This is a genomic window from Massilia haematophila, from assembly GCF_042647645.1.
Taxonomy (GTDB): Bacteria; Pseudomonadota; Gammaproteobacteria; order Burkholderiales; family Burkholderiaceae_D; genus Telluria; species Telluria haematophila.
The window spans coordinates 4386455-4442878 of record NZ_JBHRVV010000001.1; the positions used below are offsets into that span (position 1 = coordinate 4386455).

The window sequence follows — 56424 nt, forward strand, 5'->3', positions numbered from 1 at the left end:
GGCTGCGCCGCCCACGCGTTCAAGCACAACGTGCAAACCCCGGTCTTCCCGAACACGCAAATTTCGATTGATCTAGCGCAAAAAATCCACTTTTAGAACTGCCTGAGTGGCCCCATAATAGCGTGCTGCAGCACCCAGTTCCCTGGCGCTTAGTCTTTGTGCAGAGCCAGGGCTCACATCAATTCAAGGAGTCACACCATGGCATCAGTCAACAAGGTCATCATCGTCGGCAACCTGGGCCGCGATCCCGAAATCCGCTACATGCCGAGCGGCGATGCGATCGCGAACATCGCGGTTGCGACTTCGTACAAATCGAAAGACCGCAACACCGGCGAACAGAAAGAGCTGACCGAATGGCACCGCATCTCCTTCTTCGGCCGTCTCGCTGAAATCGTCGGCCAGTACCTGAAGAAAGGTTCCTCGGTCTACGTCGAAGGTCGCCTGCAGACCCGCAAGTACACGGATAAAGACGGCATCGAGCGCTATGCCACCGACATCATCGCCGAGAACATGCAGATGCTCGGCGGCCGCCAGGGCATGGGCGGCGGCAACGACATGGGCATGGACGACGGCGGCTACGACGCCCCGCAGCGTCCGGCCCCGCGCCAGGCCCCGCCTGCGCCGGCAGCCCGTCCGCAGCCGCAGCGCCCGGCGCCGAACTTCTCGGACATGGACGACGACATTCCGTTCTAAGCCAGTCCAGGCAATTCAAGCATGACAAAAGCCCTGCAAGCATTACTTGCGGGGCTTTTTTACAAGTCTGGCGAGTTGATTCCCTGCTCAAATTGTTCAATTAACTGCGCCGCCTTCTCAGGGCTGGCCAGGCGGTCGGGAAGCATGTGAGCGATCAAGCGCTCGCGCTTCGCCGTGTCATCGAGCACATCGAGGATGGCCCGGCGCGAGGACGCTTCCAGTATCAGTCGAGCGTCATGGCCGAGCAGCCTGGCTCCCGCCAGGCTCGGGTCGAACCCGCATGCTTCCAATGTGGAAAACGCTTCGCCATAGAGACGCTCGGCATTCCCGGCATCCGCATAGCAGCTCAACAGGAAAAATAAATCTTTGGCGTCCTTATTGTTGTCCAGGCCGCGGTCATTCCATGCGAGCAGCTTCAACACGGCGAGGCCGGGGATGGAAATTACCGGTACGACGAGCTTGTTTCCTACATCCACCTGCAATGCCGACTTCAAGGCCTCCGCGTAGCCTGTCACGTTCATGACAACGTCCATATCGGGTGGCCAGGCAATTTCCTTCGACTTGTGCTCGACGCCACCGAAAGGAATCAAATCCAGCGGATACGCATTGTTGAATTCCCACGGTTTATAGCGTAGAAGATGATTGCGGCCATCGGCGGATTCGAAGTCGCCGGTATCAAGCAGTTTTCGCTTGAGGGCATCGAAGGACGGCCAATCTTCCAGCGCAACTGCAAAATCGACGTCATGCGTTGCACGCTGTACCTCCAGCCCGAATACATGGGTCATCAGGACGTCGCGTGCGGTGGCACCGACAAGAAAATAGCTGAAGCCAAGATCCGTCGCGACAGCTTGCAATGTAGCGAGAATGGCCAGGATGTTCGGGTCGAGCGGACGCTCTGCTTTAACGATGTAGGTCATCCATGATCTCCGCTGCGATTTGTTTCGCCACCGTTAGATTGCGCGCATCGTGTGTGCCAAGCAGGTCTGCATAAATCAAGGGCAGCGGCACGGTCGGAGTCGACGTGGCGAAGCGATCCATGTTCCAGAATGCCTGGATGACTTCGATTGGGCCGGCAGGGTCCGCCTTCAACTTGAAATCGCTGACGAGTTCTCGCAACACGCGCTGCTCACTGATGTCGATATACAAAGTACAGCTTCCGGGCGTCAGATGACCGGTATGCATTGCTGCCGCTGGTTCGCCACCCCAGGCCGAGACGCCGTTTTCCGGAAACCAGCGACGACTGAACTCTGCTGGACTTGCCCCGCTGAACCGGTAGCTTTTGAGCTTTGGTTTCAATCGGCTCAAATAGCCTGTCGCCCATTCGCCCAACAGCAACTCAGGTGCGGCGATGACGCGCTTTCCGCCGGGCAGCGTCGCAATGAAACCCCTCGTCTCCAGTGTGTCGAATACCTTGCTGATAGCGCCGGTGGATACCATGACCGCAGGCGCGATTTCACGGTAAGGCGCATTCAGCATGGATGGGTCGGCCAGAAACGCAAACATCATCCTGAGCGCGGCCGGCGTGATGGTCGCCTGTTCCAGGGTGTTGCGGCTCAGGTCATGGGGGCGGCGGCCACTGATGTACACAAACAGGCCGGCACCGTTATCCAGATAGGCATTCCCGGCGGTATCGAGAAACTGCAGTCCCAACTCGCGGCACGCGCTTGCCAGTTCGTGGCTCAGGTATAAAGTAACCAGCAAGCCTTCCGGCTTGGCCAGGCCCCGGGTTTTCAGGTCCAGCAGCGCCGAACGGCGGTCGATCTTGTGTTTGACTTCGCAGACATACCGAAGTTGTTGTCCTGCTACCTCAAGAAGCACATCGGCATCCCATTGATGCGCTTTCTTGGGCAGGATTCTTCCATGCAGATCGAGGGTTTCCTCCAGCTCGGCGATCGCACGACCGATGAGATCAGCCTCTTCCAGCGTAGGTGAAAGCAAGGACAGTTTGTTCATGATTGCTCGATTTTTACGTAACGTGAACAAGTTTGAAGTATGAACACAAACCCTTCGTTGTTCAAGAAATATGTTTGTTCACGTCACGTGAAGGATACAGAAAAATGAACTCGGCCCCCCGGTTTGTCAACATCGTCGGACTATTCATCCTGCTAGTAGCCGGGGCATATTGCACTGCTAAGATCGTTCCACACCGCCGGTGTGAAGTTCTTTCCACGCTAAAAATGAAAGAAGAACGATGAAACTGACACTCAAGAAAATTGCGTTCGTACTGAGCCTGGGACTAGGCCTGGGCGTCTCGGCATCCGTTTCGGCCGGCAGCGTCGATTGCGAGACGCTGGCGCTGAAATGCGAGAGCGGCAACGCGTACGCCTGCCAGTTGTGGGACATCAACTGCTATTCCTACGAAGGCTGATCGCCACGAACAGCCGAGCCTAAGCCAGCGCCCGCCATGGACATGCCCGCCAGGGATCTGGCGGGCTTTTCTTTTTTTTAAACGAGATAAGCGAGACATTTTCGTTTCGCCCGCAGCCCTGCCATACGCTGGAAACGCGTGGCTGCAGTGGAGGCCGATGCTGTTGTTTCTCGCTGTAGTGAAACAGGCGTTCCCGGGCTGTGCAGTTGTCGGTCGAACAATTTTTATCAGATTCATGCTTTAATGCAATTTTCTAGTGCGTCAGAATATGGCGCCGATGGCGGAATAGAGGCGAACCGTTGTCGGTCCGCGACCGTCAATGGCATGTCTGCCCCTATCACTTCGTCACACCAAGAGAAAGCATGCACCAAACGATTTCCCTACTCATGTTGCTTCCGGCATTGATGTGCAGCGCGGCCACGGCAGGCCTTCCGCCGCTGCGCCACCAGGTGCCGATGAGGCATACCGCGCCGGATCCGCGGCAAGACCTGTACGAAAGCGCCCGCGCATATGAAAAAGGCGATGGGGTGGCCCAGGACTATTTTCAGGCGGCGCGCCTGTACCTCGCCGCGGCGGAGCAGGGCTATGCCGATGCACAGTCTAGTCTCGGCTTCCTGTACCAGAGCGGCCAGGGCGTGCTGCAGGACTTTGCGGAAGCAAGACGCTGGTACGGCAAGGCGGCGGAGCAGGGGAACGCGATAGCCCAGTACAACCTGGGAATCTTCTATCTCTTCGGCAGAGGCGTGCAGCAAGACTCGGCGCAAGCGTATGCCTGGTTCAGGAAATCGGCCGAGCAGGGCGACCCGGATGCGCAGAGCAAGGTCGCCTATGCACTCGAGCACGGCGCGGGCGTGGCGCCGGACCTGGCCGAAGCCGCCGCATGGTATCGCCTGGCCATCGCCCAGGGCGACCGCTACGCCCGGACCAACCTGGCCGCGATGTATCTCGACGGCCGCGGCGTGGCGCATGATCCGGTCCAGGCCGTGGCCCTGCTGCGGGAGGCGGTGCAACAGGACCATCCGCGCGCGCAGTATCTGCTGGCTGTCTGCTACGAGCGCGGCCAGGGACTGGCAAAGGACGAGGCGACGGCACTGCGTCTTTTCGAGCAGGCCGAACAGGGTGGACAGCAAGCGGCCACGCTGCGCCTGGTCCGGCTCCATCTCGACGGCGTCGGTGGTCCGGACCGGCAACGGCGGGCACGCGCGCGGCTGGCGCAGGCGGAAAAAGAAGGCGACGTGCGCATGCTGGGGCAGCTGGGGGAGCTGTATCAGGGCCAGCGCAAGCCGGCCCAGGCCGAAGAGCTGCTGCGGCGCGCGCTGGCGCTGGCCGGCCGTTCGCCCGGTACCGGCGCCGGGCTGGAGCAGGCCCTGCTTGGCTTGCTGGCCGAAAGCCTCGCGGATCAGCAGCGTTTCCAGGCGGCCCAGCCGTATTTCGAACGCGCACTCGCGCTGGCCGAACAGGATCCGGAGACCGAGCCGGCCCGGCGCTACGCGCGCTTGATCCAGCTGGGGCAGAACTTATATAACCAGTCGCAGTATGGCGGAGCCGAGACCGTCTACCGAAAAGCCTTGCAGCTGGCCGAGCAGGGCGCCGGGCTCGGCGACCCCGAGATCCTGGACGTGCTCAGGGGACTCAGCAAGGTTCATGAGAGTCTGGAGCAATTACCAGAGGCACAAATCATCCTGCAGCGCCAGCTGGCGCTGCTGGAGAAAATGAAGCGGGAACATACCTCCGACATGAGCAGCACCCTGGTGCAGCTGGCCTCGATTCACTCGTTGCAGGGAGACTTCAAGCGTGCCGAGGACCTGATCACGCAGGTGCTGGCCATTGCCGAGCAGCGCCAGGGCGCGCAGAGCAAGACCGTCGCCATACGCCTGAACGACCTGGCGGCGGTCTACCAGCAGCAGGGCCGGTTCGACGAGGCCGAGGCGTTGTTCAAGAAGGCGATCGCCATGTGGACCACCCTCGACGGCCAGGGCGGCATGGTGATGGCGGTTCTCCAGACTAACCTCGGCGGCCTGTACAAGGACATGGGCCGCTACCCGGAAGCGCAGGCCCTGTGCGCCCGTGCGCTCGCCTTGCGCGAGACGCTGCTGGAGCGGGACCATGTCGACCTGGCATACAGCCTGCACGAGTTGGGCGCGATCCTGGCCCGCCAGGACAAGCTGAAGCAGGCGCAGCCTTACCTGGAACGCGCGCTGGCGCTGCGCGAACGCCACCTGGGCGCCGGGCATTCGCAAACGGCCGCCAGCGCCTACGAGCTGGGTAGCCTTTACCTCGGGCAGGCGAACTACCGGGCGGCCGAGCCGCTGCTCCAGCGCGCGCTGGCGATCCGCACGAACCTGATGCTGGCGACCCATCCGCAGCTGCGCCAGGCGCGCGAAGGCCTGGCCTCGCTCTACGCCAAAACCGGGCGTGGTGATGATGCGGCGGCCCTGGCGGCCTGCACGGACTCGTGCGCACTGCCTGCGGCTGGCGGCGCCGCGCAGTGACGCCGCCGGCGCCGGTCGTCCACGACCGGCGTCCCTGCGGCGACGACCCTGGGCGGGCTAGCGCTCGCCCGGTGCCGGGCTGTTCACTTCTTCCTCGCCGATCGTGTACACGCCTCCGTCGGTCGCCCCGCTTTCCGCCTTGCGCGCACGCAGGTCGCGGTAGACGGCGGCGCGCATGATCAGCATCGACACCACCGGCGCCGTCATCAACAGGAAGCCGGAGATGATCACTTCGTGGATCACGAGCCGCGATTGTCCCACCGTGAAAAACACCATCGACGCGATCAAGAGGCAGCCGGCGCCGAGCGTGATCGTGATCGCCGGTCCGTGCATGCGCTGGTAGAAGGTGGGCAGGCGCAGCAGGCCCAGGGCGCCGATCAGGACGATGCTCGAACCCAGGATCAGCAGCAGGGACACGATCAATGCCGCCCAGCCGGGCAAATCGTCGACGCCGCTCATTCGATGATCTCCCCGCGCATCAGGAACTTGGCGATCGCGATGGTCGACACGAAGCCGATCAGCGCGATCAGGACCGCCACTTCGAAATAGACTTGCGTGCCGAAGCGGATGCCCAGCACCAGGGCCAGCAGCATGCCGGTCATCCACAAGGTATCGAGCGCCAGTGCGCGGTCGTGGGCCGAGGGGCCGCGCAGCAGGCGCAGGGCGCAAAACACCATTGCCAGCAGCACGCATACCAGCGCATAGCCGACGGATAACTCAAGCAGGGTCGCCACGGGCTGCCTCCGTTTCAAAAATCTCGATCAGGGGTTGTTCATAGCGCGTCTTGATGGTCTCGATCCACCAGGCTTCGTCGTGCAGGTCGAAGACGTGCAGGGAGAGTTCGTAGCGCTCGGGCAGGATCTCGACCCAGACCGTGCCTGGTGTCATGTTGATCAGGCAGGACAGCATCGCCAGCCCGTACGGGTCGGTGATCGTCAGCGGAATGCGGATGAACTGCGAATTGACCTGCTTGTAGTCGGCGAACAGGATGATGCGCGAGACGTTGAAGCAGGAACGCACGATCTCGACGCCGGCCATGCCCATCAGGCGGATGAAGGTCAGCGGCGCGCGCATGCGCGGGTAGCCCAGCGGCTGCAGGTTGCGCACCAGCAGCGGCACCACGATGCCGAGCAGGGCGCCGAGCAGGAGGTTGGCCGCGTCGGCGGTCTGGTTCAGCAGCAGCCACAGCACGCACAGCGTGAGCGACACCACGGGATGAGGCAGCCAGCGCTTCATGGCGCCTCCTTGGCCGGGCCCGGGCTCAAGCCTGGACCCGCGCTTGTGCTCGTGGTCGGTCCGGGCAGCGCCGGCTCGGTCAGCACGCGCTCGATGTAGGCGGCAGGACGGTGGATGTCGGCGCTGACGCGGTTCAGGAAATCGAACAGCGGGCGCGCCTGCACCGTCATCGCCATCGACAGCAGCAGCAGGGCCGTGATCGGCGCCACTTCCGACAGGTGCAGGCGCGGCGGCGTCACGACCGGCGTGGCCCAGAAGGTGCGCACGCCAAAGCGCAGCATCGAGATGATGGTGATCAGGCCGGAAGTGATGATCAGCGCCATCAGGGTCCAGCCGGCCGCGCCGACGGTGCCGGTGTCCGGATTGAGCAGCGCATGGAACATGCTGAACTTGGCGACGAAGCCCGACAGCGGCGGCAGGCCGGCGATCATCAGGGCGCAGGCGGCAAAGGCCACCGACAGGAAAGCCATCGCCGCCGGCACGCCCTTGCCGCGCGGCTCGCCGGGGGTATCGTCGGCTTCGTCCTCGTCGACGGCCCAGGCTTCCATCGTCAGCGCCAGCACCGACGCGGCCGGGGTGCGGATGCGGTCGATCAGTTCGACCAGGAGCAGGAAGGCGGCCACCGCGATGGTCGAGCCGAGCAGGTAGTACAGGCCCGCCGTGACCAGCGAAGGCTGGCCGTAGCCGATCACCGCCAGCAGGGTGCCGGAGGAGATGATGGCGCTGTAGCCGGCCATGCGCCCGGCGCTGTCGGTCGAGAGCATGCCGGCGGCGCCGAACACGATGGTCGCCAGGCCGCCCCAGAGCAGCGCGTCGAAGCCGAAGCCCGCGTTCGTCCCATCGGAGAACAGGAGCAGCCACAGGCGCAGGATGACGTAGGCGCCGACCTTGGTCATCAGCACCAGCATCGCGGCGACCGGCGGCGAGGCGGCGGCATAGGTGGTCGGCAGCCAGAAGCCCAGCGGCCACATCGCGGCCTTGACCAGGAAGGCCAGCACCAGCACCGTTACCCCGAGCTGCAGCAGGCCGCTGCTTTCGACCGGCATCGCGCCGATGCGTGCGGCGAGATCCGCCATGTTCAGGGTGCCGGTGGTGGCGTAGATCAGGGCGGTGCCGAGCAGGAACAGCAGGGCGGCGGCCAGGTTGACGGCGATGTACTGCATGCTGGCGCGCAGGCGCTCGGCGTTGTAGCCGTGCAGGACCAGGCCATAGGAGGCGGCCAGCATGACCTCGAAGAACACGAACAGGTTGAACAGGTCGTGCGTCAGGAAGGCGCCGTTGATCCCCATCAGCAGGAACTGGAACAGCGGGTGGAAGTGCACGCCGATCCGGCTCCAGCGCTGCATCGCGTAGTTCAGGGCGGCCAGGGCCAGCACGGCAGTCAGCAGCAGCATCAGTGCCGACAGGCGGTCGGCCATGAGCGCGATGCCGAACGGCGCGGCCCAGTTGGCGGCGAGGTAGACCCCGATACCGCCGGCCCAGGCCTGGCTGTCGGTCTGCTGCATCAGGAGCAGGGCCGTGATGAGCTGGCCCAGCACCGAGGCATAGCCGAGCGCGAACTTGAAACGGTGACGGCCTTGGGTAAACGGCGTCAGCACTGCGCCGCAGATCAGCGGCAGCAGGATCGGCACGATCACCAGGTGTTGCGGCAAACTCATACTTCAGGCTCCTCGCCGTCGACGTGGTCGGTACCGGTCAGGCCGCGCGCGCCGATCATCACCACCAGGTACAGGGCCGTGGTGGCGAAGCCGATCACGATGGCGGTCAGCACCAGCGCCTGCGGCAGCGGATCGGCCAGCGCGGACGGGTCGGGGGTGGTCCCGGGCGGCGTAAACGGCGGCTTGTCGAGCCAGACGCGGCCCATGATGAAAATAAACAGGTTGACGGCATAGGACATCAGCATCAGTCCCGTCAGCACCTGGAAGCTGCGCGGACGCAGCAGCAGCCAGATGCCGGAACCGAAGACGATGCCGATGGCCAGGGCAATGACGACTTCCATCAGGCAATCTCCTTGGTCGGGGGCATGGTGTGGCGGGTGGCACCCGGCGGCATGCGGTGGCTGCGCAGCGACTGGTGCGCCAGCGCCACCAGGATCAGCATGGTGGTGCCGACCACGACCAGGAACACGCCGAGGTCGAACACGAAGGCGCTCGGCACGTGGATTTCTCCCAGCAGCGGCAGGTCTAGGTGCGCGGTGTGGCTGGTCAGGAAGGGGTAGCCGAACAGCCAGGCGCCGAGGCCGGTGAGGCAGGCGGTCAGCAGCCCGAAGCCGATCCAGCGGTGCGGGCGCAGGCGCAGGTGCGACTCGACCCAGTCGGTGCCGGCCACCATGTACTGCACGATCAGGGCGGTGGCGAAGATCAGGCCGGCGACGAAGCCGCCGCCGGGCAGGTTATGGCCGCGCATGAAGAAGTAGACCGCGATCATGCCCATGAAGGGCAGCAGGAAGCGCAGGTAGACCGCCGGCACCATCAGGTAGCCGCTGCGCGCCTGCACCGCCGGCGCCTGGATCGCGGCGGGGTCGACGTCGCTGGCCTGCTGCACGGGAATGGCCACGCTCTCGGGCGCGGGACGGAAACGGCGCAGCAGCGCATACACGGTCAGCGCCACCGCCGACAGCACGGTGATCTCGCCCATGGTGTCGAAGCCGCGGAAGTCGACCAGCAGCACGTTCACCACGTTCGCGCCGCCGCCTTCGGGCAGGGCGCGCAGCAGGTAGAAATCGCTGATGGTCTTCGGCGGGGTGCTCGAGAGCAGCGCATAGGTGGCCGCCGCCAGGCCCAGGCCGCCGGCCGCGGCGATGATGCCGTCGCGCGCGCGGCGCAGCCAGGTACTGCGCGGCACGCGCGGCGCCAGCCCGGCCGGCGGCAGGCGTGGCGGCAGCCAGCGCAGGCCGAGCAGGATCAGCACCGTGGTCACGGTCTCGACCATCAATTGGGTGAGCGCGAGATCCGGCGCCGACAGCCACAGGAAGGTCAGGCTGACCACGACGCCGACGCCGCCGGCCAGGACCAGCGCCACCAGCCGGTGGTATTTCGCCTGCCAGGCGGCGCCCACGGCGCAGGCCGCGCCGATCAGCCAGAACATGGCGAACAGGATGTCGATGTCCGCCACCCCCGGCATGGAAAAGCTGGGGAGCGGGCGCACCAGCAGCAGCGGAATGGCCACCATGGCCGCCATCAGGACCAGCAGCTGCGGCTGCAGGCGCAGGGTGCCGGTGCGGCGCAGCAGCCAGGCCGAGGCGCCGTACAGGGCCAGCAGGGTGTTTTCGTAGGCCTGGGCGCCCTTGAAGCGGTGCAGCACCGGGACCCGGTCGCGCTCGGCCAGGGCGAAGCTGCGCCGCAGTACGATGTAGAACAGCAGGCCGCCGAGCAGGGCGACGATGCTCATCGCCAGCGGCAGGTTGAAGCCGTGCCAGATGCCGAGGTCGTACTCGGGCATGTTCGGCCCCAGCACCGAGTGCGCGGCGACGGCCAGCACGTCGCCGACCACGAGGTCGGGCAAGATGCCGACCGCGATGCACAGCACCACCAGGCATTCGACCGGGAAGCGCATCCAGCGCGGCGGCTCGTGCGGGTGGTGCGGCAGGTCGGTGGCCAGCGGCCCGAAGAAGACGCTGATGAAGCGCATCGAATAGGCGACGCTGAAGACCCCCATCGCCACCGCGGCATACGACATCCACCAGTCCTCGGTGCCGCCGACCAGGGTGGTCTCGGCGAAGAACATTTCCTTGGACAGGAAGCCGTTCAGCAGCGGCACGCCGGCCATCGCCGCGCTGGCGACGATCGCCAGCGCGGCCGTATAGGGCATGGCCCGCCGCAGCCCGCGCAGCAGGCGCATGTCGCGCGTGCCGGTCTCGTGGTCGATGATGCCGACCGCCATGAACAGCGAAGCCTTGAAGATCGCGTGGTTCATGGTGTGGAACACCGCCGCCACCACCGACAGCGGCGTGCCGATGCTCATCAGGACCGTGATCAGGCCGAGGTGGCTGATGGTCGAGTAGGCCAGCAGTCCCTTCATGTCGTGCTGGAAGATGGCGAAGAAGGAACCGATCAGCAGGGTGCAGACGCCGGCGCCGCCCACCAGCCAGGTCCAGGCTTCGGTGCCGGACAGGGCCGGCCACAGGCGGATCAGCAGGAACACGCCGGCCTTGACCATGGTGGCCGAGTGCAGGTAGGCCGACACCGGGGTCGGCGCGGCCATCGCGTGCGGCAGCCAGAAGTGGAAGGGGAACTGCGCGCTCTTGGTCAGCGCGCCCAGCACCACCAGCACCAGCGCCGTCAGGTACAGGTCGTGGGCGCGGATGCGTTCGCCCGCGGACAGGACCGCATCGAGGTCGTAGCTGCCGACGATGTGGCCGAGCACCAGGGCGCCCGCCAGCAGGCACAGGCCGCCGGTGGTGGTGACCGTGAAGGCCATGCGCGCGCCGCGCCGTGCATCGTTGCGGCTCTGCCAGTAGCCGATCAGGAGGAAGGAAGCCAGGCTGGTCAGTTCCCAGAACACCACCAGCTGGATCAGGTTGCCCGACAGGACCACGCCCAGCATCGCGCCCATGAAGGTGAGCATGTAGGCGAAGAAGCGCGCCACCGGGTCGCGCGGCGACATGTAGTAGCGTGCGTAGAGCAGCACCAGCAGGCCGATGCCGAGCACCATGATGGTGAATACCCAGGCCAGGCCGTCCATGCGCAGCACCAGGTCCAGGCCGAAGGCCGGCAGCCATTCGTAGTCGGTGCGCAGGACTTCGTGGGCGGCGACGTCGCCGAAACGGGAGATTGCCAGCGCCAGCGCCAGCGCGGTGGCGGTGGCTGCGGCGGCGAACGGGCGGTTGCGCGAGCCGTCCGGCATGCAGCCGGCGATGAAGGCGCCAATGAAGGGAAGGAGGATCAGGAGTTCGAGCATCGGCGTCACCCGGCCTGGCGCGGCGGGCGCATGCTACGGAACGTGGGGGGGTTATGTGTTTTCATCGGAAGCTTCTGTGCAGACTAATAAGGTATCGCAGTCCAGGCTACGCAACAGTTGCTCGCCCTTGCTACCAACGAATAATCGTAACATGCCAGCTTGTCCATGCAGCCCGAGAACGGCCAGGTCGACCCCGTGTTCGCGTACGTAACGGGCGATCGCGGCTTGCGGCGCGCCCGGCGCGCTGTCGATGACGACGCGTGCGCGCGCCTGCGGCGGCAGGCCGCAGGCGTCGAGAAAACGCTCGCCGCGTGGGCCCAGGTTGCCACCGACGCCGCCTGCGGGCGCGGCGTCGGCCAGCGCTTCCAGTCCCGCTTCGTGGGCGTGGAAGGCGATCAGCTGGGCCTCGGGAAACAGCCGTGCGGCGGTTGCGAGCGCCAGGCGCGCGGCGGCGGAAAAATCGGTCGGCACCAGGATGCGGCGGTAGGGCGCGCGGGCGCGCTGGCGCACCACCAGCAGCGGACGCCCCAGGCTGCGCGCGAGCCGTTCCACGGTCGAGCCGAGGAACATTTCGCCCAGGGTGTTGGCACGGGCTGCGCCGGCGATCACCAGGTCGCTGTCCATGCGCCCGGCCGCCTGCGCGATCGCCTCGGCGACGTCGCCGTCGGCGAAATGCAGGCTGACCGGGAAGCCGCAGCCGTCGAATTCGCGGGCGATGTCGCGCCGCGCATCGAACTCGGCCTCGGTGCTGGCTTCCGGCCCGGCCAGCCATTGCACCACTTCGGCCGGCACTTGCGGGCCTTCGCGCACGGTCAACAGCTCGAGCGCGGCCTGCCACTGCGCCGCGAGCTGCCTGGCGCGCTCGAGCGGACGGTCGCAGCGCGCACTCAGGTCGGTGGCGAGCAGTAATTTCTTTGGCAGTGAAGCATCCAGGCTGTCGTTCACGCAAACCTCCGCAGGACTGTCGAAATCTGCGCCACTGTACTGTTTTTACATGGATTGCGGCAACGCGTTAGCGAGGTGAAAGGTTTGCGGGCGCCGCTTGTTTTCGCTGGGAAAAAGCAAGAGAAAAGGGACGGCCAGGTTAGACATTTCAACAACTGTTGATAAGATAAAACAATTGTTGATGCAGGGGCGTGCGCGCGCTGAAAGCCGCCGTGCCGGGGCTCTTGCGCTTACCCGGACGCGGCGGTCGGCGCGAACACCGCAAGCCTACATGTCGACCTTCATGTCGAAGCCGCCGTAGATCATGCGCTTGCCGTCGAACGGCATGTTCTCGGGTTTCATGAACTCGGCCATGCGCGGATCCTTCATGACCTTGTCGTTGGCGGCGTCGCGCACTGCGCGCGAGGGATAGACGATCCAGGAAAAGACGACCACCTCGCCATCTTCCAGGTTCACGCTCTGCGGAAAGGAGGTCAGTTTGCCGGGCTGGACGTCGTCCGCGACGCATTCGCGGAACTCGGTCGCGCCGTGCTCGCGCCAGATGGCGGCGGCCGTCCTGGCCATGGCCAGGTAGGCGTCGAGCTTGTTTTTGGGAACGGGAATGACGAAACCATCGACGTAGGCCATGTGCTTCTCCTTGGATGAGGGAATTGTTCAGACTTCATCGAAGAGCAAAAAATCCTGCCGCCGGCTTCCGGCATGACCGGCGTCGAACCGGCGTGATTCAGCCCAGCGCCGCCTCGATCGCCGCGACCAGCGCCGGATCGTCCGGCTTCACGTCCGGCGCGAAGCGGGCGATCACCTTGCCCTCGCGGTCGACCAGGAATTTCTCGAAGTTCCACATCACGTCGGACGGGTTCTTCGGCGTCAAACCGTGCTGGGCCAGCTTGTCGGCGAACTGGCTGCCCTCGGCCTGGCGCGCCTGCGGCTGGGCCTGCACCAGTTCGCGGTACAGCGGGTGGCGTGCCTCGCGGTTGACCTCGACCTTCTCGAACATCGGGAAGCGCACGCCGTAGTTGCGCTGGCAGAAATCCGCGATCTCGGTCTCGCTGCCCGGCTCCTGGGCGCCGAAGTCGTTGCAGGGGAAGCCCAGCACGACCAGGCCGCGCTCCTCGTAGTGCTCGAACAGCTTTTCCAGGCCGGCGTATTGCGGCGTCAGTCCGCATTGCGAGGCGACGTTGACGATCAACATGACCTTGCCGCGGTAGTCGTTCAGCGAGGCGCTTTGGCCTTCGAGGCGGCGCAGGGGGATGTCGTACAGGTTGGCGCTCATGGGTCTGGCTCCCGGGTTGGCAAAAACGACATCCTACATCGTGCCGAAAAACCACGCTGGCGCTGCCGTGCCGTGCGCGCTACCCGCTGCCGCTTGACGGCGCCGGGCCGCCGTCTTATAAGCCTTGCTTCAGACAAACGTTGACCATGCACCAGCCTCCCGACAAAGCCGCCGCAGCACTCGACCGCGCACGCCGCCATGCGCGCCTGCTCGACGGCCTGCGTGCGTTCGTGCAGGCCGAGCGCGAGGCGGCCCAGGAAAAGCTGTTCGAGGTCTGGCGCCAGCCGCTGGCCGACCGCCTCGGCAAAGGCCTGAGCCAACGCTTCCTGAAGCTGGAAGCGGGACCCGAGCAGGGCACGCTGTGGGCCTATGTCGACGACGGCGAATCGCGCTTTCGCGAGGGCGACCTGGTCTGCCTGCACTGCGGCTCGCCGCTCACGTCGATGCTGGCGCGCGAAGCCGCGTTCGAGGCCGAGGACGAGGAACGCTGGCTGCTGCGCGTGCGCCATGCCGGCGCCGTGGTCAAGGCGGCGCAGGGCGCGCCCTGCTATGCCGACCCCGACGACTACGACCTGTCCAGGTACTACGACGAGGTCCTGGACGATATCGGCCAGACTATCCCGCCGTCGCGCGCGCACCGCTACCTGATGCCGCTCCTCGATGGGCGCATCAACGACGGCTTCGATCCGCGCGACTTCGAGGAAGCGGAAAGCCTGGCCCTGGCCGCGGGCCTGAACCCGGCCCAGGCCGAGGCGGTCGGCAAGATCGTCGCGGCCGAGCAGGTGGCCTGCATCCAGGGTCCGCCCGGCACGGGTAAAACGCGCGTGCTGGCGCTGGCGGCGCGATTGCTGGTCGAACGCGGCGAGCGCGTGCTGGTGACGTCGCATACCCACATGGCGATAAACAATGCGCTGAACAAGATCGCGGCGCAAGGCGTGAAGGTGGCAAAGATCGGCCGCGCCACCCAGGCGCTCGGCCTGGACGGCGTCACCGTGGCCGACAGTTTCGGCGAATGGCACGGCCGGCCCGAGGAAGGCTACGTGGTCGGCGCCACCCCGTTTGCCACCTGCACCTACCGGCTCGAGAATTGCGAGTTCGACACCGTCGTCTTCGACGAGGCCAGCCAGGTGACCCTGCCGCTGGCCCTGATGGCGATGCGGCGCGGCGCGCGCTTCGTCTTCATCGGCGACCAGAAGCAGTTGCCGCCGGTGCTGCTGGCGCGCTCGATTCTGGAGGATATTCCCGGCTCGATCTTCGCCAAGCTCACCCTGCACAACGTCGACAGCGTGATGCTGACCGATACCTACCGCCTGAACCGGGAGCTGGCTGCATGGCCGAGCAAATCCTTCTATGGCGGCCGCCTGCGCCCGGCCGGGCCGAACCGCGAGCGCAAGCTGGTGCTGAAGGATCGCCTCGACGCCGACCCGTTCGACGCGGTGCTGCGCGCGCCGGCCAGCGCCGTCTACATCCCCACGCGCGACCCGAGCGCGCGCAGCCGTAACCCGCATGAAGCGCAACTGGTGGCCTCGCTGTGCGCAGCCGCCATTGCCGGCGGCCTGGCGCCGCGCGAGATCGGCATCGTCACTCCGTTTCGCGCGCACGGCAGGACGGTGCGCCGGGCCCTGGCCGAACGCCTGGGCTGGCACACGGGGCGCGAGATCGTCGCCGACACCGTCGAGCGCATGCAGGGCCAGGAGCGCGAGCTGGTGATCCTCTCGCTCGCCACCGGCAACCTGCGCTTCCTGGCGGCGATCGCCGGCTTCTTCTTTCAGCCCGAGCGCCTGAACGTGTCGGTCACGCGCGCCATGACCAAGCTGGTCATCCTCGGCCCGGAACTGCCGCCCGATTTCCGCGCCCTCGACCCGGTGCTGGCCGACTGGCTCGCCCTGTACCGCAGCCTGCTGGCCCAGGCCCAGCGCATCGAGCTGTAGCGATGGCCCTGTTCATTCCCGAATGGACGCGCGCGTCCGGCCGCCAGTTGCAGCTCAAGCGCGTACTGAACGCGCTGGACGAGGCGACCGTGGTCCGCAAACCCTTGGGCGAGCATCTGGAGGCGCCCGAGCTCTTCGTCGAACACGGCGAGCGCGGCTGGCTCGCCTTGGCCCTGGTCGACACCCCGTTCGACGCGCTCGACGCCGGCCAGTTGTTCGCGAGCGAGGCGCGCGCCGCCTTCGAGGCGCGGCTGGCGGCCTGGCGCGCCGTGCTGCCGCCAGGCCTGCCCTTATTGGTGCTGCTGTGGGCCTGCAGCGAGGACGAGGCGCTGGCGCTGGCGCGCCAGCTCGGCGAGCAGTCGATGCTGCGCCTGCTCTCGCGCGAGCGCTTCCTGGAACGCGGCGCACCCGGCCTGGCGGCGCTGCAGCGTCCCATCGCCTCCGAAGAAGCGGATGCACTGCGCACGCGCTTCTTTCCCGAGTCGGCGATTCCGCTGGCGGTGGCGCGGCGTCGCTTCAGGCGCGACAACGCGGCCAGCCTGCCGGGGCTGTTCCTCGACGCCCAGCAGGAGTGGGCATCGAAACTCGACCTTGACGTGGACACTGCGTTACCGGAGGAGCAGGCGCAGACGGCGCACGACTTCGCGGTGCGCCTGGTGAACGGCGTCGCCGGCAGCGGCAAGACCCTGATCGCGCTGAGCCGCGCGCTGCTGCTGGCCGGGCTGTATCCGCGCGAGCGCGTGCTGATCCTGATCCACAACACGCCGATCGTGGCCGATATCCGCGAACGCCTGCACCGCGCGCGCGGCAGCCTGCCGGCCAATCTCGAGATCACGACCTATGCGAGCTGGGCGCACCGCCAGTGGCGCCGCCTGTACCGCATGCCGCTGTCGATGCCGGCCGACCCGGCCTGGCTGCCGGCGCTAGTGCGCAAGCTGCGCGCGCGCTGGCCGGAACTGAAACTGAGCGAAGCCCAGCTGATCGAGGAATTCGACTTCCTCAACGAGATGCTGGTCGCCAGCGCGCGCGAATACATGGACACCAGCCGCGCCGGCCGCGGCTTCGCCTTGCGGGCGAAGGAGCGTTTCGAGGTCTGGGAACTGTTCGAGGCGGTGACGGCCGCACTGCGCGACGAGGGCCTGCGCATGTGGAGCGCGGTAGCGACCGAGATCTGCCGTGCGCCGGAGCACGCGATGCTCGAGCGCTACGAGCACATCCTGGTCGACGAGGCCCAGTTCTTCGCGCCTTCGTGGTTCCACACGGTGAAGCTGGCGCTGCGTGCGCAGGGAAGGCTGTTCCTGTGCGCCGACCCGAACCAGGGCTTCATGAAGAGCCGTCTCAGCTGGCGCAATGCCGGGCTGGACGTGACCGGGCGCACCAAGAAGCTGCGCCGCTCCTACCGCACCACGCAGGCGATCCTGCACACGGCCGGTACGCTGCTGGCGCGCACGGTGCAGGCCGACCCCGAGCATTACCTGGAGCCCGATTTCGCCGGCATGGAAGCGGGCGCCGCGCCGATCCTGCTGCGCGTCGCCTCGCCCCAGGACGCGGTCGACCGCGCGGTGAACGAGATCGTGGCGCTGGCCGAACGCCACGCGCTGCCGCTGTCGAGTTTTCTCGTCATCTATGGCGGCGACACGCCCAAGCTGCTGCTGTACAAGCGCCTGTGCCGCGCCTTCGGCATGCGCCGCGTCTGGTGGCTGAACAAGGACAAGAAGACCCCGCCCGACGGCTACGGCCCGGACTACCTGCGCCTGGCCAACCTGGAAACGGCGACCGGGCTGGAAGGGGCGGTGGTGTTCCTGCTCGGGATGGACAATTTGCTGTTCGAGGGCGGCGAGGAGCGCGAGGCCGATGCGCGCAAGCTCTACATGGCGATGACGCGCGCGAGTCACCGGCTGGTGATGTTGAGCACGGGGGAGTTGCCGCCGGGTGCCGAGGCGCTGTTCCGCCTCGCCGCATGAACTACGCGCAGGGGCGAAGTGCGCGTCGGTGCCGGCGTGCATTGAACGCGTGGGCGGCGTTCACGCCGCGGGCTCACTGGGTTCATCGGTGGAGCCGTCCACCCTACCGCCCTGCGGCGGCGTTATCGAGTTCCGTCAGCTGCTTGATGCGGCGCGCGGTGAGCAGGGCGCGCCAGCCGGAACCGGGCACCTGCGGGTAGCGGATCGAGCCGAACAGCTCCATTGCGTCGCGGTAGGCGAGCCAGGCGCGCTGGGTTTTCTCGACCCCGGTCTTGCGGATCGCGCCCAGGTAGGAATGGCTTGCCGGGCGGGTCGCCATGAAGCGGCGGTAGACGGCGTCCATCTTGTGTTCCAGGCTGGCGAATTCCGCTTCCGAATGGCGCGGCACACGCCCCGCCTCGAAGTCGAGCACGTCGGCGACAAAGCTGTCGAGTTCGGCCGCCTGGGAGTCGATCTGCAGCGAGCGCGCGGCCGGGCTGCCGGTATCGGTCTCGTAGTCGACGCGGTGCTGGGCAAAATAATGCGCGGCCTTGCTCGCCATCTCCAGCCCCAGTTGCTCCTTGGCGCTCCAGTCGCGGGTGAGCGCCGCCAGTTCGCCGCTGCGCGACTTGTCGCGCTGGCGCTCGCGGATCGCGCCGCACTGGCCGCGCATCTCGGCGCTGACGACGTCGTCGCAGACGTCGACCTGGGCGCGGTCCTCGCCGCTGGCGCGGCGCCGCAGGTGCTGCACGCGGCTTTTCATCTCGTTGACCGGGCTCTGGATGCTGCAGGCGTATTTCGTGGCCAGATCAAAATTCGGCGTCATGCCGGCCCCGTTCGCGTACAGCATCATCAACACGCCGGAAGCATGCGTACGCACCGCGCATTCGCGCACCCGGCGCCAGTCGGCATCGCTGGCCTGCGGCAGGTGGAGCGTGTCGTAGTAGAGCGCGGACGCATCGCAGCGTTCGGATTCGGCAGGCGCCGGCTGGTGCTGGCGCGGCAGCTGCGCGTCGCGCACGCGCAGGCACTGGCGGTACCAGTCGGTCGAGCGCAGCACTTCAGGCGGCGCGCCGTAGACGTTGGGATAGGGCGCCGCGGCGGCCGCCTCCGCGGCCAGGAGCAGCGCCAGCAGCAAGGGCCGGATCGCATGGGGCATCGCGTTCTCCTAAAAGTTTCCGTTCGGAAGCTTTAACGCTACCGCGAGCGCAGAGACAAGGTGGTGACGTGGCGCAAGTGGAGCTGGCTCGGCGCTTCAAACGGTCAAGGTCGACGACGCTGCCAGCGCATCTGCTGCCGTGCAGCAAACCATGCTGTCGCCAAGCGGATTCGGCCTGGATTTGCCTGCGCAAACAAGCATTGTGTCGCGCCTTGTGCAAGCGTCCGTAACAGTCTTTTACACCTATTTCCTAAAAAATAGATTGTCTGCATGCAAGGGAAGAAACACCTTGTGTAGCCTTGCTAACAGTTAATTTTTCGACTGTGAACGCGACGCAACGTGCATAAATTTTTTCCGCGTGGAAAATGAAAAAGCACGTAGAGATGCGTAAAATTGCCTTCCATCAGCTTCCTGACGCCAACTTATTTTTCGGTTGGCGTTTGTTTTTTCTACTGCCGTTAGCAGTCAGTTACGAACGGCAGAGCGGTAAAAAATATTTCTTCCGGACGGAAACTTTTCTGGCCAGAACGAACTCTTAGGAAACACCTGCTAAGACAGGCTCTTACAAATCGATTCATACCAAATGCAAAACACTGTTCCAGCTGTTACCGCTCCGATCACCGCCACTGTCGCCGTCTCGCGCCGCAGCAAAGTTTTCGCGCAAGTACAACAACTCTCGCTGCCGGTGATGTTCACCCTGTTCGGCGTGATCATGGGTTCGTGGGCCGGCCGCATCCCGGCCATGGCCGCGCGCCTGAACATTTCGCATTCGTCCCTGTCGATGGTGCTGCTGTGCGGCGGTATCGGCGCCCTGCTGTCGTTCCCGGTCTCGTCCTTCCTGATGGGCCGTTTCGGCGCCCGCAAGACCATGCTGTACTCGGGCCTGGCCCTGCTGGCCGTGCTGGTCTCGATCGGCATCGCCCCGACCGTCCCGGCCGTGATGGTCGCCGTGCTGATGCTCGGCATTACCGCCAGCACCTATGACGTCGCCATGAACGCCGCCGCGAGCAAGCGCGAGAAGACCACCGGCAAGTCGGAAATGTCGATGCTGCACGGCCTGGCCTGCGCCGGCGGCCTGGCCGGCGCCACCCTGGGTAGCGTCATGGCCGGCATGAAAGTCGCCCCGGCGATTCACTTCATGATGGTGGCCGGTCCCCTGGCCGCGATCCTGTGGGCGGCTTCGCAGGTCCTGGACATCTCGGACGACGTCGAAAAGGTCGAGAAGAAGAAGTTCGCACTGCCGCGCGGTCCGCTGGCACTGCTGGGCCTGCTGGGCTTCCTGGGCTCGATGTCGGAAGGCTCGATCGCCGACTGGAGCGGCGTGTTCCTGAAAGAGCACTTCAACGCCACCGACGGCCTGGCGCCGCTGGCCCTGTCCTGCTTCTCGGTCATGATGCTGCTGTCGCGCCTGGTCGGCGACAAGCTGAAGATCCGCTTCGGCGCCCAGCGCCTGGTGACCATCGGCGCCGTCGTCTCGGCCATGGGCCTGTTCTTCGCGGTGCTGGCGCCGAGCGCCCACGCCGCCCTGGGTGGCTTCGCAATCGCCGGCCTGGGCCTGTCGCTGCTGTTCCCGTTCGTGTTCAGCGCCGCCGGCGCCCAGGGCCCGATCGCCTTGGCAGGCGTGGCCAGCATGGCCTACAGCGGCACCCTGATGGGTCCGCCGGTGATCGGCGCCATCGCCAGCCACGTCGGCATGCAGATGGCCATCGGCTACGTCGGCATCCTGTCGATCGTGATCGCCCTCGTTGCGAGCCGCACCAAGCTGCTGAAATAATTTCGCGCCCAACAGGGACCTCATGGCAGCGTTGCATCGTCTCGCCGTACTAGCGTACTGTCTTCGACGCTGCGTCTTGCCCTGAGGTCCCTGCTGGACGCTCATTAACTATCAGCCGGTCACTCGACCGGCGCCGCTTCTTTCAGCCACTGCCGTGGCGACACCCCCACCATCGTCGTGAACGCCCGCGTGAATGCGGGCGCGCTCGTATAGCCGGCCTCGGCACTGACCACCTTCACCGGCAAGCCCTTGCGCAGCAGGTTCTGCGCCAGCCCGATGCGCCAGCGGGTCAGGTATTCGCCGGGCGGCATGCCCACCACGTTGCGGAAGTGCTCGGTGAATCGGGCGCGCGACATGCAGGCCAGGCGCGCCAGCGACTCCAGCTGCCAGGGTTCCTGCGGCCGCTCGTGGATCGCGGCCAGGGCCAGCGACAGCTGGCGGTCGGCCAGGCCGGCGAGCAACCCCACCGACAGTTCTCCCTGCTCGAATTCGCGGCGCAGCATCTGGATCATTAGCACGTCGCACAGGCGGTCGAGGATCACGTCGCGTCCCTGGTTCGGGCTGGCGGCTTCCGTGAACAGCAGGTCGAGCGTCTGGCGCAGCGCGTCCATGCCGGCCAGCGGCTGGTACAGGCATTCGGGCAGGGCGCGCGCCAGCGGATTGGCGCCGCCGTCCTCGAAGCGGATGTGGGCGCACAGCAGGGTGGCGCTGGCGCCGTCCGGGACTTCCAGCGTGTGGGCGCTGCCGCGCGGGTAGAACACCATGGCCGGTTCGTCCACGCGCAGCGGCGCGGCGCCGTCGCGCCGGAAGATCGCCGGCCCGGAGCGCACCAGGTGCAGTTGTCCGGAGATGTCATCCTGGGGAAAGGCGTTGGCGTCGCAGAAGACGCCATTGAAAAATACTTGTGCGCGAAAGGAATAGCGGCCGACCAGCGAGGAGATCTTGTCCATAAGCTCCAATTTGACGATTTTGCTGGTCTATTCTGGACGATCTGTAAAGTTTTGAGAAGCGAATCGTGTGTTTTGTGTACAAAAAGGTGTGCTGCCGCCCGAATATTGCTGCGGCAGCGCGACGGATTCGCGTTTTTTGACGACGCGCTGCCAGGTGCTCAGGAATCCGGCCACAGGGCGCGGTGCAGGTCGGCCACCTGTTCCGGCGGCAGGCGCGGCACGCGTGCCGTCGTGAGCAGGCCGTTCTGCTCGTGCTCGACGTCGGTCAGCTGGGTGTAGCACAGCCCGGCCAGGAAGGGCAGCGAGGCCAGGCCCTGCATCAGCGTGCGGTAGCGCTGCGCCAGCTCGTCCTCGTTGCGCACGTTGCCGTAGTGGTCGTACAGGCGGTCGCGGCGCCGTTCCGGCCCTTCCGGCACCAGCAGGTAGCCGCCGACTTCGGAGAACACGATCGGCTGGCCGCGGTACTGGGCGCCGGCCAGGAACAGCTCGCGCGCCTTGTGCCACCCGGTGTCCGGCGGCAGCCCGGTGAGCAGGGTGCTGGCGTAGCGCTCCAGCAGCTTCTCGACCGGGTGCGAGTAATCGTGGATGGTGCAGATGTCGGTGACGTCGGTGTGCTGCCAGCCGTCGTTGTCGATTACCGGGCGGGTTGGATCCACCAGCCGCGTGCGCGCCACCATCCGCTCCAGGAAATCGTGCTGGTGCGGGTGGCGCGTCAGTTCGGGGAAGCCGAAGCTCTCGACCACCGGCACCCAGGCCACGATCGAGGGGTGGTTGGCGTCGCGCACGACGGCGCGCAGCCACTCGAGCTCGAGCCGCTCTTCCGACTCCTCGGACCAGGAGCGCGCGTTCGGCATCTCTTCCCACACCATCAGGCCCAGCACGTCGCACCAGTAGAGCCAGCGCTCGTGCTCGATCTTCTGGTGCTTGCGCACGCCGTTGAAGCCGAAGCGCCTGGCCCATTCGACGTCCGCGCGCAGCGCCTCGTCCGAGGGCGCGGCGAGCAGGGTGTCGGGCCAGTAACCCTGGTCGAGCGCCATCAGGAGGAAGGTGCGCTTGCCGTTCAGGTGGAAGAATCCGTCCTTCAGTTCGATCGAGCGCAGGCCGGTATAGGCCTCGACGCTGTCGATCGGCTGGCCGCGGTGCAGCAGGCGTACGCGCAGCTTGTACAGGTGCGGCGCGCTTGGAGACCAGGCCTGCGGGTCGGGCACCTGGGCGCACAGCGTCAGGCTGGCGCCGCGGCTGCCGGCGCGCGCCTGGACGCAGACGGTCTCGGAATCGAGCCCGTCCAGTACGTCGAGCTCGGCCTCCCAATCGCTGGCCGGGCCGTGCAGGTGCACCGTCAGCGCCAGCCTGCCGTCCGGATGGGATTCGGTGATGCGCAGGTGGTCGATGCGCAGCGCCGGCACCGGCTCCAGCCAGACGTTCTGCCAGATGCCGCTGGTGCAGTAGTAGTAGATCCGTACCGGCGTGCCCGAGGACGACTGCTTGCCGCGCGGCTGGTAGGGATCCTGGCGGTCCTCGGCGCGCACCGTGATGCGGTTGGCGCCGCTTTTCAGGTAGGGCGCGATGTCGAACGAGAACGGTACGTGGCCGCCGCGGTTGCGGCCGGCGACGCGGCCGTTGACCCAGACGTCGGCGCGGTAGTCGACCGCGCCGAAGTGCAGCAGCAGGGAGCCGTAGTCCCAGCCGTCGGGCACCTCGAAGCTGCGGCTGTACCACATGACCTCGTGGATGTCGCGGCTGCCGATGCCGGAAGCGTTCGATTGGTAGGGGAAGGGCGTCAGGATCCGCTGGGGCAGTGCGCGTCCGTCGAACCAGCGCTCGGCCATGCCGGCGTTGGCGTCGTCGAAAGCGAACTCCCACCAGCCGTCGAGACTTGCCCACTGCTGGCGCACCATCTGCGGGCGCGGATGATGGGCACGGGGGTCTTCGAAAGTGCGCATGATAGGGGTACGACCATGGAGGGGGAAGGGGACTGCATCTTGGTTTGCGCTCGCTTAAAGTACACTCCAACGCCGCAGAACTTTCAAGTCCCCCTCAGTCTCCAATGATGAGCCGAGCAAGGGCTCGCACGACGGAGACACGACGGAGGCGGCGATGGCACACAGGCTCGATGTACCCTCGATCATCGAATATCATGACGCTATCTTGCGCCTGTCCGCCGAAGGACGCGGGGTCCCTGTCGCGGTGGACGGCGCCTGGCCCGCGATCGCGGCGAACCACGAATTTAATGTCCTGCTGTGGCGAGAAGAAGACAAGGCCCGCCGGCGCGACGTCCCCGCCACCGACATCGCCGCCAACAAGCGCCACATCGACCGCTACAACCAGCAGCGCAACGACGCCGTCGAGGCCATCGACGAAGCGATCCTGGCGGCGCTGGCCGCGGTGGCGCCGGCGGCCGACGCCTGGCTGTCGAGCGAAACCGCCGGCGCCATGATCGACCGCCTGTCGATCCTCGCGCTGAAGATCCACCACATGGATGCCCAGACCCGGCGCGACGACGCCGGCAGCGCCCACGTGCAGGCCTGCGCCGCCCGCCTGCAGCGCCTGCGGCAGCAGCGCGCCGACCTCGGCGGCTGCCTCGAGCGCCTGCTGGTGGAAGCGCGTGCCGGGCGCGCCTATTTCAAGGTCTACCGCCAGTACAAGATGTACAACGACCCGGCGCTCAATCCCTACCTGTACGGCCAGCAGCAGGGCACCGGACGGTCCGCCCCATGAGCGCGGCGCACGAGGCCGTCGTCGACGTGCTGCTGCCCACCTGCGACCGGCCGGCGGCGCTGGCCGTCGCCCTCGGCGCGCTCGCGGCATCGAGCGGGCCGCGGCTGCGCATCGTCGTCTCCGACCAGTCCGAAGCGGCTGCGGCCTGCGAAGCGCCGGAGGTGCGGGCGGTGCTGCGCTACCTGCGTGCGCGCGGCGTCGACGTCGACATTGGCCGCCACCTGCCGCGGCGCGGCATGGCCGAGCAGCGCGCCTTCCTGCTGGCGCAGGCGCGCGCTCCCTGGTGCCTGTTCCTTGACGACGACGTCATCGTCGAACCGGACCTCGTCGCGCGGCTGCATGCGGCGCTCGTCGAGCAGGGCTGCGGCTTCGTCGGCAGCGCGGTGCACGGCCTGAGCTACCTGGGCCAGCTGCGCCCCGCGCAGGAGCAGGTCGACTTCTGGGACGGGCGGGTCGAACCCGAGACGGTACGGCCGGGCACGCCGGCGTGGGCGCGGCACCACCTGCACAGCGCAGCCAACCTGTTCCACGTGCAGTCGCGCCTGCGGGATGGACGCACGCGCCTGTACCGCGTGGCCTGGATCGGCGGCTGCGTGCTGTTCGATACCGCCAAGCTGCGCGCGGCGGGCGGCTTCGAGTTCTGGCGCCAGCTGCCGGAGGCGCATTGCGGCGAGGACGTGCTGGCCCAGCTGCGCGTGATGGAGCGCTACGGCGGCTGCGGCATCCTGCCCTCGGGTGCCTACCACATGGAGCTGCCGACCACGGTCGACAGGCGCGAGGTGGACGCGCCCTACTTCCTGCCGCATTTCCTGCTCGGGCCGGCGAGCGATGTGCACGGCGAGCGCGATGCCGCGGCGGTGCGCGACACGCACGCCATGGACGGAAACGGAGAGGGGCACCGATGAGCCTGTCTATCCCTTGCTCCGCTGCCCGGAGGCCTGGCCTGCGACAGGCTGCGCCCGCCGCGGCAGGCTGGTGGAACGGAAAGCCGTGCGCATGCGTTGACGCACGCATCGGCGCACGCGTCGGCGCACGCCTCGGCGCACACCTCGAATAATGCCTGCGATGACGCCAGGCCGTTACGCCAGCTTGCCCGGGGTGCGCAAGATCGCCGTCCTGCGGCCGAATGCGGTGGGCGACTTCGTCTTCGCCCTGCCGGCGCTGCATGCGCTGCGCGCCGCCTATCCCGAGGCCGAACTGGTGCTGTTGGGGCGCGACTGGCATGCCGCCTTCCTCGCCGGACGGCCCGGGCCGGTCGACCGCGTGGTGGTGGTGCCGCCGCTGCCCGGCATCGGACTGCCGGCCGACGCGCCCGGCCAGGCGATCGCGGATTTTGTCGGCGCGATGCGTGCCGAGAAGTTCGACATCGCCTGCCAGATGTATGGCGGTGGCAGATATGCGAACCCCCTGGTCGCGGCGTTCGGCGCGCGCCTGGCCGTCGGTGCGCGTGCCGAGGGCGCGCCCGCGCTCGAACGCTGGGTGCGCTACGCGGAACCGGCGAATCGCCGCCTCGCCCTGCTCGAGGTCGCCGCACTGGCCGGAGCGAATACCTTCTCGTTCGGGGACGCGCTCGGGAACGAGCTGGCGCTGACCGAGGCCGATCGCCATGCCGCGGCGGCCGTGCTGGCGCCGGAGCCGGGCGAGCGTCTCGTCGTGCTGCAGCCGGGCTCGACCGATCCGCGCCGCCGCTGGCCGGCACGCAGTTTCGCCCTGGTCGGCGATGCGCTGGCGCGCCTTGGCGCCCGCGTCGTCGTCAACGGCAGCGTTGACGAGGCGTCGCTGGCAGGCGAGCTGCTGGCCGCGATGGCGGAGCCGGCGCTCGACCTGTCCGGCCGGCTAGGCCTGGGCGGTTTGTGCGGACTGCTGGCGCGCGCCGCGCTCGTGGTGTCGAACGACACCGGGCCGCTGCACCTGGCGCTGGCGCTGGGCCGGCCCTGCGTCGGCGTGTTCTGGCTGACTAACCTGATCGACGGCGCGCCGCTGCGCCAGGGGCTGCTGCGTGTGGCGTTGGCGCTGCGGGTCGACTGCCCGGTCTGCGGCATGCCGAACCTGCGCAGCCGCTGCGCGCACGACGCCAGCTTCGTCGCCGACGTGCCGGCCGATGAGGTGATCGAGCTGGCCATGGCGGCGCTGCGCGATGCGTCATAAAGCAGCGCATGGCGAATCGTCATCGCTGGCGTGCAGGCTGCCTGGGAAGGTGCGGCGCACCTGGAGGCCAGCGCAGGCGCCTTCAAGGCTCGCGATCCGGGCGGGCCGGAAGCGCGCCGCTACCAGTACGGCCACAGCCCCGCCGTGCGTTGCCGGCTGGGATCGGTGCCGGCCAGCAGGGCGCGCGCGTGCTGGAGCACGGCGGTCGAACGCTGGGCATCCGGGTCCCAGATGCAGCGGTGGTTGTCGCGGTCGAGCGGCGCCCAGCGTGCGATGTCGGCCTTGCTGAAGATGACCACGCTTTTCACGCGCAGGCCGGCAGCGACGTGCGAGACGCCGGTATCGTTGCAGACCAGCAGGCGGGCATGCTTCATGAGCGCGGCCATGGCGCCGATCGAGATCGGTGCCGCCGCGTTGATCGCGCGCGCCTGCATGTGCTCCGCCACCTCGGCGGCCAGGCCCGCTTCGTCGGCGGAACCGGTCAGGACCACGTCGACGCCGAACTCGGCCGCCAGGTGGTCCGCCACCTCGGCGAACTTGCGCGGCGGCCAGCATTTGTCGCGCGTGCGCGCGCCGGGATGCACGCAGATATAGTTGCCGGGCTTGAGGCTGGCGGCGACGCCGCTTGCTTCCAGTTCCTGCCGGTCTTCGTGGGCGAGCGGGAATTCGAGATAATCTCCCACCGCGCTGGCGCCGAGGCGCTCGACCAGGCCGAGCAGGCGGCCCGATTCGGCGCCGACCTCGGGGTAGGGAAACAGTACCGTGCGCTCGCTGGCGACCGGTTCGCCCTGGCAGTGCCCGGCCATCGCGTAGGCGCCGAACCCGGCGACGATCTCGTTGGTGATCCCGCCATTGCCGTGCAGTTGCAGCGCCAGCGTGAACTTGCGCGCGCACATGTCGGCATAGAAGGGCGCCAGTTGCGCCTGCCGCACCGGTTGCTCCGGCAACAGCGGGTGGCCGGGAAAGGCGACGAAGTCGTCGATGTAGCTGCGAAAGCGCCTGGCGAACTGGCTGGCCCAGGGCAGTCCCGCCAGGGTGATGCGGGCCTTGGGGAGTGCCGTGCGCAACGCGCGCAGGGCCGGCACGGCGCACAGCATGTCGCCCAGCTGCAGGGCACGGAAGACCACGACGGATTCGATGTCGAGCCGGTGTAGAAGCGGACGGTGGTACACGGTTTCCTCCATCAGGTCGATTGTGCTTCGCCACGGCATTGCTGCTCAGGGTTTTGTGCGCCCGCCACATCGAAAGCGGGCTGCCGGCGCCTGTCGAATCTGCCTCCTAGTGCCCTGCTTCCTAGTGCCTTAGCAGCCGGTCGAGCACGTTGCGGGTGATGCGCTCGACCCGGCGGTCGCGCCCGTCGGCGAGCACTTGCGCCCAGTCGGTCGTGCCGGCCGAGAAGACGGTGCCGCCGCGTTCGTACACGCCCATGGTGGCCGCGTGCACGCCTTCGCCGGCGAGGTGGCGCTCGCGCGGTGGTAGTTCCTGCCAGCGCCGGTCGAGCGGGCAGGCCGCCAGCAGCTGGTAGCTGTCCGGCGTGCCGCACTCGTCGGCCCAGGCCGACAGCGTGGCCTGGCCGCTGTCGCGGTCGAAGGCGTCGAGCAGCGCACCGTCGCATTCGTAGCCCGCCAGCGGCGGCCAGGTATCCGCTCCAAAAGCTTCGCCGCGCCGCAAGCCGGTGCCGGCGAACACCCAGTGCTCGGGCTGCTGAACGACGAAGCCGGTCGTCTGGCGTGCGCCGTCCCACCAGCCGCCGCCGTGGCGGTAGCTGGCGCCGCTGAGGCCTTCCTCGGGCCTTCCCGCGCCGCTGGCGGGCCACCAGTGGTCGAAAGCGCCGCGCGCGCTGCCCTGGTGGCAGACCAGGGCCGTGCCTTGCTCGACCAGGTGCACGCGCCACCAGCACAGGTTGGCGGCAAAAAAGGCGACGTTGCCGCCGCCCGCGACGAAATCCTCGACGGCGTCGCGCGTCGGCGCGGTCCAGTATTCGTCGTGGCCGACCGACACCAGCAGCCGGTAGCGCAGCGGCAGCTCCGGATCGTCGTGGATGTCGAGGTCGGTGCAAAAGTCGGGCGCATAGCCCTGGCGCGCGAGCCAGCGGATGAAGCGCGCGTCCCAATGGGCAAAGGTCTGGCGCGCCGAGGCCGCGTCGTAATGGTCGGGCGCGCCCCAGGTCGGCCCGCCGATGCCGCCGCCGGGGCGCTGTAGCGACACCCGGGCGCCGGGCGGGTCGCTCGAGCGCGGCGGTTTGTCGTAGTAGCAGCCGCCGCCGCTGTGGTTGTAGGCGTGGTAGGTGGCCAGCGGCAATTTATAGAGCATGCCGCGCCCGCGCCGATGACCATGCGTCTTGGGTGCTGCGCGCACCACGAACAGCGCCGCGCCGGACTGCAGCGCCAGCGACGGCCCCTGCCTGCCCCGGGCTTCCTCCAGGTGGGCGATGTAGACCGCCGTGGGCCAGTGCGCCGGCACCGGGAATTCGTAGGCGGGCCAGCGCCAGTCGTCGCCGGCGCCGCGTTCGGGCGCGCGCTCGCCCGGCAGCCAGGCGGAACTGTGCATGGCCTGGAAGCCGTCGCGCCACAGATAAAAATGGACACGAAAGCGGCGGCTGTCGGTGGCCACGTGCAGCACCAGCCGCTCGCCCGGCTGCACGCTGGCGCGCGCCGGATATGCGCGGATCATTCCGGCAGCTCCGGTTCGACGCGCTTGCGCACCAGGTAGGGCGGCATCGCCAGCGCATGCAGCGGCAAGCGACGGAAGGTGGCGAGCGCCTGGGCCGGGGTTTCGACGATCGGTTCGTCCCTGCCGTTGAACGAGGTGTTCAGCAGCACCGGCACGCCGGTGCGCTCGGCAAAGCCGGACAGGAGCGCGCGCAGCAGCGGGTCGCCGTCCGTGCCCACGGTTTGCAGGCGGGCGGTGCCGTCCACATGGGTGATCGCCGGCACGGTGCGGGCGCGTTCCGGCCGCACGGGCGCCGCGAACTGCATGAAGGGCGAGGCGCCGGGCACGTCGAAGTAGTCGTGGGCGTGTTCTTCCAGCACCACCGGCGCCAGTGGGCGGAACCACTCCCTTTCCTTGACGCGCGCGTTGATCCAGTCGCGCACGTAGCCGCGCCGCGGGTCGCCCAGGATGCTGCGGTGCCCCAGCGCGCGCGGTCCGAATTCGCTGCGCCCCTGGTACAGCGCGACCACCTTGCGCGCGCACAGCAGGTCGAGCATGCGCGCGCACAGCGCGTCGCGGCCGTTCGGGCGCTCGACCACTAGGTCGGCGGCATCGGCCACGGCCTGCGTCACCGCCTCGTCGATGGCGGCGGGCAAGGGCGCCGGGCCGAGATAGTCGTGGCTCCAGCGGAAGTCGCAGCCCTGGCCCGCCAGTTCGGTCAAGCCGTACACCGCGCAGCCGAGCGCGGTGCCGGCGTCGCTCGGCGCTGGCGGGATGAAGACGCGCCGGAACGGCGTCTCGCGCAGCAGGCGCTCGTTGGCCGAGCAGTTCAGCGCGGTGCCGCCGGCGAAGCACAGCGCATCCATGCCGGTGGCCGCATGCAGCCAGCGCGCCACCGCCAGCAGCGCATCCTCGAAGGCGCGCTGGCCGGCCGCGGCCAGGTTGGCGCAGTCGGAAAAGCGCGCCTCGGGCGCGCCGTAGCGGAAGCGCCCGCGCTCGGCCAGCAGCGCACGCCAGGCCGGCGGAATCGCTACCCGGTAACCGTCGACCTCGAGCGGCGGCAGCGCCAGCACGCGCGCGTCGCCATGCGGCGCCAGGCCCATCACCTTGCCCTCGTTGCCTTCGCCGGGAAAGAGTGCCTGCGTCAGCAGGAAATAGAACATGCCCAGGCCGACGAGCCGGGTGTCATCACGGTCCCACAGCTGCTTGCCGATGCAGGTCACGCGTTCGCGGTTGGCGACGTAGAACGAGGACACTTCGCGCCAGTCGCCCGGCACGCCGGCCGCGCCATCCCAGTGTTCGGTGAAGTCCGCCACCGGACTGCCCTGGCCGTCGACGACCATGACTGCCGCTTCGCGAAACGGCGACGGGTGGAAGACGCTGTACAGGTGAGCCAGGTGGTGCGAGATGCGCGCGCGGCGGCAGTCCGGCGCCAGCACCAGGGTGTCCGCCAGCTCGGCCTCGTAGCTGGCCAGGGCCGCGATCTCGGCATCCGACGAGTAGCACTCGACCAGCACCTCGACCGGGCGCTCGAGGCCGGGCAGGGCGGGACGATAGTGCTGGCGCAGGTCGCCGGGCTTGCCCCAGTGGTGCTTGTGGCGGGTGAGCCTTTCCTTTTGAATCGCCCATGCCAGCTGGGAGCCGTGCATCAGGCAGATGCTGGCGTCCTGGGTACGGTTAATGCCGAGCACGACTGGGCCGAGCACGGCCGGGCCGAGGAAAGCAGGGGCGGAGGCATCGTTCATCGTCTTCTCCTGTATTTTTGTAGGGTGCTGTTTTGTAGCGATGGGGCGATCCAGCCCTACTTTGAGCACGATGAGCTGCCATTAGTTCGGTACGGTTTTTCGCGCGTGCGCGGGTCTGCGCATTTGCCTGCGCATGAAACCTGGCGCCGCCGCCGCGGTCTTAGGGTTTGGTTGACACTGGCAAGCGAGGACATCATGGCGCAAGCGAATCCGGCCGGGGCCGGCCAGCCGACGCCGCAGGGCGAGGGGCCATCGCCGGACGGCCGCGCGGGCGGCGGCACGCAATTCCTGCTGCAAGCGATGCAGGATGCACTGGCGGAAATCCAGGTCTGCGAACTGGCGATCGAAAAATCCGGCAACGACGAGGTCAAGACCTTTGCCCAGGCGATGGTCGACGAGCATGGCCGCATGGGCCGCGACATCGAGCAGCTTGCCCGGCGCAAGGGCCTGGGCGCGCCGCAGGATTTGCGGCCCGAGCAGGAAATGACGGTCGAAGAATTGTCGAGCCTGTCGGGACGGGATTTCGAGCAGCGCTGGATCCAGTACAACATCGACGCCCACGAGCGCGACATCAAGGTCTTCCGCCACTACGCGGGCGAAGAGCCCGATCCCGACATCCGCACGCTGGCGACGACGATGGGCGAGACCCTGGCCGAGCACCTCAAGATGGCGCACGAGCTCGGCAAGAAACTGGCGCAGTCCTGAAGGAGGCGCAGGCACGCGCGCGGCGCTCGCGGTATGATGGGACACCCTCTCATCCGTGATAGAACGTATGCTGCACACGCCCCCGACCTTCACGCCGCTGATGGCGCCGCAAGCCCATCCCGACCCGCTCACTTTCCTGTTCCACCACGGCCGCCTGCTGGTGCGCGAAGCCGACCTCGCGCTGCCCGACGCCGCCACGCTGTCCGCGCTCGACCTCGATCCGGCGCTGCTGCAGCCGGTCGGCCTGCTGGGCGAGCGCTATTGCCAGGCCGGCTGGAGCGAACGCGAGGAGGCGCCGCCGGGCTACGCCTGGCGCGGCCTGCGTTCGCTGTTCTTCGGCGACATGGACGAAGCGACGATGGGCGTGGCCGGACGCGCGGCCCAGATCGCCGAATGGGCGCGCACCCACCGCTACTGCGGCGCCTGTGCCCATCCGATGGAACGCCTGTGGCACGAGCGCAGTTTCAAATGCACCCACTGCGGCCACCTGGCTTACCCGCGCATTTCGCCGGCGATGATGGTCCTGATCAAGAACGGCGACAAGGTGCTGCTGGCGCTGCACCACGCATCGGCGGCGAAGCGCTTCACGCCGCTGGCCGGTTTCCTGGAGGCGGGCGAATCGATCGAGGAAGCGATCCACCGCGAGGTCTACGAAGAGGTCGGTTTGCGGGTGACCAACCTGCGCTATTTCGCCAGCCAGTCATGGCCCTTCCCGCATTCGCTGATGATCGCCTTCACCGCCGACTATGCCGGCGGCGAGATCCGCATCGACACGAGCGAAATCGCCGAGGCGCGCTGGTTCGGCCCGGATGACGAATGGCCGGAGCGCGTGCCGCACATCTCGGTGTCGAGCGTGCTAGTCGACGCGCACCGGCCGCCCGGGCGCTAAGAGTGCCTGACAGCCCCCTCATGGCGGCGTTGCGTTGTCTCGCCGTACGCTCGTACTGTCTTCGACAACGCGCCTTGCCCTAAGGGGGCTGTCAGGCGCTCTGGGTTCCGGGTTAGGCCTCGCCCGAAGTGGCGGGCAGGGCCGGCGTGGCGCGCACCACCGCCACCGTCGACGTCACCATGGCCGGCGCCGCCGGCGTCATTGAGGCGGCTGCGATCGCCGTTTCCTGCGGACGCGCCCCGGTGCCGCGCAGTTGCACCGCGCGCTGCAGCAAATCGAACCAGAACGGCGCGCCGAACAGCGTGGTCGAGGCCGTGATCAGCCAGCCGGCCGCCTGCAGGGCAAAGGCGGCATCCAGTACCGGCGGGAAGCTTTCCCAGCCGATCGGCAAGGCCCACAACTGACGCAGGGTCTCGGCGTCGAGCGCGCCCGACGCCCCGCCGATATGGGCCGCCAGCTGGGGCTGCTGCCAGAGGGTGCGGAACAGGTTGATGCTGTCGATGTTGAACAGGATCGCCAGCAGCAGCGAGAGCAGCAGGGAAATCAAGAGCTGGCGCCGTTTATAGGCGCCCGATACCCGCTCCATCGCGTTGTCGAACCAGCCGGCCACCAGCAACTGAAAACGCTCCAGGTCGCCGGCCGCGCGCGCATGCAGGGCGTGCAGGGCGCGCCGTACCTGCGGGTCGCGGATGGCGTCGATGTCCGCGCCGAGGCGCGCGAAGTCGCCCGGGACCTTCTGGATGCTGTCGATCAGGGCGATCGCGAAGTGCGCCGGTTCGATGTAGGATGGGCGCGCCGCGAGATGGCGCTCGTCGACCGGGCTGCCGTCGCTGTGCGGATTGACCAGCGGATGGGCGTACACCATCTGGGCCAGCGCATCGAAGCGCGGGTCGTTGAGCATGCTTTTAATGCCTGCCAATAAGGTGTTGGCGCGTAGCCGGAACGCCGCCGCCAGCGCCTCCTGCAAGGTGGCGACGATCAGCGCCACCGTGCCGTAACAGAACGTCAATCCGATTGCCACTTCGAGTACCGAGCTTCCGAACATAGGCCGCCTCCTGTCGCATGAGAACCTGTCCACGCTAGCGCATCGGCGCAACAGATGAGTCTGCTTTGCTCAAGAAATCAGCAGGCTTCGGAAGCCTCCCCGCATTTTCTATATACTGACGGCAATCGTATTTTTAGGGTTGAACATGTCTGACAAAGAAGCATTCACTGAACACGACTGGCGCCGACTGCTGGCCAGCCTTGGTGAAGATCCGAACCGTCCAGGCCTGCACGAAACGCCGGCGCGCGTCGCCAAAGCCTGGAAACACTGGACCTCGGGCTACGACCAGGATCCGGTCGCCGTCCTCAAGGCCTTCGAAGACGGAGCCGAGCAGTACAACGAACTGATCGTGGTGCGCGGCATTCCGGTCTACAGCCACTGCGAGCACCACCTGGCGCCCTTCTTCGGCAAGGCGACCATCGGCTATCTGCCGAACGGCAAGATCGTCGGCCTGTCGAAGCTGACCCGCCTGGTCGACATCTTCTCCAAGCGCCTGCAGGTGCAGGAACGCATGACGATGCAGATCGCCAATGCGCTGATGGAAGTGCTCGAGCCGAAGGCGGTGGGCGTGGTCGTCAAGTGCCGCCACATGTGCATGGAAAGCCGCGGCATCCGTACCCAGGGCGAGGAAACCATCACCTCGTGCATGCTGGGCGAATTGCAGCCGAACCTGGCGCTGCGCACCGAGTTCCTCTCGCTGGCGCGCGACTAAAGCGCGCCTGACAATTCCCCCTATGGCAGCGTTGCATCGTCTCGCCGTACGCGCGTACTGTCATCGCCGATGCGCCTTGCCCTAGGGGTTTTGTTAGACGCGCCAAAAGCCTGTTCCGGCGGGCCATGACGGCCCGTCGGGAACCTGTTCATTAACTTCGCCCTCAAAGGAGTTTTAGGGGGCGAACGATGGCTCGGTCTGAATTCCCCAGCGACATTCCGCGCGAGCAGTTCGAGCGCGTGCGTGGCATGCTCGAAGCGGCGCGCCGCAAGACGCGCCCCCGCAAGCACGACCTGTACGACGTCTATTGCGCGGTCCTGTATTTCCTGCACACGGGCGCCGCATGGCGCAGCCTGCCGCGCGAGTTTCCGCCCTGGCGCACCGTGCACGAATACTTCACGCAGTGGACGATGTTGCGCGACGGCGGACGCTCCCTGCTCGAACAGACGCTCGAGACGCTCGGGCGCGATGTCGAGCTGGCCCAGCTGCACCGCCTGATGCGGCCGCGCTGACAGGGCGGGCGTCCCATCGCAGCGTGGAAGTGCCGCAACAGTGGCACCCATACACTGATCCCGGGTATCGGCTCTACTGTCGAGCCCGGCTTTGTCACATTCTGTTGCGATTTCAAATCGTGCGCACTGGGCGGCTGAGCTAAGCTGGGTTATTGTTGTTTTTTCATCCCGGCCGCCCGATGTTCGACCAATTGAACCAATACCTGTTCGCGATCTTTAATTCTTCCCCTGGTCTGGACGGCTGGCGCCTGCATGGGGCCATCTTCGCCGCCGAATGGCTGATCATGATCGTGCCGCTGGGGCTGGTGCTGATGTGGATGAATGGCGATACCGCCCAGCGCGAAGCCGCCGTGCGTACCTTCCTGGCCGCCGTGATCGCGCTGACGATCAACAAGCTGATCGGCCTGGCATGGACCCACCCGCGCCCCTTCGTGGCCGAGATCGGCCATACTTTCATGTATCACGCGCCCGACAGTTCCTTCCCGAGCGACCACGGCACCAGCATGTTCTCGGTGGCGCTGGGCCTCCTGCTCGGCCCCTTGCGCGAGGCGCGCCGCTTCGGCGCCGCGCTGCTGCTGCTGGCCTTGCCGGTGGCCTGGGCCAGGGTATTCCTGGGCGTGCACTGGCCGCTGGACATGGTCGGGGCGCTGGTGGTGTCGACCTTTGCCGCGGTGCTGATCAACACGCGTCCTGGCCAGGCGCTGGCCGCGACGCTGGTGCCGCTGATGCAAACCGTGTACCGCCGGGTACTGGCGGCGCCGATCGCAAAGGGCTGGCTGCGTCCTTAAGAGTGCCTAAAAACCTTTATGGCTGCGTTGCATCGTCTCGCCGTACAAGCGTACTGTCTTCGCGGTCCGCCGTTGCGGCGCTGCGTCGGGTGGCCGCATCCCTTGCCCTAAAGGTTTTTAGTCGCTCTTACTGTATTGGCGTTTCCGCTTCCTCGAACACGAGCTTGTCGTTCTCGTCGAGGTGGAACAGGCCGAGCGGCTGCCCGCTGACCTGCTCGGGTTCCTCCATCTCGGTGCAGCCATTGGTTTCCACCCGCCACACCAGCTCCCCGGCGCGCAGCGTGTAGACGTTCTCGCCCGAGGCGAACAACTCGAGTTCCACATCCGCTGCCGGCAGCGTGGCCAGTTCGAAGCGGCGCTGGCAGTCCGGCAGCCGCGCCGCGATCAGTTCCAGCGTGACATCCTTCTTCCAGAAATGCTCCTGCATCGCGCGCACGGTCAGCGTGTGTTCGTTGCCGTCGATGTGGTAGGTGGCCGAGTCGTCGACGCAGCCGGCCAGCAGCAGGGGAGCCAGGAGAAAAAGTTTTCGCATGCGGGGATTCCAATAAGGCGGACAGGGCGCCGCGGCCAGTATAGAACGCGGCGTTCTCGCCCCGCAACTGCCCAGCCGCAGGCTCCCGGACTCCCCACTTTGTCGATTTGGGTGATCATGAAGCCGTTGTCGTCTTCACCATCCATCATGAACACGAAACACCCTGACTACGAAACGCTCGAAGCGAAAGGGGCGAAACCGGTCAAGATGTGGACGCGCGGTGTGCCCGTCGAGACCGAGGCCAAGGAGCAACTGAGCAAATTGGCGCAGTTGCCCTTCATCTACCACCACGTTGCCGTCATGCCCGACGTGCACCTCGGCAAGGGCTCGACCATCGGCAGCGTGATCCCGACGCTCGGCGCGGTGATCCCGGCGGCGGTGGGCGTCGACATCGGCTGTGGCATGATGGCGGCCAAGACCACGCTGCGCGCGAGCGACCTGCCCGACAGTTTGGCGAAGCTGCGCAGCGCCATCGAACAGGCCATCCCGCACGGCATGTCGCCGAAGACGCGCAATGCCCGCGGCCGCGACGTCGGCTCCTGGGACCGGCCGCCGCCGCCGGTGGACGCCGGCTGGTCGAGACTGAAGGACGAATTCGACGCCTTGTGCCGCAAGTGGCCCAAGCTGCGTGGCACGAACAACTACAAGCACCTGGGCACCCTGGGCAGCGGCAACCACTTCGTCGAGATCTGCCTGGACGAGGACAACTTCGTCTGGCTGATGCTGCACTCCGGCTCGCGTGGCGTGGGCAATGCCATCGGCACCCATTTCATCGAGCTGGCCAAGCAGGACATGCGCCGCCACATGGTCAATTTGCCGGACCAGGACCTGGCCTATCTCGAGGAAGGCACCGAGCACTACCGGGACTACATCGAGGCCGTCGGCTGGGCCCAGAAATTCGCCCGCATCAACCGCGAAGTGATGATGCAGAACCTGATCCATGCCGTACGCAGCGTGATCGTGAAACCCTTCGAGACCCACGTCGAAGCGGTCAATTGCCACCACAACTACGTGCAGCAGGAACGCCACTTTGGCCGCGACGTCATGATCACGCGCAAAGGTGCGGTCTCGGCGCGCGCGGGAGAACTGGGCATCATTCCCGGCTCGATGGGCGCGAAGAGTTTCATTGTGCGCGGCAAGGGCAACCCGGAAAGTTTCAACAGCTGCAGCCACGGCGCCGGCCGCACCATGAGCCGCACCGAGGCCAAGCGCCGCTTCACCCGCGCCGACGTCGAGCGCGCCACGCAGGGCGTCGAGTCGCGCAAGGACGAGGGCGTGATCGACGAAATACCGATGGCGTACAAGGACATCGAGGCCGTCATGCGGGCCCAGGACGAACTGGTCGAAGTGGTGCACACCCTGAAGCAGATCGTCTGCGTGAAGGGCTGAGTGCTACCTCTGCCGCCAATCACAACCTATCGAGAGTAAATCCATGCCAGACGACGAACAGACCCAGCTGGCGCCGATGACGGCGCCCTATGTTCCGCCGCAGCCGCTGACGCTGCGCATCAACGGAACCGACCATCACGTACAGGTCGAGCCGCGCGTGAGCCTGCTCGACGCGCTGCGCGAAACCCTGCACCTGACCGGCACCAAGAAAGGCTGCGACCGCGGCCAGTGCGGCGCCTGTACCGTGCTCGTCGACGGCCAGCGCATCAATTCCTGCCTGACGCTGGCCGTCATGCACGACGGCCGCGAGATCACCACCGTCGAGGGCCTGGGCCAGGGTGACGAGCCGCATCCGGTGCAGCAGGCCTTCATGGACCACGACAGCTTCCAGTGCGGCTACTGCACGCCGGGCCAGGTCTGTTCGACGGTCGCACTGTTGCGCGAAATCGCCGAAGGCCAGGCCAGCGCGGTCACCCGGGGCGAGCGGCCGCAGGGCTTGAGCGACGAGGAGATCCGCGAGCGCATGAGCGGCAACCTGTGCCGCTGCGGCGCCTACCAGAACATCGTGGCCGCCATCCGCAGCGCGGCCGCTGCCCAAGGATAAGGAGCCCTGCATGCATTCGATCTCGTATGAGCGGGCGCGCGACGTCGCCCATGCCGTCGAGCTGGGCCGTGCGCCGGGCAGCAAATTCATCGGCGGCGGCACCAACCTGCTCGACCTGTATAAAAGCGGCATTGAGCGTCCGACGCGGCTGGTGGACGTCAGCCGCCTGACCCTGAACACGGTCGAGGCACTGCCCGATGGCGGCGTGCACATCGGCGCCATGGCCAGCAACACGGCGGCCGCCAATCACCCGCTGGTGCGCCAGCGCTACCGGGTGCTGTCGGAAGCCATCCTGAACGGCGCCTCGGCCCAGCTGCGCAACATGGCGACCATCGGCGGCAACCTGCTGCAGCGCACCCGCTGCTATTACTTCACCGACCCGACCTTTAAAAGCTGCAACAAGCGCGAACCCGGTTCGGGCTGCGCCGCCATCGACGGCTTCAACCGCATCCACGCCATCCTCGGCGCCAGCGATGCCTGCATCGCGACCAATCCCTCGGACATGGCGGTGGCGCTGGCGGCGCTGGACGCGACGGTGCGCCTGGTGGGGCCGGACGGCGAGCGCAGCGTGCCGATAGCCGAGTTCCACCGCCTGCCGGGCGACACGCCGCAGTTCGATACCGTTATTCGGCAGGGCGAATTGATCACGGCGGTCGACCTGCCGGCGTCGACCTTCGGCGCGCATTCGCATTATGTAAAAGTGCGCGACCGCGCCAGCTACGCCTTTGCCCTGGTCTCGGTGGCCGCCGCGCTCGACCTGCAGGATGGAACGGTGCGCGACCTGCGCCTGGTGCTGGGCGGCGTGGCGCATAAACCCTGGCGCGCCGAGGAAGCGGAGAACATCCTGCGCGGGCAGGCCCTGACGCCTGAGGTCATGGAACGCGCGGCCGCGGCGGCCGTCGCCGGCGCCCGGCCGCAGGCCCACAACGCATTCAAGATCGAACTGGCCCAGCGCGCGATCGTGCGGGCCCTACAAACGGCCGGAGAAAACAAAGGAGGAGCGGCATGAGCATCGTCGGCGCACCCATCAACCGAGTCGACGCCTGGGCCAAGGTCAGCGGCGCGGCCCGCTATTCGGCCGAACACCCCGTCGAGAACCTGGCGCAGGCGGTGCTGGTCACCAGCACCATTCCGAACGGCCGCATCAAGCGCATCGACACGAGCGAGGCCGAACGGCTGCCGGGCGTCATCCACATCATGACCCACGAGAACGCGCTGCGCCTGCCGCGGGAAACCAAGGATGGCAAGCTGTCGCCGCCGATCGGCCGGGTACTGTCCCTGCTGCAGGACGATGCGGTCCACTACAACAACCAGCCGGTCGCCGTGGTGGTGGCCGAGACCTTCGAGCAGGCGCGCGAAGCGGCGGCGCGCCTGCGCGTCGAGTACGAAACGCAACCCGCGCTGCTCGACTTCGAGGAAGCGAAGCAGCACACCCATCCGCCCGAGAAGGTGCTGACCCAGTCGACCGACACCAGGCGCGGCGATTTGCAGACCGGCCTGCTGTCGGGCAGCGCGCGCATCGACGTCACCTATCGCACGCCGGTCGAGAACCACAACCCGATCGAACCGCACGCGACGATCGCGGCCTGGGATGGCGACGACCTGCTGCTCTACGACTCGACCCAGTACATGAAGGGCGTGCAGCGCACCGTCGCCGGCACCCTCGGCATCGCGGAAGAAAAGGTGACGGTGCTGTGCCCGTATGTTGGCGGCGGTTTCGGCTGCAAGGGCTCGGTCTGGTCGCACGTGGTGCTGGCGGCGATGGCCGCGAAAGGTGCCGGGCGTCCGGTGAAGCTGGTGCTCGACCGCAACCAGATGTTCGGCCCGGTCGGCGCCCGTCCGGTGACCGAGCAACGCCTGCGCCACGCCGCGATGTCGGACGGCCGCCTGACCGCCACCGCCCACGACACCGTCGCCTACACCTCGATGATCGAGGACTGGATCGAACCCTGCGGGCTGATGACGCGCATGATGTACGAGGCGCCGAACCAGGAAACCACGCACCGGCTGGCGCGCATGCACCTGGGCACCCCGACCTTCATGCGTGCGCCCGGCGAAGCCTCGGGTTCGTTCGCGCTGGAGTGCTCGATGGACGAGCTGGCGGTCGAACTCGGCATCGATCCTTTGGCGCTGCGCCTGCGGAACTACACCGAACGCGACCCGGGCAAGGAGCTGCCGTTTTCCAGCAAATCGCTGCGCCAGTGCTACGAGACCGGCGCCGAACGCTTCGGCTGGAGCCGGCGCAATCCGCAGCCGCGCTCGATGCGCGAGGGCGATAAACTGGTCGGCTGGGGCATGGCCACCGCCACCTATCCGACCAACCGCTCGAAGGGCGCGGCCTCGGCCACGATCTACCCGGATGGTACGGTGGTGGTGCGCTCGAGCACCCAGGACCTCGGCACTGGGACTTATACCGTGATGACGCAAGTGGCGGCCGATGCGCTCGGCCTGCCGGTCGAGCGCGTGCGCTTCGAGCTGGGCGACTCGCGCCTGCCGGAAGCGCCGGTCTCGGGCGGCTCGACGACGGTGGCGAGCGTGGCGCCGGCGGTGCAGGCGGCAGCCCGGGCGCTGCGCCTGAAGCTGGCCGGCATCGCGGTCGCGGACGCGCGCTCGCCGCTGCACGGCGCGCTGCCGGACGAGGTCGAGAGCGATGGCGGCCGGCTATTTTTGCGCGGCGATCCGTCGAAAGCCGAATCGATGACCGACATCGTCGCGCGCCACGGCGGCGAGCCGGTCGAGGCGCAGGCCGACGCCGACCCCGGCGACGCCAGCAAGAAGTTCTCGATGCATGCCTTTGGCGCCGTCTTCGTCGAGGTGCACGTCGACGAGGCGCTGGGCGAAGTGCGGATGCCGCGCGTGGTCGGCGTCTACGGCGTCGGCAAGCTGATGAACGCCAAGACCGGCCACAGCCAGCTGATGGGAGGCATCGTCTTCGGCCTCGGCATGGCGCTGTTCGAGGAAACCGTGTTCGACCTGCGCGACGGCCGCGCCGTGAACGGCAACCTGGCCGAGTACCACGTCCCGGTAAACGCCGACATCGGCAGCATCGAGGTGGAGGTGGTCGACGAGGACGACCCGCATGTCAATCCGCTGGGCGCGAAGGGGATCGGCGAGATCGGCATCACGGGCGTGGCGGCGGCGGTGGCGAATGCGATCTATCACGCGACCGGCAAGCGGATCAGGGAGTTGCCGATTACGCTGGACAAGCTGTTGTAACGCGGACGCCGACGAAATCGCGGGGATCTCTCGTAGGGTGGGCACCCCGTGCCCACGCGTTACGGACGTATCCGGTCGACCGTTAGCGGTGACTTGTCGCTCGCACCGCATCCGCCAGTCGTTTCGCGTTGGCGTCCGTTTTCATGTTTTTACGGGCGATACGTTGCCGCAGCCGGCAGAAACATGTGCCCACCCTACGAACCGCATTCGCGGTATGGCAAGCGGAACGTCAGATCAACGTTGCGGTTGCCAGCGGGTTTATTCGCCCGCCTTTTCCCAACCACCACCCAGCGCCAGGAACAGCGCCACCTGGTCGCTGGCCAACTTCGCATCCGACGCCGCCACCGCCGCCTGGGCCGAGGCCAGGGTGCGTTCGGCGTCGAGCGTGGTGAGGAAGTCGGTGCGCCCGAAGCGGTACAGCTTGGCGGCCTGCTGGGAGGCCAGGGCGGCCTGGTCGCGGGCGGCCTTCAGCGCCGTGTTGCGGTCGAGCTCGCGCGCATAGGCGGTCAGCGCGGTCTCGGTCTCGCGCAGGGCGTTCAGCACCACGCCGTCGAAGCGCGCAAGCGCGGCGGCGGTGCCGGCTTCGGCCTGGGCGATATGTGAGCGCGCATTGCCGGTCGAGGGAATGGTCCAGGAAATCAGGGGTCCCAGGCTGTAGCGGAAGGTATTGCCCTGGCCGAAGCCCGACAGGGTGCCGGTGCTGCCCGCCGACAGGCCCAGGCTGATCGACGGATACAGCTCGGCGGTGGCCACGCCGATGCGCGCGGTGGCGCCGGCGAGCACACGTTCGGCCTGGCGGATGTCCGGGCGGCGTTTCAGCAAAGTGGCGCCGTCGCCGACCGGGATCGCCGAGGCCAGTTGTGGCGCCCCGGTGCACTGCGCCACCGCCTGCGGGAACTTGCCCGGCACGTCGCCGGTCAGCACCGCCAGCCGGTACAGCGCGGTGCGGCGCTGCGCCTCCAGTGGCGGCAGGGCGGCGCGCAACTGCTCGAGCTGGCCCTGGGCGCGGCTGTTGTCGAGCGCCGTGCCGCGGCCGAGTTTCACCCGCTGCGCGGTCGACGCGACGAACTTGCGCTGCAGGTCCACCGACTGCTGGGCGATCGCGATTTGCTGCCCGGCCGAGCAGGCCTCGGCATAGGCGCGCGCAGTGTCGGCCGCCACCGTCACCCGGGTCAGGTCGAGCGCGGCCTGGGCCGCTTCCGTGTCGGCGTCCGCCGCCTCGATGGCGCGCTTGATCTTGCCGAACAAATCGAGCTGGTAGGAGACGTGCAGGCCGGTGTCGTAGGTGCCTTGGTCCGGCAGCGAATGCGGCAGGCCGTTGGCGGCGCCGGACAGGCGGCCGAAGCCTGGCGAGGCCGACACGGCCGCTTCCGGCCGGCCCAGCTCTTCCGCTTCCGACAGCACGGCGCGGGCGCGGGCCAGGTTGGCGGCGGCCACGCGCAGGTCGGTGTTGGCGGCAAAGGCTTTATTGATCAAGCCATCCAGCGTGCTGTCGCGGTACAGGCGCCACCACTGCGCCGGCAACGGCGCCAGGCTGAAGGGTTTTTCGGCGGCGCCCACGAACGGCGCCGCGGCCTCGGGACGCTTGACCGCGGCCTCGTCCGGCACGCGGTAGTCCGGGCCGACGGTGGAACATGCGCTCACGCTCAGCAGCGCCAGCGCCGCCACCGCTTTCAGGGGGAAGAATCGGTAATGCGTCATCATGCAATCAGTTTTTCAGCGAGCTGGGCGCGGCCATCGCGTGCGCCTGGGCGCGCGGGGCCGGCGTGCTTTGGCCCGGCAGCACCTGCACGGTCGCGGTCTGGCCGGCGACCAGGCGCACGTTGGCCGGCACCGGGTCGAGGGCCACGCGCACCGGGATGCGCTGCGCCAGGCGGACCCAGTTGAAGGTCGGGTTAATGTTCGGCAGCAGGTTGGTGCCGGTCGTGCGGTCGCGGTCCGAGATGCCTTCGGCGAAGCTTTCGACATGGCCGCTCAGCTTCTGCGGCGCGCCCATGAGGGTGACCGCGACCGGGTCGCCCAGGTGGATGCTAGGGAGCTTGGTTTCCTCGAAATAGCCTTCGACGTAGAACGAGGTGCGGTCGACCAGGGCCATCACCGGATGGCTGGCGCTGACATACCCGCCGGGGCGCAGGTCGAGGTTGGTCACAAAACCGTTGACGACCGATTTCACCTGGGTGCGCTCGAGGTTCAGCTTCGCGGTGTCGCGGTTGACCACCGCCTGCGCCAGCGCGGCGCGCGCCGTTTCGACGCGCGACTGGCCCTGCTCGCGGGTTTCCTGCGCCACCAGGTCGTCGAGCTGGACGTTGCGGCGCGCCTCGCGCTGGGCCTGGTTCAGCGCCGCCTGGGCCGCCTGCTCGGCCGCCTCGGCCTGGCGCAGGGCCAGCTCGAAGCGCGCCCGATCGATCTCGAACAGCAGGTCGCCGGCGTTGACCTGCTGGTTGTCGTGCACGTGTACCTTGGTCACCTGGCCGGTGACGTCGGGCGCGACCTGCACCACATAGGCCTTGACGCGGCCGTCGCGCGTCCAGGGTTCGACTTCATAGTGGCGCCACAGCTGCCAGCCCGCGAACACGGCGCCGGCGGCGGCGATCAGGGTGATACCGACCCGGCCCACGGCCGGAAGAGAGAATTTCATGACCATATTCAGAATAGCTTGGATCCAAGGAGAGCAAGGCTGCCCAGCACGATGACGAACAGCGAAAAATCGAACAGCGCCGGATGCCAGACGTGGCGATAGAAACCGGTGCGCGCCAGCACCCAGTTGAAGAGGCGCGAGACCACCAGCGCGAGCAGGGCCAGCAGCAGCAGCGGTGGAACATAGATGCCGTAGAGGCTGACTTCGCCGATCATCGGATTTCCTTTTCAAGCAAGGGCGAGGGTTGATAGGGCGGAGCCTGCGGGAACAGGTCGCGCCGGATGCCGGCCAGCGCCGCCAGGGCGTCGCCGCGGGCGGTCGAGGCCTGGGCGGCGCTGACCGAGCGCAGCGCGTTGTCGAGCGAGGCCAGCAGGCGCGCGTCTTCCTGCGCATCGTGGCGCGGACGCGCTTCGAAATGCTGCGCCAGGTGTTCCAGCAACGCCCACAGCGCGGCCTGGCTGCGGCCCAGCTCGTGGCGCGCGGCCAGCAACTGGCTCATGTTCAGGCCGATGCGCAGGTCGACCAGGGCATCGGCCGCCTGCAGGTCCTGGTGGGCGCCGGCCATCGCCAGGCGCGGTGTGAGCAGGGCGATGCGGTCGACCATGCGCGCCGAGAATTCCGGCACCGAGGGCGTCTGGCGGCCATCGCCCATGCGCGCCAGTTCCTTCCAGCCGGCGCGCAGCAGGCGGCGCGCGGTCCAGCCGGCGCCGACGCTGCGGAACAGGCCGATCACCAGCACCGCCAGCGCCAGGCCGGCCAGCTGGGCCAGCGTGAAATTGATGAAGGAGGCGGCGTCGGCGGTATGGGTGTCCTGCAGCGCCAGGGTGCCGGCGATGCCGAACATGAAGGGCATCGCCTTGCCGAAGGTGGCGGGCCGCGCGATCAGCACGCCCAGCAGCAGGAAGGCGGGCGCGCAAGCCAGCACCAGCATCTCGAAGCTGTGGATCGCCGGCAGCACGGCCAGCAGGTAGAAGGCCGACAGCGGCACCGAATAAATGGTCCAGACCAGGAAGCTTTTAATGAAAGGCACCGGATCGTCCTGGGTCGCGAAGAAGCAGGACATCACCGCCGCCATCATCGGCATCGCCGACCCGGTCGGCCAGCCGGTGGCGATCCAGAAGGCGCAGCCGGCCAGGGTGGCGATGATCGCCGCCAGGGCCGAGATCAGGGCCATGCCGCGGTCCAGGTGCAGCGCATGCGCCGGCACGCCGGGCAGGTGGCGCGCTTCGGCCGGCAGCGCGCCGGCGGCGCCGGCGCCGATGTGGCGGCGCAGCGTTTGTGCTTCGACACCGAGGTCGACCAGGGCGCGCAGGCGCGCGGCCAGGTTCAGCTGTACCAGTTCGAGCCAGCCGGCGTGACGCGACGGCGTCGGCACCAGGGCATCGATGGCGGCGCGCAATTGTCGCGGGTCGGCCGGGGTGGCGCCTTTCGGCGTGGCGGCCCAGGCCGTGATGTCGGCCAGCAGGCTGCGCCAGCGCGAGGACGCGTCGAGCGCGCCCAGCTGGCGCAGCGCCAGCAGCCGGTCCTCGATCGAGGACAGCAGGGGCACCAGCGCCGCAAGGCGTTCCTGCAGCGCGTGGATCGCGTTTGCCGTCCAGCGCAGGTGCGAGGTATCGAAAGGCAGGTGCACCGCCATCATGCGCAGCTCGGTGATGTCGCCGGCCAGCTTGCGGCGGTCGCCGGCGCTCTTGTCCTCCCCCTGCGGCGCCAGCGCGTCGGCGATCCAGTCGCGGGCATCGCGCAGCGCCTTGTCCAGGCGCGCCAGCATGACCGGGCCGAAGCTTTGCGGGAACACCAGCGAGTGCACCACGGTTGCGCAGGTGATGCCGAGCAGGATTTCCTCGACGCGGGCGAGCGCGATGTCGAAGATCGTGCCCGGGTTGTCGACCGCCGGGAAGGCAATCAGGCCGGCGGTGTAGCCGGCGAGCATGAGCACATAGGAACGCGGCGTGCGGTCGAGCAGGGAGACGTACAGGCAGCCGCCGACCCACAGCGCCAGCGCCAGCGACAGCAGCTCGGGCGAGTTGGCAAAGGCCGGCACCATGATCACGGTGGCGAAGGCGCCGAGAAAGGTGCCGCCGAAGCGGTACATGGCCTTCGACCGGGTCGGGCCGGCGAAAGGGGCGCTGACGATGTAGGCCGTCATCAGCGCCCAGAACGGGCGCGGCAGTCCGATGCGCATCGCGATGTAGAGCGCGAGCATCGCTGCCGCAAAACTTTTTACCGAGAATAGGACTTCGGTCTTGCTGGGAAACTTCACGCCTGCTTCTCTCTGGCGGGCTGTTCGCAGGGCTTGCCGATCTGGGCCTGGATGCTGCTTAGCACGCGCAAGCAGGCGTCGATCTCGGCCTGGTCGAAGCCGGCAAAGAGGTTGCGGCGGAACGGGATCAGCGCCTCTTCCATCTGCCTGGCGCGGGTCTTGCCGTCGGCGGTGAGCTGCAGCAGCTTGGCGCGGCGGTCCTGCGGATCCTCGTGGCGCTCGATCAGGCCGCTCTCGATGAGCAGGTCGACGACGCGCACCAGCGACGAGGCTTCCAGGCCCAGCGCCTCGGCCAGCATGCCGGGACGCACGCCGTCCTGGCCGAGGCGGCCGAGGATCAGCACCGGCAGCGCGGTGGCCTGCGACAGGCTGTATTGCGAGGCGACCTTGTCCGCCATCGCCTTGTAGGCGCGCGAGGCTTGCGTCAGCGTCGCGGTCAGTTGCATCAGGGTGTGATCGAAGGGGTCCATGCTGGAGGGAGATTCGTTTGAGTGCGAAAGTTTAGCATGCGAAGTAATTTCTTGCAGGGAGGCGGAGGATTCTGGACGTAGGGTGGGGTCATTGATGCTGGGAGCATCAATGACGTGCCCACGCGTGACCTTTGCGTCGTGTTGGCGCGAAAAGCAGGCCAACAATGCTCACCGTTCACGCGTGGGCACGGGGGCGCCCACCCTACGTCAGCTCAAGCGTCGAGGTTTGCTTTCAGCGTCGCAATCGCCGCCAGCGAAGCCGGCAGGTCGAACTCATGCTCCGGCGCCACCTTGCGCAGCACCTCGATCGGCGCATAGCCCCAGTGCACGGCGGCGAAGGCGACACCGGCCTTGCGCGCGGCTTGCGCGTCGGTGGCCTGGTCGCCGATGTAGAGCGCGGCGCTGGGCGCCACCGCGGCGCGCCTGACCACCTTGCGGATGCGCGAGGTCTTGCCGAAGATCGACATGCCGCACTCGTACTGGCTGATCAGGGAAGCCAGTTCCGGCCCCAGCACTTGGCGCACGTTCTCTTCGGAATTGGACGAAACGATGGTCAGCCCGATGTCGCCGCGCGCCAGTTCGCGCAGCGCGTGGTCGACCTGCGGGAACAGGCGCACCTGTCCGGCGTTCTGGCGCATCAGGGCCTTGAAGCTGGCGGCGGCCAGCGGCAGCTTCCAGGTCGGCATGCCGACCTGGCGCATCATTTCGCGCGGCTCGTAGCGGCGCAGGCGTTCGACCTGCGTGACGTCGATGCGCCGGAAACCGTGCTGGTCGGCGATCTGGTTGAACACGCTCAGGAAGAAGGGAAACGAATCGGCGAGCGTGCCGTCGAAGTCGAAAATGGCGAGGCGGTAAGTCATGCTGTGAGGGGGCTAGGGTACGCGCGCTTGCATGATACACAATGGCGCGGCAGGCCCCGTGACGGCTGCCGCGCTACCCCGACGGACTCAGGCGGCTGATTGTTGCGCGCCGCGCTCGGGCGTCACGAAGGCCAGGCATTCCTCGAAGGAGCGCAGCACCATGTCGACGTGTTCCTGCACCTCGGCCTGGCTGACCGTGGTCTCGCCGAACGGCAGGCGCACCGTCACCAGCAGCACGTTCGGCAGGCGCGCGTGCAGGTCGCGGGTCGCTTCGCGCCATTGTTCCAGGGTCGACTCGACCGGATAGGTGATGAACACGGTCGAGATCAGGTCGGCCGCGTCCGGCCCCGGGCTTTCCTGCTCGGCGCCGATCACGCTGCTGCGCGCATCGATGTCGACTTCGCGCAGGGCGCGCACCAGCAACTCGCAGAGCACGTCGTCGCGCTCGGTGCCGAGGCCGGCGCACAGCACGATCGAGCGCGCCGGCACGTCGAGCGAGCCCTGCCAGCGTCCGAGGCGTTCCTCGCGCATCTGGCGCAGGTGGGCGCCGATGTTGGCGTCGAGCAGGGAGACGCGCTGGCGCTTGCGGCTCTTGCCCGGCGCGCCCGAGACCGGCGTCAGGGTGGCAGCGACGTCGGCGATGGTGGCGCGGATGTGCTCGACCTGGGCGGCGTCGATCTGGCCGCTGCGCTGTTCGGCCGCGGCCAGCACCACGCCCGGCAGCAGCACCTGGTCGCAATAGCGGGCAAAGCTGTGGCGCTCGAGGTAGGTTTTCGCATCCTCGATGATCGCGTGGCGGTCGCCGCTGAGCACGCGCTGGTAGAAGCGCTGCGCGGTGGTCACGTTCGGCACCTCGCCGAGCAGGATGGTGACCGGCTCGAGCGCGCGCACGTGGCGCCCGGCCACGACCAGGCACAGCGTCAGCGGGGTCGACAGCAGCAGGCCGACCGGACCCCACATCGCGCCCCAGAACAGCGCCGAGACGATTACCGCCAGCGGCGACAGGCCCGAGCTGTGGCCATACACCTTCGGTTCGATCACGTTTGCCACCAGCAGTTCGAGCGCGACGAACACGGCCAGGCAGGACAGGGCCAGCGTCCAGCCGGGATCGATCGCCGCCACGAACACCGCGATCAGGGCGCCGGCGGCCATGATGCCGAGGTAGGGCACGAAGCGCATCAGGCCGCTCAGTGCGCCCCACAGGAAGGCGTGCGGCACGCCGAAGGCCCACAGCACCACGCCGATCAGGGCGCCGAAGGTGAGATTGACGATGAACTGCGACAGGAAGAAGCGCGACACGCCGCGCGTGGCGTCGGACAGCGCGCGCACGGTGCGGCTGATCTCGGCCTGGCCGGCGAGCCGGATCGCGCGGTCGCGCAGGGATTCGTGTTCGAGCAGGATGAACACCAGCAGCACCAGCACCAGGCCGGCCTCGCCGATCGGGCCCCAGGCCAGCGAGAACAGGCGCGCCAGGGTGTCGCGGGTGGTGGCGCGCGGGGCGCGGATCTCGACCGGCAGCGGCTGGTTCGCCGCCGTGGTGAGCGTGCCGCGGCGCACGGTCACAGGTGGCGCCGGCGGCGGCGCCACCTGCGGCGCGACCGCGCTCAGTTCGGCTTCGAGACGGGCGAAGGGGCGCTCGGTCATCTCGCGCACCTTTTCCACCTTCGACTTGATCGCGGCGCGGTACTGCGGCAGGTCGCGCGTGACGGCCACCAGCTGGAAGGCGAGGATGGTGCTGATGCCGACCACGCAGGTGCCCGCCAGCACCACCGAGAGCAGCGTCGCCGGCAGCTGCGGCAGGCCGACGCGGCGCAGGGCGCGGATCAGCGGCGCGAGTACCAGGCTCAGGATCGATGCCAGGGCCAGCGGTTCGAGCACGTCGCGGCCGAAGTAGAGCAGGCCGAGCATGCAGCTGGCGGTGACGATGGTGCTGGACGTGAGGTAGCTGAGCAGGGATGAATCGCGCATCGATTGCAGGGGCATCGGAGATCGGTCGGCGTTGGCGTTGGCGTTGGCGTGGGTGGTGCGAATGGCACATGCCATCGGCGCGAGCAGTCTAGCACCAATGGCAACCCGGCAGGAGGGGGCTTTCACGTAGGATGGTTCAGCTCCGCGATCAGCGAGCGCTGCGCCGCCGCGCCGTCACAGGGTGCGCGGAAAACCGTGGGGTGGGTCAGCGCACAGGCTGCTCATCCTGAGCGTCGAGCACCGCCAGCAACTGCCCCGCATCGACCGGCTTGACCAGGTGATGGTCGAACCCGGCGTCGCGCGAGGAAGCCCGGTCGCTGGCCTGGCCGTAGCCGGTCAGCGCGATGTAAACCGCGCCCGACAGCGCCGGCTGGCTGCGCAACTGGCGCGCCAGCGCATGGCCGTCGATGTCCGGCATGCCGATGTCGAGGATGAATACGTCCGGCGCTTGTGTCGCCGCGGCGGCCACCGCGGCGCGCGGGTCGTTGACGGTCTGGACCACGTGGCCGGCCGCTTCGAGCAGGGCGGCCAGGGTCTGGGCGGCGTCGACGTTGTCGTCCACCAGCAGGATGCGGCGCTGTCCACGCGCGGCCGCGGGCGAAGGCATCGCCGGCGCGGCGGGCGCCGGGGCCGTGCCGCGCGCCAGCGGCAGTTCGACCGTGAAGGTGCTGCCCTGTCCGGCGCCTTCGCTGTGTACCCCGACCTGGCCGCCGTGCATGGCGACGATGTTCTTCACCAGCGCCAGCCCCAGGCCGAGGCCGCCCTGGGCGCGGTCGGGCGTGCGCTTGCCCTGTACGAACAGGTCGAACACTTGCGGCAGCAGGTCGGCGTCGATGCCGCTGCCGTTGTCGGCGACGTCGATCCTGACCTTGCCGTCCGCCGGCGCGACCGTCAGCACGATCCTGCCGCCGGCCGGCGTGTACTTGGCCGCATTGGCCAGCAGGTTGGCCGTGACCTGGATCAGGCGCGCGCGGTCGCCCAGCACGCAGGCGCGCGCCGCGCCCAGCTGCACCACCAGCGCGTGCCTGCCGGCCTCGATCAGCGGATGGACCTGCTCGGCGGCCTGGGTGACGACCGCCTTCACGTCGACCTCCGCCATCTCCAGCTGCACCATGCCGCGCGTGACGCGCGAGACGTCGAGCAGGTCGTTTACCAGCGTCGTCATGTGGTTCACCTGGCGCGAGATCACCTCGCTGTACTGGCGCACCTTGTCCGGCTGGCCGGGCGCCAGGCGCAGCACCTGGGCCGCCGCGCTGATCGGCGCCAGCGGATTGCGCAGCTCGTGCGCCAGCATCGCCAGGAACTCGTCCTTGCGGTGGTTTGCGTCCTGCAGCGCTTCCTCGACCAGTTTCTTCTCGTGGATGTCGGTATCGGTGCCCAGCCATTTGATGACGGCGCCGGCCTCGTTGCGCAGGGGAAGGCCGCGCGCGAGGATCCAGCGGTAATCGCCCGAACGGTGGCGCAGGCGGTAGGTCATCTCGTAGGGCGTGCCGGTGGCGACGCTGTGCGCCCAGGCCGTGCCGGCGCCGGCCTGGTCGTCCGGGTGCAGCATGTCCTCGGCCCAGGTCCTGCCTTCGGCCGCCCCGGGCTCCAGGCCGACGAAGTCATAGAACTGCTCGTTGTGATAATCGATGGTCCCGTCCGGCAGCGCCGTCCACACCATCTGCGGCATCGCGTTGGTGATCGTGCGGAAGCGCTGCTCGCTGTCGCGCAGTTCCTCTTCGAAGCGCTTGCGCTCGGTGACGTCGCGCGTGGTGCCGGCCACGGCTTCGACCTCTCCCTGCGGGTTCAGGATCGGCACGAAGATGTAGTCGTAGATGCGGCGCCCGAAGGTGCCGTGGAAGGGCACCTCGCCGCGGATCGGCGCTTTCGTCGCCTTCACCTGCTCGATCTCGCGGCCGTGCATGGCGGCGTGCCAGTCCGGGTAGCCCAGTTCGAGGCAGTTCTTGCCGAGCGCCTCCTCGCGGGTCCTGCCCCACATCTGCAGCAGCACCGCGTTGGCGTAGGTGAAGCGGTGTTCGAGATCGAAGACGTAGACCAGGTCCGGGGTGTTCGACAGCACGGTCTCGTACAGCCTGCGCTCGCGCACTGACGCGGCCGCCATCGCCGCCAGTTCGCGCTGCGAGCGCGCGTGGCGCGCCGCGTTCTCCTGTTCGCGCAGGTGGCGTTCGGCCAGCAGGGCGACCAGGTCGGCGAAATAGCCGATCTCGCTCGTCAGCGTCGCGCCGGGAAGCCTCGGCGCCGGATGGTAGAAGGCCAGGGTGCCGAGCACGCGTCCGCCGGGCGAGTGCAGGGGGAAGGACCAGCAGGCGCGCACGCCGTGTTCCCTCGCCAGCGCATGCGTGGGCTGCAGCCGGGGCTCGGCCAGCACGTCCTCGACGACGACGACCGTGCCCGCGTGCGCCGCCTGTCCGCAGGCTGCTTCGAGCGGCCCCACCGGCACCGATGCCAGCGCGGCGGCGAAGCCCGGCGGCAAGCCGCTCGCGCCGGTTAGGCGCAGCAGGCCGGCGGCCTCGTCGAGCACATAGTGCGCGGCCCAGGCCTGGCCGCCGATCAGGCGGCGCGCTTCGTCGAGCAGGCTTTGCAGCGTCTCGCCATAGGGAGCGCCGCGCACTGCGAGCGACAGGACGTGTTTTAAACCATCGAAATCCAAGCCTTCGCCATGGGGCTGCATGTAAACGTCCTGTCGCTAGCGTGATTGCTTGGGCGATTGTAGCTGATGGCAATAAGTGGAGCGCCTGCCGCCCATCCGTGCGCCTCTTGAAAAGACCCGCCAACAGTGTGTTTGCTTCGCGTGAACACCTTTACAATCTTGACATCCCCTTAACGGCAGATGCCGGAGCACACCATGGCCCAAATCCACCCTGTCGGCTGGCGCGAGATGTCCGTGACCGGGAGTGCCGCACGCGAGATCGAAACCCTGGCTTTCCTCGAGCAGCGCCTGTCCGACACGCCCTATGTGATCTACCACGGCGTGCACTGGACCAATGTCGAGCAGGGCTACTCGGTGTACGGCGACGTCGACTTCATCATCCTCGCGCCGAACGGGCGCATGCTGCTGATCGAGCAGGTCGCGGGCTTTCTCAACGAGACGCGCGACGGCATGGTCAAGAACTACCAGGGTAAACCACGAAAGATCCGCAACCAGATCCTGCACACGATCGAGGGCCTGACCCGGCGCTACCAGGGCGAGCTGTCGATCGACTACCTGCTGTACTGTCCCGACTACATCGTGCGCGACCCGCAGCTGGCGGGGATCGACCCCGCGCACATCATCGACTCGACCCGCAAGCGCCGCCTGGCCCAGGTGATCCGCGAGGCGCTGCCGATCACCGACAAGACCGAGGACTTCGACAAGGTCACGCGCTTCCTCGGCGACACCCTCAGTTTGCGCCCGGACCCGAGCGCGATGATCGGCTCGGCGGCGCAGATGGTCACGCGCCTGTCGGGCGGCCTCGCCACCTGGGCGCGGCGCCTGGAATTCTCGCCGTTCCGGCTGCGCGTGGTGGGCACGGCCGGCAGCGGCAAGACCCAGCTGGCGCTGGCCGAATACACGGCCGCGATCGACGCCGGCCTGCGCCCGCTGTACGTGTGCTTCAACCGGCCGCTGGCCGACCACATCGAGCGCCTGATGCCGCCCGGCGGGCGCGTCGCCACTTTCCACATGCTCAGCGACGCCTACATGCGCGCCCAGGACGTCACGCCCGATTATGGATCGCCCGAGGTCTGGGACAAGATCGAAGGCGCGCTGGCATCGGCCAAGCTGCCCGAAACCTGGCAGTTCGACGTGCTGATCGTCGACGAAGGCCAGGATTTCTCGATCGCCTGGCGCGACATCGTGCTGTCGATGCTGAAGGAAAACGGCCGTGCGATCTGGCTGGAAGACCCGGACCAGAACCTGTACGGCCGCGCCATGGTGCCGCTGCCGGGCTGGGTGGTGCTGCATTCGAACACGAATTACCGCAGCCCGCGCCAGATCGTCAGCATGCTGCAGTCGCTCGGCGCCGCGCGCCAGCCGGTGGAAGCGGGCAGCCCCTTCAAGGGCGCCGACATCGAGGAGCTGACTTATCCGGAAGGCGACGTCGAGGCCATGCTGGCCCAGACCCGACGCGCCGTGACCGCCTGCCTGCAGGCCGGCTTCCAGCGCCAGGACATCGCGATCTGCTCCTTCCGCGGCCGCGAAAAATCCGCCATCCTGAACCTCGACAAACTCAGCGACGCCCACACGCTGCGCTCGTTCACGGGCGAATACGACCTGTTCGGCAACCCGGTGTTCCGCGAGGGCGGCCTGCTGGCCGAGTCGGTCTACCGTTTCAAAGGGCAGAGCGCGCCTTGCCTGATCTTCACCGAGATCGACTTCGAACAGATGGACGACCTGGTGCTGCGCAAGCTGTTCGTCGGCATGACGCGCGCGCGGCTGAAGCTGGTGCTGGTGATGAGCGACCGGGCGTCGTTGCAGATGCTCGATCGCAGCGAGGAGATGCGGCTCTGATCCTGGGCGGGCAAGGCGGGCTGATGCAGCCTTGCCACATGATGGGTGATTACTTGCCTTGCCGGCTATCCGCCATCTCGCGCTCTGCATTCGCAGGTGCGCCGACCGGGGGCGCCGCGCGCACGCAATTGCGCCCCCCGTGCTTCGCTTCATACAGCGCCAGGTCGGCCGCGTGCACCAGCGTCTGCGCATTGTTCCCGTGCGCCGGATACGAGGCGACGCCGATCGATGCGGTCGCGCCGATGCGCTGGCCGTCGTGCAGCACCTCGCCGGCGGCGATGAGCTGGCGCAGCGCGTCGGCGCGCTTGATGGCGTCCTCGATGCCGCATTCGGGCAGCAGCACCACCATCTCTTCGCCGCCCATGCGGCAGGCCACGTCGGCCGAGCGGATGTTCTCGCGCAGCGTCAGCGCCACCTTGCGCAGGATGGCGTCGCCACCCTCGTGGCCATAGGTGTCGTTGATGCGTTTGAAGTGGTCGAGGTCGAGGACGAGCACGCTCAGCGGAATGCCGCTGCGGCTCGAGCGCGCCAGTTCGCGCTTCAGGATCTCGTCGAGGTAGCGGCGGTTGTAGAGCTGGGTGAGCGGGTCGATGATCGACTGCTGGCGCAGCGACACGCGCAGTTTGACGTTGCTCAGCGCCAGGCCGAGCTGCTCGGCCACCTGGCCGATCCAGGCGCGCTGGGTTTGCTCGCCCTTGGCCAGCTCGTCGCCGGTGATGGTCAGACAGCCGATGACGTCGCCCTGCGTGACCAGCGGCAGGCACAGGCGGTCGAGCTGGCTGTCGGGACCATGACGGCAGGGCAGGCCGTCGCCATCGACGTACAGGTGCGGGCTGCCGCGCCGCAGCGCCCAGCAGTCGAGCGCCTCGATCGTTTCCGGCTCGGCGGCGAAATCGCCCCAGCCGGCCTTGCGCTCCAGCAGGTCGCGCGAGTTGTTGTACAGGTAAAGACTGCCCGACAGCTTCGGCAGCAGGCGCGGCAGGTAGCTGGCGATGATGCCGGCCGATTCGTCGACCGTTTCCGCCAGCTCCAGCGAGTGCATCAGTTCGGCGCTGCGGAACAGCAGGTCGTTCTGCGAGGCCAGGCGTTCCGCCGTCACCTCGGCCTGCCCCGCGGCCTGCTTGGCCTTCAGTTCGGCCGCGTTCCGCTGGCGCAGCACGCGCTGGCCGGCGGCCAGCATCGCGGCCAGGAACAGGATGTTGGTGATGGTGGCGAACAGGCTGGCGTTCGCGGCGGTAGTGGATGTGGCCAGCAACTGCTCGCCGAGGTCGTTGCGGCGCTTGGCGTAGATGGCGAGCTCGTCGCCGATCAGCTTGCGCAGCAGGTCCATCTGCGCCTTGCCGCGGCCCGTGGCCATGAACGCGGAAGAGGCGGCGAAGCCGCCTTCGCGGCGCAGGCTGATGATTTCCTCGACGATGTGCAGCTTTTCCGCCGTGGCACGTTCTATTGCCTCGACCCGGGCGATCTCGGCCGGGCTCGTCAATTCCCGGCGCAGCGCGGCCTGGGTCGCGGGGATCGCGTTGATGGCGGCGTAATACGGCTCCAGGAAGCGCTGGTTGCCGGTCACCACGAAACCGCGCTGGGCGGTCTCGGCATTGAGCAGCATCTCGAGCAGCGTGAGGTTCAGGCGCTCGGCATCCGACGCGCTTTGCAGTTCGGCGACCACGACGTGGACCTGGCGATTCACGAACATCGGCAGGGCCGCCACGGTCGACATGACGAGGATGATCGCGCCGGCGGCGACCTTGATCTTTGTTTCGAATTTCATTAGCAACGCAACGGCCTTGGTAACGGGTCATTGTGCACGGACTGGACGGCTCGGTGTCGGGTGAGGATGCGAGGCGTCTGCATGCGTGTATCCGGCGAGAGTACCACAACGCAACTCTTGCCCTTTCCACGTTGGCGTACGCTGACCCTCCCAGCGCGTCTATTGCGCGCACGGCAAGTTGCAAGCTCGGCTATGATGGCGGCCGGCCGGCAGTTTCAACAGCAGTCTTGCTTGGGTAACGTCGAGCGAATTGTTGAAGTGTGCAGGTGGAGTCGCGATGAGTGCAGCAGGTACGGTGCCCGTTTCAAATGGCGCAAGTGATAAACAGTATGTACTGATTAATGTACTGAAGGCGGTGGCCGCGCAGCTGATCGTGCTGCATCACCTGGCCTTCTATGGCCCGATGGCCGATCACGCCTGGCCGCTCGCGCCCGACCTGTTCAGCTGGCTCGCGGGAGACGCCCGCATTGCGGTGCAGGTCTTCCTCGTCATCGGCGGCTTCCTCGCTGCGAAATCCCTTTCTCCGCATGGCCTGCCCGGGCTCGATCATCCGCTGCGCGCGATCGGGCGCCGCTATTTGAAATTGGCGCCGCCGTTCATCGTGGCGATGCTGTTTGCGGTGCTTGCTTCGTATATCGCGGGCGCCTGGA

47 protein-coding genes and 1 pseudogene (1 of these 48 running past the window's edge) are annotated in these 56424 nt (G+C 67.5%); 20 read left to right on the forward strand and 28 right to left on the reverse strand.

The window, feature by feature from the left end; genetic code table 11:
- Positions 1–198: 198 nt before the first annotated feature.
- Entirely contained in the window at positions 199–693 is a 495-nt protein-coding gene (gene ssb, locus ACFOPH_RS19450) for a single-stranded DNA-binding protein (protein ID WP_379736986.1), read from the forward strand.
- Between the two features lie 59 nt (positions 694–752).
- Here ssb and ACFOPH_RS19455 read toward each other — a convergent pair whose 3' ends face one another.
- Together ACFOPH_RS19455 and ACFOPH_RS19460 are read right to left on the reverse strand one after the other, a co-directional pair.
- A complete protein-coding gene (locus ACFOPH_RS19455; protein WP_312547402.1) occupies positions 753–1610 on the reverse strand; it encodes a nucleotidyl transferase AbiEii/AbiGii toxin family protein in 858 nt (285 codons plus the stop codon).
- Positions 1594–2646 (reverse strand): type IV toxin-antitoxin system AbiEi family antitoxin, encoded by a 1053-nt coding sequence (locus tag ACFOPH_RS19460; protein ID WP_379736987.1) that lies wholly within the window; start codon positions 2644–2646, stop codon positions 1594–1596. Before ACFOPH_RS19460 ends, ACFOPH_RS19455 begins: the two co-directional genes overlap by 17 nt.
- Positions 2647–2884: 238 nt before the next feature.
- On the opposite strand from ACFOPH_RS19460, the gene ACFOPH_RS19465 reads away from it, so the two are divergent.
- Positions 2885–3061, forward strand: a complete 177-nt coding sequence (locus ACFOPH_RS19465; RefSeq protein ID WP_312547404.1) for a hypothetical protein — start codon at positions 2885–2887, stop codon at positions 3059–3061.
- A gap of 362 nt (positions 3062–3423) precedes the next feature.
- A complete protein-coding gene (locus tag ACFOPH_RS19470) occupies positions 3424–5553 on the forward strand; it encodes a tetratricopeptide repeat protein (protein WP_379736988.1) in 2130 nt (709 codons plus the stop codon).
- A gap of 57 nt (positions 5554–5610) precedes the next feature.
- On the opposite strand, the gene mnhG is transcribed toward ACFOPH_RS19470, so the two are convergent.
- From mnhG to ACFOPH_RS19515, 9 genes are all read right to left on the reverse strand, one after another.
- Entirely contained in the window at positions 5611–6012 is a 402-nt protein-coding gene (mnhG, locus tag ACFOPH_RS19475; RefSeq protein ID WP_379736989.1) for a monovalent cation/H(+) antiporter subunit G, read from the reverse strand.
- Positions 6009–6287 carry a K+/H+ antiporter subunit F gene (locus ACFOPH_RS19480; protein WP_379736990.1) on the reverse strand — a complete coding sequence of 93 codons (279 nt, stop codon included), beginning with the start codon at positions 6285–6287 and terminating at the stop codon, positions 6009–6011. The genes mnhG and ACFOPH_RS19480 overlap by 4 nt, the downstream gene beginning before the upstream one ends.
- The gene (locus tag ACFOPH_RS19485; protein WP_312547407.1) at positions 6271–6789 is read right to left on the reverse strand and encodes a Na+/H+ antiporter subunit E; all 519 of its coding nucleotides are present in this window, start codon (positions 6787–6789) and stop codon (positions 6271–6273) included. The genes ACFOPH_RS19480 and ACFOPH_RS19485 overlap by 17 nt, the downstream gene beginning before the upstream one ends.
- Positions 6786–8447, reverse strand: coding sequence for a monovalent cation/H+ antiporter subunit D (locus ACFOPH_RS19490; protein WP_379736991.1), 1662 nt, complete (start codon positions 8445–8447; stop codon positions 6786–6788). Before ACFOPH_RS19490 ends, ACFOPH_RS19485 begins: the two co-directional genes overlap by 4 nt.
- Entirely contained in the window at positions 8444–8788 is a 345-nt protein-coding gene (locus ACFOPH_RS19495; RefSeq protein WP_312547409.1) for a Na+/H+ antiporter subunit C, read from the reverse strand. The genes ACFOPH_RS19490 and ACFOPH_RS19495 overlap by 4 nt, the downstream gene beginning before the upstream one ends.
- Complete coding sequence (locus tag ACFOPH_RS19500) at positions 8788–11688, reverse strand: monovalent cation/H+ antiporter subunit A (RefSeq protein ID WP_379736992.1); 2901 nt, start codon at positions 11686–11688, stop codon at positions 8788–8790. The genes ACFOPH_RS19495 and ACFOPH_RS19500 overlap by 1 nt, the downstream gene beginning before the upstream one ends.
- A 51-nt stretch (positions 11689–11739) precedes the next feature.
- The gene (locus ACFOPH_RS19505) at positions 11740–12633 is read right to left on the reverse strand and encodes a universal stress protein (RefSeq protein ID WP_379736993.1); all 894 of its coding nucleotides are present in this window, start codon (positions 12631–12633) and stop codon (positions 11740–11742) included.
- Positions 12634–12900: 267 nt separating this feature from the next.
- Complete coding sequence (locus ACFOPH_RS19510; protein ID WP_312547413.1) at positions 12901–13260, reverse strand: DUF1428 domain-containing protein; 360 nt, start codon at positions 13258–13260, stop codon at positions 12901–12903.
- A 97-nt stretch (positions 13261–13357) separates the two neighbouring features.
- Positions 13358–13906 (reverse strand): glutathione peroxidase, encoded by a 549-nt coding sequence (locus ACFOPH_RS19515; protein ID WP_312547415.1) that lies wholly within the window; start codon positions 13904–13906, stop codon positions 13358–13360.
- 146 nt (positions 13907–14052) lie between these two features.
- Here ACFOPH_RS19515 and ACFOPH_RS19520 point away from each other — a divergent pair, with 146 nt between their 5' ends.
- Together ACFOPH_RS19520 and ACFOPH_RS19525 are read left to right on the forward strand one after the other, a co-directional pair.
- Positions 14053–15837: a DEAD/DEAH box helicase gene (locus ACFOPH_RS19520; RefSeq protein WP_312547416.1), complete on the forward strand. Its 1785-nt coding sequence runs from the start codon at positions 14053–14055 to the stop codon at positions 15835–15837.
- 2 nt (positions 15838–15839) lie between these two features.
- Entirely contained in the window at positions 15840–17801 is a 1962-nt protein-coding gene (locus ACFOPH_RS19525; RefSeq protein WP_379736994.1) for a UvrD-helicase domain-containing protein, read from the forward strand.
- Positions 17802–17904: 103 nt separating this feature from the next.
- Here ACFOPH_RS19525 and ACFOPH_RS19530 read toward each other — a convergent pair whose 3' ends face one another.
- Entirely contained in the window at positions 17905–18939 is a 1035-nt protein-coding gene (locus tag ACFOPH_RS19530; RefSeq protein ID WP_379736995.1) for a lysozyme inhibitor LprI family protein, read from the reverse strand.
- Between the two features lie 583 nt (positions 18940–19522).
- On the opposite strand from ACFOPH_RS19530, the gene ACFOPH_RS19535 reads away from it, so the two are divergent.
- Positions 19523–20713, forward strand: coding sequence for an MFS transporter (locus ACFOPH_RS19535; protein WP_312547419.1), 1191 nt, complete (start codon positions 19523–19525; stop codon positions 20711–20713).
- 119 nt (positions 20714–20832) lie between these two features.
- On the opposite strand, the gene ACFOPH_RS19540 is transcribed toward ACFOPH_RS19535, so the two are convergent.
- Entirely contained in the window at positions 20833–21663 is an 831-nt protein-coding gene (locus tag ACFOPH_RS19540) for an AraC family transcriptional regulator (protein ID WP_379736996.1), read from the reverse strand.
- 158 nt (positions 21664–21821) lie between these two features.
- Complete coding sequence (locus ACFOPH_RS19545; protein ID WP_379736997.1) at positions 21822–23606, reverse strand: glycoside hydrolase family 2 protein; 1785 nt, start codon at positions 23604–23606, stop codon at positions 21822–21824.
- A 154-nt stretch (positions 23607–23760) separates the two neighbouring features.
- Here ACFOPH_RS19545 and ACFOPH_RS19550 point away from each other — a divergent pair, with 154 nt between their 5' ends.
- From ACFOPH_RS19550 to ACFOPH_RS19560, 3 genes are all read left to right on the forward strand, one after another.
- Positions 23761–24381 (forward strand): DUF4254 domain-containing protein, encoded by a 621-nt coding sequence (locus ACFOPH_RS19550; protein WP_379736998.1) that lies wholly within the window; start codon positions 23761–23763, stop codon positions 24379–24381.
- Positions 24378–25286, forward strand: a complete 909-nt coding sequence (locus tag ACFOPH_RS19555) for a glycosyltransferase (protein WP_379736999.1) — start codon at positions 24378–24380, stop codon at positions 25284–25286. Before ACFOPH_RS19550 ends, ACFOPH_RS19555 begins: the two co-directional genes overlap by 4 nt.
- Positions 25287–25446: 160 nt before the next feature.
- Positions 25447–26529, forward strand: coding sequence for a glycosyltransferase family 9 protein (locus tag ACFOPH_RS19560; protein ID WP_379737000.1), 1083 nt, complete (start codon positions 25447–25449; stop codon positions 26527–26529).
- A 119-nt stretch (positions 26530–26648) separates the two neighbouring features.
- Here ACFOPH_RS19560 and ACFOPH_RS19565 read toward each other — a convergent pair whose 3' ends face one another.
- From ACFOPH_RS19565 to ACFOPH_RS19575, 3 genes are all read right to left on the reverse strand, one after another.
- Positions 26649–27740 (reverse strand): glycosyltransferase family 9 protein, encoded by a 1092-nt coding sequence (locus tag ACFOPH_RS19565; protein WP_379737001.1) that lies wholly within the window; start codon positions 27738–27740, stop codon positions 26649–26651.
- A gap of 82 nt (positions 27741–27822) precedes the next feature.
- On the reverse strand, positions 27823–29202 hold the full coding sequence (locus tag ACFOPH_RS19570; protein ID WP_379737002.1) for a N,N-dimethylformamidase beta subunit family domain-containing protein: 1380 nt from the start codon (positions 29200–29202) through the stop codon (positions 27823–27825).
- A complete protein-coding gene (locus ACFOPH_RS19575) occupies positions 29199–30926 on the reverse strand; it encodes a carbamoyltransferase family protein (RefSeq protein WP_379737003.1) in 1728 nt (575 codons plus the stop codon). Before ACFOPH_RS19575 ends, ACFOPH_RS19570 begins: the two co-directional genes overlap by 4 nt.
- Before the next feature lie 195 nt (positions 30927–31121).
- Here ACFOPH_RS19575 and ACFOPH_RS19580 point away from each other — a divergent pair, with 195 nt between their 5' ends.
- Positions 31122–31631, forward strand: coding sequence for a DUF4142 domain-containing protein (locus tag ACFOPH_RS19580; protein ID WP_312551253.1), 510 nt, complete (start codon positions 31122–31124; stop codon positions 31629–31631).
- A 67-nt stretch (positions 31632–31698) separates the two neighbouring features.
- Complete coding sequence (gene nudC / locus ACFOPH_RS19585; RefSeq protein ID WP_312551251.1) at positions 31699–32520, forward strand: NAD(+) diphosphatase; 822 nt, start codon at positions 31699–31701, stop codon at positions 32518–32520.
- Positions 32521–32632: 112 nt separating this feature from the next.
- Here the strand turns inward: nudC and ACFOPH_RS19590 are convergent, their stop codons facing one another.
- The gene (locus ACFOPH_RS19590; RefSeq protein WP_312551249.1) at positions 32633–33565 is read right to left on the reverse strand and encodes a hypothetical protein; all 933 of its coding nucleotides are present in this window, start codon (positions 33563–33565) and stop codon (positions 32633–32635) included.
- Positions 33566–33710: 145 nt separating this feature from the next.
- Between ACFOPH_RS19590 and folE the strand changes: the two genes are divergently transcribed.
- The 3 genes and pseudogenes from folE to ACFOPH_RS19605 all read left to right on the forward strand — a co-directional run bounded on the left by folE (position 33711) and on the right by ACFOPH_RS19605 (position 35577).
- Positions 33711–34277 (forward strand): GTP cyclohydrolase I FolE, encoded by a 567-nt coding sequence (gene folE, locus ACFOPH_RS19595; RefSeq protein WP_312551248.1) that lies wholly within the window; start codon positions 33711–33713, stop codon positions 34275–34277.
- A 188-nt stretch (positions 34278–34465) separates the two neighbouring features.
- A pseudogene (locus ACFOPH_RS19600) lies at positions 34466–34741 on the forward strand (transposase); the annotation flags it as partial.
- A 227-nt stretch (positions 34742–34968) separates the two neighbouring features.
- Positions 34969–35577, forward strand: coding sequence for a phosphatase PAP2 family protein (locus ACFOPH_RS19605; RefSeq protein ID WP_379737004.1), 609 nt, complete (start codon positions 34969–34971; stop codon positions 35575–35577).
- A gap of 127 nt (positions 35578–35704) precedes the next feature.
- Here ACFOPH_RS19605 and ACFOPH_RS19610 read toward each other — a convergent pair whose 3' ends face one another.
- Positions 35705–36109 (reverse strand): hypothetical protein, encoded by a 405-nt coding sequence (locus ACFOPH_RS19610; RefSeq protein WP_312551244.1) that lies wholly within the window; start codon positions 36107–36109, stop codon positions 35705–35707.
- A gap of 147 nt (positions 36110–36256) precedes the next feature.
- On the opposite strand from ACFOPH_RS19610, the gene ACFOPH_RS19615 reads away from it, so the two are divergent.
- The 4 genes from ACFOPH_RS19615 to ACFOPH_RS19630 are packed head-to-tail and all read left to right on the forward strand — an operon-like array spanning position 36257 to position 41318.
- Entirely contained in the window at positions 36257–37498 is a 1242-nt protein-coding gene (locus ACFOPH_RS19615) for an RtcB family protein (protein WP_379737006.1), read from the forward strand.
- Between the two features lie 43 nt (positions 37499–37541).
- Positions 37542–38102, forward strand: coding sequence for a (2Fe-2S)-binding protein (locus ACFOPH_RS19620; protein ID WP_312551240.1), 561 nt, complete (start codon positions 37542–37544; stop codon positions 38100–38102).
- A 10-nt stretch (positions 38103–38112) separates the two neighbouring features.
- Positions 38113–39111, forward strand: coding sequence for an FAD binding domain-containing protein (locus ACFOPH_RS19625; RefSeq protein ID WP_379737007.1), 999 nt, complete (start codon positions 38113–38115; stop codon positions 39109–39111).
- Complete coding sequence (locus ACFOPH_RS19630) at positions 39108–41318, forward strand: xanthine dehydrogenase family protein molybdopterin-binding subunit (RefSeq protein ID WP_379737008.1); 2211 nt, start codon at positions 39108–39110, stop codon at positions 41316–41318. Before ACFOPH_RS19625 ends, ACFOPH_RS19630 begins: the two co-directional genes overlap by 4 nt.
- Positions 41319–41576: 258 nt before the next feature.
- Here ACFOPH_RS19630 and ACFOPH_RS19635 read toward each other — a convergent pair whose 3' ends face one another.
- The 8 genes from ACFOPH_RS19635 to ACFOPH_RS19670 form a co-directional block, all read right to left on the reverse strand.
- Positions 41577–43019, reverse strand: a complete 1443-nt coding sequence (locus tag ACFOPH_RS19635; protein ID WP_379737971.1) for an efflux transporter outer membrane subunit — start codon at positions 43017–43019, stop codon at positions 41577–41579.
- Positions 43020–43026: 7 nt separating this feature from the next.
- Entirely contained in the window at positions 43027–43956 is a 930-nt protein-coding gene (locus ACFOPH_RS19640) for an HlyD family secretion protein (RefSeq protein ID WP_312553803.1), read from the reverse strand.
- A gap of 8 nt (positions 43957–43964) precedes the next feature.
- Complete coding sequence (locus ACFOPH_RS19645; RefSeq protein ID WP_312553800.1) at positions 43965–44171, reverse strand: DUF1656 domain-containing protein; 207 nt, start codon at positions 44169–44171, stop codon at positions 43965–43967.
- On the reverse strand, positions 44168–46216 hold the full coding sequence (locus tag ACFOPH_RS19650) for an FUSC family protein (RefSeq protein ID WP_379737009.1): 2049 nt from the start codon (positions 46214–46216) through the stop codon (positions 44168–44170). Before ACFOPH_RS19650 ends, ACFOPH_RS19645 begins: the two co-directional genes overlap by 4 nt.
- Entirely contained in the window at positions 46213–46686 is a 474-nt protein-coding gene (locus tag ACFOPH_RS19655) for a MarR family winged helix-turn-helix transcriptional regulator (RefSeq protein WP_379737010.1), read from the reverse strand. The genes ACFOPH_RS19650 and ACFOPH_RS19655 overlap by 4 nt, the downstream gene beginning before the upstream one ends.
- A 212-nt stretch (positions 46687–46898) precedes the next feature.
- Positions 46899–47546: an HAD hydrolase-like protein gene (locus ACFOPH_RS19660; protein WP_379737011.1), complete on the reverse strand. Its 648-nt coding sequence runs from the start codon at positions 47544–47546 to the stop codon at positions 46899–46901.
- Positions 47547–47633: 87 nt separating this feature from the next.
- Complete coding sequence (locus ACFOPH_RS19665; RefSeq protein WP_379737012.1) at positions 47634–49529, reverse strand: AI-2E family transporter; 1896 nt, start codon at positions 49527–49529, stop codon at positions 47634–47636.
- Between the two features lie 190 nt (positions 49530–49719).
- Positions 49720–52188 (reverse strand): hybrid sensor histidine kinase/response regulator, encoded by a 2469-nt coding sequence (locus ACFOPH_RS19670; RefSeq protein WP_379737013.1) that lies wholly within the window; start codon positions 52186–52188, stop codon positions 49720–49722.
- A gap of 174 nt (positions 52189–52362) precedes the next feature.
- Between ACFOPH_RS19670 and ACFOPH_RS19675 the strand changes: the two genes are divergently transcribed.
- Positions 52363–54006, forward strand: coding sequence for an ATP-binding domain-containing protein (locus ACFOPH_RS19675; protein WP_312548694.1), 1644 nt, complete (start codon positions 52363–52365; stop codon positions 54004–54006).
- Positions 54007–54055: 49 nt separating this feature from the next.
- Here the strand turns inward: ACFOPH_RS19675 and ACFOPH_RS19680 are convergent, their stop codons facing one another.
- A complete protein-coding gene (locus tag ACFOPH_RS19680; protein WP_312548693.1) occupies positions 54056–55774 on the reverse strand; it encodes a diguanylate cyclase in 1719 nt (572 codons plus the stop codon).
- A 277-nt stretch (positions 55775–56051) separates the two neighbouring features.
- Here ACFOPH_RS19680 and ACFOPH_RS19685 point away from each other — a divergent pair, with 277 nt between their 5' ends.
- Positions 56052–56424: the start of an acyltransferase family protein gene (locus ACFOPH_RS19685; protein WP_379737014.1), read on the forward strand. Its footprint extends 779 nt past the window's final position; the window shows 373 of its 1152 coding nt (coding positions 1–373); its start codon is at positions 56052–56054; its stop codon lies beyond the right edge, outside the window.

Bases quoted from the DNA above. Each gene is read 5' to 3' on its own strand.
- ACFOPH_RS19680 (WP_312548693.1), bottom strand. From the start codon at position 55,774: ATGAAATTCGAAACAAAGATCAAGGTCGCCGCCGGCGCGATCATCCTC.
- ACFOPH_RS19515 (WP_312547415.1), bottom strand. From the start codon at position 13,906: ATGAGCGCCAACCTGTACGACATCCCCCTGCGCCGCCTCGAAGGCCAA.
- ACFOPH_RS19615 (WP_379737006.1), top strand. From the start codon at position 36,257: ATGAACACGAAACACCCTGACTACGAAACGCTCGAAGCGAAAGGGGCG.
- ACFOPH_RS19495 (WP_312547409.1), bottom strand. From the start codon at position 8,788: ATGGAAGTCGTCATTGCCCTGGCCATCGGCATCGTCTTCGGTTCCGGC.
- ACFOPH_RS19605 (WP_379737004.1), top strand. From the start codon at position 34,969: ATGTTCGACCAATTGAACCAATACCTGTTCGCGATCTTTAATTCTTCC.
- ACFOPH_RS19545 (WP_379736997.1), bottom strand. From the start codon at position 23,606: ATGCGCACTTTCGAAGACCCCCGTGCCCATCATCCGCGCCCGCAGATG.
- ACFOPH_RS19660 (WP_379737011.1), bottom strand. From the start codon at position 47,546: ATGACTTACCGCCTCGCCATTTTCGACTTCGACGGCACGCTCGCCGAT.
- ACFOPH_RS19665 (WP_379737012.1), bottom strand. From the start codon at position 49,529: ATGCCCCTGCAATCGATGCGCGATTCATCCCTGCTCAGCTACCTCACG.
- ACFOPH_RS19575 (WP_379737003.1), bottom strand. From the start codon at position 30,926: ATGAACGATGCCTCCGCCCCTGCTTTCCTCGGCCCGGCCGTGCTCGGC.
- ACFOPH_RS19535 (WP_312547419.1), top strand. From the start codon at position 19,523: ATGCAAAACACTGTTCCAGCTGTTACCGCTCCGATCACCGCCACTGTC.
- ACFOPH_RS19455 (WP_312547402.1), bottom strand. From the start codon at position 1,610: ATGACCTACATCGTTAAAGCAGAGCGTCCGCTCGACCCGAACATCCTG.
- ACFOPH_RS19525 (WP_379736994.1), top strand. From the start codon at position 15,840: ATGGCCCTGTTCATTCCCGAATGGACGCGCGCGTCCGGCCGCCAGTTG.
- ACFOPH_RS19565 (WP_379737001.1), bottom strand. From the start codon at position 27,740: ATGCCGTGGCGAAGCACAATCGACCTGATGGAGGAAACCGTGTACCAC.
- ACFOPH_RS19510 (WP_312547413.1), bottom strand. From the start codon at position 13,260: ATGGCCTACGTCGATGGTTTCGTCATTCCCGTTCCCAAAAACAAGCTC.
- ACFOPH_RS19530 (WP_379736995.1), bottom strand. From the start codon at position 18,939: ATGCCCCATGCGATCCGGCCCTTGCTGCTGGCGCTGCTCCTGGCCGCG.
- ACFOPH_RS19635 (WP_379737971.1), bottom strand. From the start codon at position 43,019: ATGACGCATTACCGATTCTTCCCCCTGAAAGCGGTGGCGGCGCTGGCG.
- ACFOPH_RS19500 (WP_379736992.1), bottom strand. From the start codon at position 11,688: ATGCTCGAACTCCTGATCCTCCTTCCCTTCATTGGCGCCTTCATCGCC.
- nudC (WP_312551251.1), top strand. From the start codon at position 31,699: ATGCTGCACACGCCCCCGACCTTCACGCCGCTGATGGCGCCGCAAGCC.
- ACFOPH_RS19540 (WP_379736996.1), bottom strand. From the start codon at position 21,663: ATGGACAAGATCTCCTCGCTGGTCGGCCGCTATTCCTTTCGCGCACAA.
- ACFOPH_RS19555 (WP_379736999.1), top strand. From the start codon at position 24,378: ATGAGCGCGGCGCACGAGGCCGTCGTCGACGTGCTGCTGCCCACCTGC.
- ACFOPH_RS19460 (WP_379736987.1), bottom strand. From the start codon at position 2,646: ATGAACAAACTGTCCTTGCTTTCACCTACGCTGGAAGAGGCTGATCTC.
- ACFOPH_RS19630 (WP_379737008.1), top strand. From the start codon at position 39,108: ATGAGCATCGTCGGCGCACCCATCAACCGAGTCGACGCCTGGGCCAAG.
- ACFOPH_RS19655 (WP_379737010.1), bottom strand. From the start codon at position 46,686: ATGGACCCCTTCGATCACACCCTGATGCAACTGACCGCGACGCTGACG.
- ACFOPH_RS19550 (WP_379736998.1), top strand. From the start codon at position 23,761: ATGGCACACAGGCTCGATGTACCCTCGATCATCGAATATCATGACGCT.
- ACFOPH_RS19645 (WP_312553800.1), bottom strand. From the start codon at position 44,171: ATGATCGGCGAAGTCAGCCTCTACGGCATCTATGTTCCACCGCTGCTG.
- ACFOPH_RS19620 (WP_312551240.1), top strand. From the start codon at position 37,542: ATGCCAGACGACGAACAGACCCAGCTGGCGCCGATGACGGCGCCCTAT.
- ACFOPH_RS19670 (WP_379737013.1), bottom strand. From the start codon at position 52,188: ATGCAGCCCCATGGCGAAGGCTTGGATTTCGATGGTTTAAAACACGTC.
- ACFOPH_RS19640 (WP_312553803.1), bottom strand. From the start codon at position 43,956: ATGAAATTCTCTCTTCCGGCCGTGGGCCGGGTCGGTATCACCCTGATC.
- ssb (WP_379736986.1), top strand. From the start codon at position 199: ATGGCATCAGTCAACAAGGTCATCATCGTCGGCAACCTGGGCCGCGAT.
- ACFOPH_RS19675 (WP_312548694.1), top strand. From the start codon at position 52,363: ATGGCCCAAATCCACCCTGTCGGCTGGCGCGAGATGTCCGTGACCGGG.
- ACFOPH_RS19465 (WP_312547404.1), top strand. From the start codon at position 2,885: ATGAAACTGACACTCAAGAAAATTGCGTTCGTACTGAGCCTGGGACTA.
- ACFOPH_RS19590 (WP_312551249.1), bottom strand. From the start codon at position 33,565: ATGTTCGGAAGCTCGGTACTCGAAGTGGCAATCGGATTGACGTTCTGT.
- ACFOPH_RS19490 (WP_379736991.1), bottom strand. From the start codon at position 8,447: ATGAGTTTGCCGCAACACCTGGTGATCGTGCCGATCCTGCTGCCGCTG.
- ACFOPH_RS19570 (WP_379737002.1), bottom strand. From the start codon at position 29,202: ATGATCCGCGCATATCCGGCGCGCGCCAGCGTGCAGCCGGGCGAGCGG.
- ACFOPH_RS19610 (WP_312551244.1), bottom strand. From the start codon at position 36,109: ATGCGAAAACTTTTTCTCCTGGCTCCCCTGCTGCTGGCCGGCTGCGTC.
- ACFOPH_RS19625 (WP_379737007.1), top strand. From the start codon at position 38,113: ATGCATTCGATCTCGTATGAGCGGGCGCGCGACGTCGCCCATGCCGTC.
- ACFOPH_RS19485 (WP_312547407.1), bottom strand. From the start codon at position 6,789: ATGAAGCGCTGGCTGCCTCATCCCGTGGTGTCGCTCACGCTGTGCGTG.
- mnhG (WP_379736989.1), bottom strand. From the start codon at position 6,012: ATGAGCGGCGTCGACGATTTGCCCGGCTGGGCGGCATTGATCGTGTCC.
- folE (WP_312551248.1), top strand. From the start codon at position 33,711: ATGTCTGACAAAGAAGCATTCACTGAACACGACTGGCGCCGACTGCTG.
- ACFOPH_RS19560 (WP_379737000.1), top strand. From the start codon at position 25,447: ATGACGCCAGGCCGTTACGCCAGCTTGCCCGGGGTGCGCAAGATCGCC.
- ACFOPH_RS19580 (WP_312551253.1), top strand. From the start codon at position 31,122: ATGGCGCAAGCGAATCCGGCCGGGGCCGGCCAGCCGACGCCGCAGGGC.
- ACFOPH_RS19470 (WP_379736988.1), top strand. From the start codon at position 3,424: ATGCACCAAACGATTTCCCTACTCATGTTGCTTCCGGCATTGATGTGC.
- ACFOPH_RS19520 (WP_312547416.1), top strand. From the start codon at position 14,053: ATGCACCAGCCTCCCGACAAAGCCGCCGCAGCACTCGACCGCGCACGC.